Source organism: Microbispora hainanensis, assembly GCF_006874475.1.
GTDB classification, from domain to species: Bacteria; Actinomycetota; Actinomycetes; order Streptosporangiales; family Streptosporangiaceae; genus Microbispora; species Microbispora hainanensis.
Map to the genome: position 1 here is coordinate 1 of NZ_VIRM01000047.1, position 54,937 is coordinate 54,937.

The following is a 54,937-nucleotide window of genomic DNA, read 5'->3' on the forward strand; positions in this document are numbered from 1 at the left end:
TAGCCAGAACGCCAGCCGCTCAAGCAGGAATGTGCAACACTGCCACCGACTCTCTGAGCACGGGCTCGGCATGGTGCCAACCCTGAGAGCCCTAACATCCGGTCATCTCCTGCCGGGTCAGCTCAGGTAGGGTGATCTTCCTCCTGTCACGATCTTGCCTAGAGGTTCCCCAGTTGAACGCCCCCTTTGCTAATGACCTTCTTGGCTGGAAGACCAGCAAGAAGGGCCTTGTGCCAAACACTGCCGATACCGACAACGCAGCTTCCATGGAGATCGCGGCTGGGGTGCTCGATGTGCTCCGCGTTCTGCGCGGGGCACCTACCGGAGTGGTGGACCCGAAGAGCGGCCGACCTCTAGAACGCGCCGTCGCAGATCACTTGCGACTAGAACTCCCCAATCATGATCACTCACGAAAGTGGGACGTACGCGTCGCGCCCGCTTCTATAAGCAGCTTTGTCCAGTACAGCCACCTAAATGAGGTGGACCGCCTCGTCAAGACGAACCCTGAGCTGCGCATCACTCTCGGCCGCGACTACCTCATCAAACCCGACGTCGCGGTGGGCCTCCCAGGCCGGACCGACTTGGACCTGCCGTTCCTCCATGCCGCGGTGTCCTGCAAGTGGACCATCCGCTCCGATCGCGTTCAGAACATCAGGCATGAGAACAACCAGATGATTCGCCATCGGCGGGAGCGCCTCCCTCACCTGGTCACGGTAACCGCCGAGCCGCTGCCTAGCCGACTAGCTGCCATTGCCCGCGGGACGGGAGAAGTCGATGCCGTCTATCACATCGCCTACGATGCCCTAGATCAGGTAGTGCGGGAACTAGCTAGCGATGGGCGCATCCAGGCTGACCAGCTAGACGCCTGGAAAGAGTGCATCGGCCTCGGCCGAGTACGTCCGTTCAGCGATCTTGCGCCGACGCTCGCCCGATGGTAAGGACGTGCAGGTCGCGCTGGAAGCGCTTGCTATCAAAGCCTCAGGCTTGATCACGTTCCGGAGTCGCTGCAGTTCTGTCAGTCACATGCTCTATCGTCGTCCATGTGTTCGGTCTCAGAGTTCAGCGCAGCAACAACTGTCTCTACAGCAGCTGGCAGGGACTCATGTTCCCAGAGACGGACGACCTGCCAGCCAGCCGCCGTCAGCGCAGCATCGGCCGCACGATCGCGCTCGACGTTTCGGCGAAGCTTGGGCGCCCAGTACCACTCGTTGGTAGTGGGTTGGCGACCGTGCTCGGGGCACACGTGCCAGAAGCACCCGTCGACGAAAACAGCAAGCTTGCGGCCAGTGAAGACGATGTCAGGACGCACTCTCACATCGCCGAGATCCAGCCGGAGGTCCTTGCGGTACCGATAGCCGAGCCGATGCAGCGCACTACGCAGAGCTACCTCCGGCTTAGTGTCCGCCCGGCGATTAGCTCGCATGTTACGAGAACGACCCTCGTTGAGCGGCGCAGGGTACAGGCCCCGCGCGTGAGCCTTCTTACGTGCCTCATCACTCATGCTTGCAGACACATCCACAACGGTGAGCACCGACAGTCCTGTCTCCACCGTGAAGATACAACTAGTACACGTCCACGTTGTTCCTGAACCCTAGAGGAGAACCTCCGTGGCTCTTGAGGTCGTTGAGATTTGCGCTGGTGCTGGCGGCCAGGCGCTCGGCCTGGAGAAGGCTGGGTTCGAGCACGCACTAGCCGTCGAACTGGACGAAAACGCCTCTAACACGCTTCGGCATAACCGCCCCCGTTGGGAAGTAAAGACGGGCGACGTAGCCGACACAAACGTGTGGAAGCCTTCTGAGTATGAGGGAGTCGCCCTGCTTGCCGGCGGCGTTCCCTGCCCACCATTCACCATTGCGGGCAAGCAGCTAGGGGCAGGCGACGAACGCGACCTCTTCGCATGGGCAGTGGAGCTAGCAGGGATAGTTAAGCCGCAAGCGCTGCTCCTAGAGAATGTACGCGGATTAAGCATGCCTCGCTTTGCAGGCTATCGACAGCATGTTCTAGACCGGCTACGCGAGCTCAACTACGTCGCCGAATGGAAGCTTCTCCATGCTTCCGAATATGGCGTACCCCAACTACGCCCACGATTTGTCCTCGTCGCACTACAGGAGGAATTCGCCGATTACTTTCACTGGCCAGATCCAGTCGGCAAACCTCCGACGGTCGGCGAAACCCTTTACGACTTGATGGCATCTGACGGCTGGCGAGGCGCCAAGGCGTGGAGGGAAAAGGCCAACGACATCGCCCCGACGATAGTCGGTGGTTCCAAGAAGCATGGAGGTGCCGACCTTGGGCCCACTAGGGCCAAACGCGCTTGGGCCGAGATGGGCGTGGACGCCCTAGGCGTGGCTGACACCCCACCGACAGTGCACGACGATCCAGACTTCATGCCAAAGCTGACGACCGAGATGGTTGCGCGCATCCAGGGCTGGAACGACGAGGAATTCCCATGGTCCTTCACAGGGAAAAAGACCTCTCGGTATCGGCAGATTGGTAACGCCTTCCCGCCTCCAGTTGCTGCCGCCGTTGGCGAAGCCATAGCTGCGGCGCTTAAGAAGGAGGCAGGAACGCGTGAACGCAAATGCGACAGGACCCAAGACCCGATCTACCGAGTACTGCGCGAAAGCGGCGACTTCATGACCGCTACCCAAATCGTTCGCGAAATTAAACGGGCTCTAGAGCCTGACGAGGCGAAAGAATTCAAGCTGGAACAGCATGACTTGGAACGCAGGATCGCCCTTCTCGGGCGGGATTTCGATATCGAGACGAGCAGTAGGGCCGACGCTATCGCCTACAAGCTAGGCCAGTTCCGCGCCTTTGTTGGCCAGGACGACCACATTCGACATGAGCAGTTTCTGAAGAACAAGGCAAAGATCAGCTAAGAGGAATTCGACGGCTGGGAGGTCGCATGGTACGCCGGCCCCTCGGAGGTTCTCATGCAGCAAGGGTCCGGCGTTCATGCGTGATGGCGAACTCACTACTATTGCCTTAACGGCTGCCCTGAATCATCGTGCGCAGGGTATGCTTCAGCCGTTCCTGCTCTCCCTCAGATAGTCGGCGAGCTCTATCGTAAGCGGCATCTACCCGGTTTCGTATACGCTGCCTGGCTTGCAGCCACGACAGCAGAGTTTCTAACTCCGACTTGCGGAAGCGTTTCACCTCCGGGAGAAGTTCGGTGAGCGTTTCAGGAAACCCCAGCTCATGGCGCAGTGGCTCATTGCAACGTTTGCACTCAGTCTGAAGGTTATCGAGTTCGACCGATCCGCCTAGATCGCGTGCAACACGATGACCAACGGTGAGAACCGCCTTTGAGTCCGGGTTCTCCGGGTACGGCTCACCGCTCCCCACCCCACACACTACGCAGCGCCAGCCATCCCGATTGAAGATCCGGCGACGGTCTGCATCGGACACGGCATCGCGCTTGGGCCGTGGCCCTAGGCCCGGATGCCAGCCCTTGGCCTCCAATCGATAGGTTCCGATGGGAAGGGTTCGATCATCGGTATTTGATGGAATTCGCCAGCCATCTGGCCGAAGCGCTCTAAGACGGCGATTCAGGTGTTCGGCATCGTTAGGGACCTCATCGCCGAGTGCGCGACGTAGATCCGCCATCGTGAATGTGTCCCCTTCGTTCACGTTGAACGTCAGCCAAGCAGCAAGCTTCCGCTCATCACCGAACCGCCGACGACTCCCGGGCTGGTAGCGCAGACGCCACCAAAGCTGCCCATTTGGCGCATAGGCCTCAGCAGGGTAGTCCCGGCTATCGGCCCTGTTCTCCGCAGTCACACCACAATGTCTAGTCTGTCCGGACTGTCAGCACAAATCTGCATGCGACACATCGGGCGCCCGTTTCCCTTTCAGACGCGTTGATGCTGGTCAAGCACATCCACCAATCCGAAGGGAGCTTGAGGTGATGGCCGAGGAGGCTACATACCTGGCGGAGCGTCGCCGATAGTTCGTGAGTGGCCAGATCGGCGGCCTGACGCAACAAGAACATGTCCTTGTCGCGACGCGCCGAGCCGGGAGCAGTACCGAGCAGCAGGTCCAACTCCCAGTAGTCCACGCCTAACCTCAAGTAGGCGGTGGCTCGCGGCATGTCGATGTATCCCTGGCTGCTATAACCAGCGTCACCAAAAAGGCGTCGTCGTATCTGTACGGCCTGCGGGAGGGTCAAGGCCTCATTCCGTCTTTGCCTCCTGGCGCGCTGCCCCGAATAGCACGTCTGCCAGCGGATGCCAGTTCCAGAGGTGTTCAGGGCCATCCTGAAGGACCAGGCTGATGTGGTCGATCGTGACATCGCAGTCGGGTAGGTGACGGCCCAGGGCGGTGATGACGGGCTCGGCGGGCTGCTCCGCACTGCTGTAGGCGACCGTGACGTGAGGTGCCCAGGGATTGGTGTCCAAGGTGCCGTCATGGCCCACAGCAGCGCGGGTGGCGGCCCGTACGGCGTCGAGCATCGGTGCCAGGGCCTCTGCGGGACGTACCGCCAAGGCGATGGCTTCGGGGTGGTAGAGCACGCGGCCGAGTGTCACGGTGACCGGCTGCACGTCCGCCAGGCGTTTCCGAGCTTCCGCGATCAGCGCCATGAGCTGCTCCTCCGTGACCTCGTCCGTAAGGCCGACGACGAGGGTCGTCAGGTGCAGCCATTCGTGCGGCACTGGGTCCAGCCCGCCGATTCCGGCCAGGCGTCGATGGGCCTCGCTCGCTATCGCCCGAACCTCCGGGTGATCGCGAAATAGAACATGCCAGTAGATCCGGCCCTTCCCTGAGGGGAGCATTTCCCGCCTCCCCCAGCGGTCGGCCATGAACTTCGGCAAAGGGCTCACGCGCCCTCCCCAGCACCGACCGCCGACAGGGCGGCAGAGGTGAAGTCGCGGATCTGCTCCCGGAGGGTCACTGCGACGTCGGAGCCTTGGAAGCGCCGGTCGTCCAACCGCGCGTCCAGTTCCACGAGGTAGTTCGTCACTGTGGACATACGGAACTCCGGCGGCATGCTCATCACGGGCGCGATCTGCTCGGCAGCGCCGTGAAGATCGCCCATCATCGCGTACGCGTTGGCTGCGCCGAACCTGATCTGCGCCCAGGTCGCAGGGACGCGCGGATCGCCTGACGCCCACGCTGCTTCCGCCTGGCGAGCGGCGTGGAGAGCTTCTTCCGGATTGGCGGCCTGCAGAGCGACCGAGAGCGCGTACAACGCCTGCCGCGGGCGCGGGCACGACCAGGGCGAGATGCCGGAGTCCTGGGTGAGCCGGGCCTCGGCGGCCTCGTCGGCACGCCGGAGGGCTTCCCGCGCCCGTTCCTTGTCCCCGAGCAGACCTGCGGCGTTGGCCTCCTGGCTTGCCAGCAGGACGCGAAGCTGGGTCGGCGGGCTGCACTCGTACCCACGGCGTGCCAGGTCAGCCGACGCGGCGAGCCGGCCCCGCCATCGTTCGGTCTTCGCCTGGGCGCTGAGCGTGGCGGCCGGGCTTGCGCCGGCTTCCTCGGCACACATGGCAGCGGCCGTGCCGTAAGTCATGGCGACAGCGTTGCGGTGCAGGTCCCCGAGGAGGATGCAGGCGTGGGCCAGAAGTTCGGCCTCGATGCGGAGCAGTTCGCGGGTTTGGCGAAGCCTCTGCCTGCCACCGGACAACAGTGCGCGAGCGTTCCGTTCGAGGCGGACGACATCAGACAGCACCCGCGCGGGAGGAACGTGGGCGTGGCTCTCACCGAGGCGTCGCGCCTCCTCCGCGAGCATGCCGATCGTGCCGTCCCCGACGTTGGTCTGCTCGATCCAGGCGACGAAGTCGATGACATCGTCCTCGCGCGTCGGAGCGGCAACCGGTTCTCCGAACAGCTCGGCCTCGGTGAGCCCGAAGGCTCGGACGTACAGCACGCGATAGGGGTCGCCGGGGCGGTTGTGCCCGGCCTCGTACGCCTTGATGCGGCGGATCATCGTCTCCCGCGACGGCAGGCGAGGACGGATGCCCTCGTCGGCGGCCTCGACCAGACGGCGAGCCATCTCACGCTGGCTCCACAACCTGTTGCGCCGCTCGGCCCGCAGCCGTACGGCCCATGCGGGTAGGTCGTCGCTCATCGCCTGCCCCTTCGCTCGGACCGGGGGGTGATCCCTGGGCGCCCTCAGTTTCCCTCATCCGCACCTGTGCCGGAAGGGTTACGCAGCGCTGTCATAGCAGGTGAAACGGAACGGAGTCCAGGCCCTACAAGGATTCAGGAATCGAGGTCCGAGCTGTGACAGACCGGAAGGGCACCGCGCCGACCGAGGGCTGGCGGGTGATGACGAGCGATCGTGGACGGCTGTGGGCGACTCGCGAGCGGCCATTCCCCGCCGCAGCCGAAGAGGCGGGGGCCGCCCGGACCGTCGACGGCGACGACCTGACCGAGCTCTGCCGGGTCATCGCCGAGCAGGAGAGCCTGGCCGCCCTTGCCTCGGCCTCTTGACAGCTGTCCCGGGCTGCATCTGGTGCCCGCGCAACCAGGGCAGGTCGCGCTGCGGTGGATGACTGAGACCAGGCGCACTACCCGGGTCCGGGTCGTGGCCCACACCTGCGACCACTGCTCGCCGCTGGCGTACGAACTGTGCGCGTCCGGCGGGCTGCTGTTCGTCCGCCGTACGGACCGAACCGACAGAACGCCGGAAGTCCGCGAGACCGAGCGCCTGCCCGACGCCCGGGCGCGCCGGGTGTGGCTGGACCTGCTACGCGGCCGCGCCCGATGAAGGCAAGCCCGGTGACGACGGGCCCTATGAAGACGCCCGCCCGGCGAACCGTACGAGGCGGGACCACCAACAGGAAGGAACCCGATGGACCTGTACGACCGCGACCTCGCCGGAGTGCGCTTCCGGCGGCTGTGCGGCGGCAACCAGCAGGAGGAGGACATGGAGTCCTGCGTCGAACTGGCCCCGATTCCGGGCGAGGCGGACGCCTTCGCCCTGCGTGACAGCAAGAACCCGGATGCCGGGACTCTCCGGTTCACCGGTGCCGAGCTTCGCGCGGCCGGCCTGACCACACTGTAGGAGCACGGCGGCCCCTGCCCGCTCGCACCAGGCAGGGGCCACCCCCACTGTACGGAGCGTCATGCACCTGCACTGCTATGTGTGGAGCGGCATCGGGGAAGAGCTGCGCAACGAGGCCGAGCGGCGACCGCCGCTGCCGCCCGCCGACCCCGGTCCGTTCACGAGCTCCCCGCTGCCGCCGATGCGTACGTGCGACTGGCTGCTGAAGCCGGCCCGCCGGATCGACGCCTCTCCGGCCACTCACGACGACGCGCTCACGTGGCTGGCGGAGCGCCACCGGTCGATGGAGAGCTCCTTCCTCCGCCCGGCCGACGAGGCCCGGATCGGGCTCGACGTACGGCTGCGCAACGCCCGCGAGGCACTCGCTGGCGGCGTCGACGTGCAGTGGGGCATCTGGCTGAGCGGCGGCCGGTTCCTCACGTGCGGCGTGGTGTGCTGCTCCCCCAACCGCCACGCCGCCTACCGCTGCCCCACCTCCTGAACCGGCCTACGAGCCTTCCGACCAGAAGATCTGAAGACGAGCAAGCGCCTCATCTCGCGACATGCGGCCGACCTCGGCGTCGGTCAGCCCGGCTCGATGGATGAGGAGATAGACCAGGTCTGCGGGCAGCGCCTCAGCCGGCGCTTGAGGGCCTCCCCGGTCAGGCACGATCCCGTCCCGGACGCAGCCCCAGAACTCCTCCTCGGAGACCTGGAGCTGATCTCGCAGGATATGAGCCCAAAGGCTGGGCCCGTATGTCGTGCGGTCAGGTGGATGTGAAATTCGCGTCCGCAGGACGCCGCCCGCAGGGAGGTCGAACTCGTACGTGACGTGGTGCGTGCCCGTCCGTCCCCTGGCGTCCCGGATTCGCCGCCAGCCTTCGTTCTTGCAGAAACGCTCGTGATCTTCCCGGGTCGGCTGCGGCCACGTCATTGAGCCGCCCCTATCAGCCACTCCCGTAGCTGGTCGTCGCTGCTCAGGCAGATCATCTGCACCAGACCCCAGTTGTCGCGGTGGTTGACCGCGTCCAACAGGTGGTCCTGCCAATCCTCGGCGTACTCTCGAAGCGCGTCGATCATCTCGTCGATGGCCTCGTCGAACGTCCGCCCGTCCGCGGCGACCGGCAGCCCTGGAATGAAGACCGACCATCCGCCATCCTCGGCCACTACCTGGGCGTTGGATGGGCAGATTCGAGCCAGGAAGTATCGCAAGCGCTCGCCGTCTACTACAGCGGCGGTCCGGTCGTCGCGGCGAACGGTCGCACTCCGACCCCGCTCGGCAGCGTCGAGGAGCTCCTTGAGCTTGGCTCTGGCCTCCGTGTAGCTGGCGAAATGCACTCCCATGCCACTTCCTCTCGTCCCACTGCCAGTATCGGATCGAGAGATACGTACGTCAAGTACGTGAAGTACTTCCTACAATCCGCGCGGCGTACTCCGGGGTATCGATCCGATCAGGCACGTCCGGTCACTTTGACGGCCTGTCCTGCTGCCCCGTCTCCTGACTCAGTCGAGGACGAGGAACTGCCTGCCGTCGATCAGCTCGCGTACGGCGTCGAGATGGCCGGCGTGGGTCGCCGTCTCGACGATGACGTGGAGGATCGCCGCACGCAGGTCGCGCGGCGGCCGGTCGTCACGGTGGTCCGGCCACCAGCGCGGCGTCTGGTCCAGGCCGTTGGAGGCGATCACCTTGTCGGCGCGCGCCGTCTCCTCGCGGTAGAGGTCGAACACCTCCGAGGCGGGCCGGTCGCCGGGCACCTGCCACGCGTCGGCCGAGGTGGCGAACGAGGCCACCGCCTCGGGGTCGCCGCCGAAGACCGCGCGGAACCAGAAGCGCTCGACGTCGAGGGCGAGGTGGTGGACGAGGCCGACCGGGGTCCAGGCCGACGGAAGGACCGGACGCCGGAGGTCGGCCTCGTCCAGGCCGTCGAGGATGTCGATGACGTGCCGCCGCTTCCAGCTCAGGTAGCCGAGGAGGGTCTCGACCTCACTCGATTCCGGTGACGAGCTCATGTGCGGTCTCCCCTTCGGTCACTCTGTCGCGAGGGCGTCGAGCAGCCGCTGGAGGGCCGCGCGGTCGCCGGTGGTCTCCAGCCGCTCCCCGAGCCGGCCGGGCGGTGTCCCGTCGATCACCAGGGCCTTGAGACCGGCCGGATCGGTCCGCAGGGCGACGTCCCACCGATCAGGCTCGCCCCTGCGGATCGCGAGCTCGCCGCCGGACACGCGGAGGGTGAAGACGTCCTCGCCCACGTCGACCAGGAACGTGGCGTCGAGGTCGCCCAGCCGGGCGGGTTCGAGGTGGCTCTTCACCGCGAGCATCAGCGAATCGGTCCCGAGGGGCGTCGTCGTCTCCTTCAACGGGGACTGCCGGCCCCATCGGCCGAGGTGCACGAGGATCGGCTCCAGGTCGTGGCCCCACTCGGTGAGCTCGTAGACCCACGCGCGCGCCGGCGGGCCCAGCTTGCGCCGCCGGATCACCCCGCCCTCCTCCAGATCGCGCAGCCGCTGCGAGAGCACGGTCGGACTGGCGTTGGGCAGGCCGCTCTGCAGGTCGCTGTAGCGCTTCGGGCCGAAGAGCAGATCCCGGACGATCATCAGCGCCCAGCGCTCCCCGACCAGGTCGAGGGCGCGCGCCGCGGCACAGGGGTCGCCGTACGTGCGTGCCGTGATCACGTGCTCATCCTACTCATCCCGGAGCAGGTGCTTGCTTTCCCGTAGTCACGCCGGGGAGCTGTGATAGGCCTCGACGAGCCATTCTTCGTCGCGCCGTATGAGCGTCCAGGTCGCCAGCTCCCACCGGTCGGCCGGCGGTTCCTCCTCCCCCGCGAACACCGTGACGCTCCGCGTGATGACGAGGGCCACGTCCGGAACGGGGAACCGGATGCCCTCCGGCGCATGGACGCGCCTGAACCCCTTCAACGACCCCTCGAAGGCGGCGCCCATGGCCGACCTGATGCCGTCCCTGCCCCGCAGGTGGACCCCGGGCAGGATCACGGTGGCGTCCGGCGCATACCGGCCGGCGAACGTGCCGCCGTCGCCGTCCGACCACGCGGCCGACGTCGCCTCGAACAGGGCCCGTACGGCGCGCTCCTCAGCCGGCTCGATGGCCGCCTGGTGCGGTTCCGGGCTCATTTCATTCCTCCAAAGACGTTCGCATCGAGGAATGCCGCCGCGTGGCCGCGGGCGAACTCGGCGAAGGTCGTGGGCCGCACTCCGAACGCGCGGTGGGTCTCCAGCCGCACGTGGGACTGGGGACGCCGCCTGCGCTCGGCGAACAGCTCGCGCACGATGCGGATGGACGGTTCGGGCATCCCCGCCTCCGCGCACTCGCGCAGCTTGTCCTGCAACGGCAGCTCCACGTGGTGGAAGGCGGTTCCCGTCGCCGCCGAGATCTGCTCGACGACCTCCTTCATCGTCAGCGCCTCCGGGCCGGTCATGTCGTACGCCCTGCCCTCGTTGCCGCCGGAGCTCAGCAGCGCGACCGCGACCTTCGCGACGTCCGCGATGGCGACGGGCGCCAGCCTGCTGTCGCCGATGGACAGGCGCAGCTCCCGCCGGTGCGGATCCAGGCCGGTGAGGGTGCCGGGCAGGTATGCCTCCATGAACTGGCTCGGACGCAGGTGGGTCCAGGCCAGGCCGGACGCCTCGAGGTGGCGCTCGATCTCCAGGTGCTCACGCGTCCCGATGAAGCTGCCGGGATCGAACCCGACGCCCGACTCCTTGCCGGAGTACTTCACGATGTGCGGCACGCCCGCGGCCTTGGCCGCGTCGATGAAGGTGCGCTGCGTCTCCACCATCCGCTCCCTCGGGGAGGAGATCATGAGGACGCGCTCCACGCCGCGCAGGGCGGCCGTCAGGGTCTCGGGGCGCAGCATGTCGCCCTCCACCACGTCCACACCCGGCAGCCCGTGGAACTTGCGGGCCTTGTCCGGGTCTCTGACCAGCGCTCGGATCGGAACGTTCTGCCGGGCGGCCTCCCGGACCACGATCGATCCACTGAGCCCCGTCGCTCCGGTGACAAGAATCATGGCTACGACGCTAGTACTTGTTATTACAGAAAAACAAGTAAGTAGCTCTGCATATGTAGCGTCCTATGTGCCGTGCCGCACTCCGGACGCCGCGAGAACAAGCGATGGGAAGAGGACCGGGGTTGAGGACCCGCGGACAGCCGTTGGCGGTACCCGCGAGTAACTTAAGTGGCTCTTCGAGCTTGACCGGGGAGAAACTGGTTCAGTGTTCCAAGTTGGTTCGATGTACCAAATGGGCTACCGTGGAGACATGGCAACGCGAGCGCGGCGGACACAGCGGCGCAACCAGGTGCTCTCGCGGGAGCAGATCATCGATACCGCCATCGAGCTGCTCGATACGGGCGGCGAGGGGGCGCTGACCGTCCGGGCGATGACAGAGCGCCTGGCCACCGGGTCCGGGGCGATCTACTACCACGTGGGCACCCGGGACGAGCTCTTGGATACGGCGACAGAAACCGTCATCACGGCCGCTCTGGCGACCAGGCCTGGCGGGGCTTCGGCCACGCCCGAGGATGAGATCCGCTTCGTCGCGCTGGCCTTGTTCGATGCGATCGCTGAACACCAGTGGCTCGCCACGCGGCTGGCGCTCCAGATCATCCGCAACCCGGTCGGCCCGGTGACGGTGGGGATTTTCGAGAGGATCGGCCAGCAGGTGGTCGCCTTGGGCGTGCCGCAAGCCGCCTGGTTCGGCGCGACCTCGACGCTCGTGCACTACATCCTCGGCGCGGTCAGCCAGAACGCCCGCATCGAAGGGGATACCTCAGATGTCGAGAGCGAGGCGGACCGCGAAGAGTTCCTCGGCGCAGCATCGAGGGCGTGGCAGGAGCTCGACCCCGACGATTACCCGTTCATGCACGCCATCGCCGGCCAGATGCGAGAGCACGACGACCGCGAGCAGTTCCTCACCGGCATCGCGCTGGTCCTGGACGGCATCACCAACCTCCGATGACCCACCGAACCCCACACCGTGCACGGCTACGCGCCCAACGGCTCGATGACGGCACCCGCCTCGGCGACCTGATGCACCAGGGCCAGGCTGTTGCGCTCGACTTCGGCTCCGACCACGCGCTGCAGGGCGCGGCCCAGAGGTGGGAGCGCCGGATCCGGTACGCCTCCGGTGTGGTGCGTAACGACCTCGAACGGCAGTGCACATCCATTCCTGATCGGCTCACCTGCGCCGGAGCATCGATCTGAAAGCGGCAGACCGTGAACGCCAATCGCATGTTCCACGACCGCGGGCAAAGCCGCTTGAGACCGAACCATGCGAGCGCCACCGGCCAGAACACCAGTCGCGACACCGACAACCGAAGGACAACGACCATGACCGCCAGCATCGCCCGCCCTTCCAACCCCGACAGGCCGGACGCGGACGCGTTCGAATGGGTTCGCACCTGGGGCGCCTCGCCGCAGGCACCGGACAACTCCGTCAGCTTCGTCGAACCCTTCGGCAACGCCACGCTGCGGCAAGTCGTCCGCGTCAGCGGCGGCGGACACAGCATTCGCATCCGCATCAGCAACGAGTACGGAACCGCACCACTGACCATCGGCGCCGCCCGCGTCGCCATCACAGACTCCGGCATCGGGACCGAGAACGGAAGCGATCAAGCGGTGACCTTCAGCGGCAAGCCGACCACCACCATACCGGCGGGCGCGCCGATCCTCAGCGACCCCATCGATCTACCCATCGCCGCGCTGTCGCGGCTGACGATCAGCCTCTACCTACCCGGCCAAGTCGACACCTGCACCTGCCACGGGACCTTCCACGCACTCGGCTGGATCATCCCCGGCGACGCCACCACACTCACGTCCACGCCCACAGGCGCAGCCCCCTTGCCGGCACAAGCCCTGATCACGGCCGTGGAAGTGCAGTCCGGCACACCGACAAAGGCCATCGCCGTCCTCGGCGACTCTCGCGTCGATGGAATCGGCTCCACCCCCGGCGCAGACCGACGCTGGACCGACCTGCTCGCCGAGCGCCTAGCCGCCCGCGGCGGACAGACGCTCTGCGTGGTCAACCAGGGCATCGGCGGCAACCGCATCCTCGCCGACGGCATCGGCACCGCCGCCCTCGCCCGCTTCGACCGCGACGTCCTCGCCACCCCGGGCCTTGGCCACGTGGTGATCGCAGTGGGCAATGACCTCGTCTTCTCCTTCGCCCCACGCACTGAGGAGACCGCCGGATTCCTCGAGATGTTCCCCGGCGCGCCCGTCACCGCGGACGACGTCATCGCAGCCCACCTCCAGCTAGCGGCCCGAGCCCGCGCGCACGGCTCAAAGGCCTACGCCGCGACCATCGCTCCCTACGGCGGCTCGGACATGTACTCACCCGAGGGTGACAAAGCACGCGAACAGGTCAACTCATGGATCCGCGCGAGCGACGCCTTCGACGGCGTACTCGACTTCGACGCCGTCTGGCGCGACCCGGCCGACCCCACCCTCATTTGCAGCGACCTGCACATGGGCGACCACCTCCACGGCAACGACGCGGGCTACGCAGCCCTCGCGGAATCCATTGATCTCTCTCTTTTCGACTGATGTCTCTTGGCCGATCCGCTCGGCGCGCGAGTGCGAGGTCAGGCTGCATGCCAAGGCAAGGTCGGCTGACTGGCAGCGCGGGGACGACCCTTCCTAAGCCCTCCGCAAAGTTACTCGCGGGCACCGCCAAGGGCTGTCCGCAGGTTCCTCAACCCCGGGGACCGATGGGCGGCAGTGGTCGGTAGGACATGCACGGCCGGAGCGCTACGCGGTTTCCTCCGCGGATCGGGGGTACGGCGTAACGAGGTCGGAGTGGCCGGCGTCGCACACTCACCGTCGGGCCGTCCCGACCTCAGGTGGCGCCGGGGCTTTTCTCCGGCCGTTCGAAAAATCCGTCCCCCATTCGTGAAGGAGCATTCCAATGCTGACGCTGACCGACAACGCCGTCATCGCGATTCGTGATCTGACGGCCGGTGACGACATCCCCGATGAGGCGGGCCTGCGACTGGCGGCGAAGCCCGGCCCGGAAGCCTCCCTCGAACTGTCTCTGGTGAGCTCGCCGCAGGCCGGCGACCAGGTGATCGAGAAGGCGGACACCCGGGTCTTCGTCGAGGCGGGGGTGGCACCCGCGCTCGACGACAAGACGCTCGACGCCGAGATCGGCGCGGAGGGGCAGCACACCTTCATGCTCATGCGCCAGTAGAACCACCTCTAGCGGTGCGTAACCGCGGCCCATGTCGTGCGGGCCCGCAGGTCGTCAGGCACAGACCAGCGGACGGCTTCAGCGCGGGCTCGCATCGGGTCGTCACAGCGAACAGGGGTCAGGCCCCGCCGGTCACTTTGATCGCCTGTCCGGTGATGCCGGAGTTGGCGGCCGAGCCCAGGTAGACGACGGCCTTCGCGACCTCGGCGGCGTCGAGCAGGCGGCCGATCGGAGCTCGCGCGCTGTAGTGCCCGCCCCACTGCTCGGCCATCTCGGCGTTCGTCTCGGTCCTGGTGAAGCCGGGCATGATGACGTTGGACAGGATGTCACCGGCCTTCCCCAGCCCGAACGCGGCGGACCTGCTGAAACCGTGCAGCGCCGCCTTGGCCGCCCCGTAGTACTCCCCGCCGGGCATGCCGTCGACCGCGATGCTCGACGAGATGTGCACCATCCGGCCCCATCCGCGCTCCCGCATCGACGGGACGACCGCCCGGCTGAGCCGCAGCGCCCCCTCGACGTTGGCCCGGATCACCTTCTGCCACCTCTCGTCGGGCACAGCGTCGAACGGGAGGTCCGCATCCGGCTCGGCGGCGCCCCAGTGCACGGCGTTGTTGACCAGCACGTCGATCCGGCCCGACCACGCGAGCACACTCTCGACCAGGCCGCGGGCCGCTTCGTCGTCGTCCATCTCGTACGGCGCGACGAGCGAGCGCCCGCCGATCTCCTTGGCGAGCCGTTCCGCGCCGTCCTGCGCGTGGTGATAGGTGAGCACCACGTCGGCTCCTTCGGCGGCGAACCCGCGGGCGATCTCCCGCCCGATGCCGCCGGAGGCCCCCGTCACGACGACCGTACGGCCGGTGAGTCCCAGATCCATGTCGGCGCTCCTCATGTCAATGACAACCGTGAACAGCACCGAGGATCCGGTGACGGGGACCACCCGAGGGAGGCCGGGCCGAGACTGGCCCCCGCAGGGCCACGATCGGAGGCGAGGTCGCTCGATAGCCTGCGAAGCGTGAGCGACAACACCCTGGGAGAGTTCCTGCGGTCCCGCCGTGAGGCGGTCACCCCCGCCGAGGTCGGGCTGCCCGGCGGCGCCCGGCGCCGCACCCCCGGCCTTCGCCGTTCCGAACTGGCCACGCTGGCCGGAATCAGCGTCGAATATCTCACCCGGCTTGAGCAGGGGCGGGACCGTCACCCCTCGGTGCCCGTGCTCGCCGCCCTCGCCGACGCGTTGCGCCTGTCGTCCGACGACCGCCTCCACCTGCTCCACCATTTCAAGGCGGCCGACGGTGCCGGCCGGCTCGTCGGCCCATGCCAGGGGCCGCCCGCGCAGTCGGTCCGCCCCACCGTCCGGGCGCTGCTCGACCGGCTCGAACCCGCCCCGGCGGTGGTCGTCAACCGGCTCGGTGACGTGCTCGCCCACACGAACGGCTACGAACTGCTTGCCGGCCCCATCGGGTTGCTCGACCACCGGCCGCCCAACCTGGTGCGGTACGTCTTCGCCGACCTCCGGGCCAAGGCCGCGTACCCCGACTGGGACCGGGTCGCCGGCGAGCGGCTCGCCGCGCTGAAACCGGGGATTTCCCGGGAGGACCCGCACGTCGAGCACCTCGTCAACGAGCTGACCCTGGCCGTCGGCGCGCCCTTCACCGACCGGCTGGCGACTGCGCCCGGCCCGTCCAAGCGCACCGGTCTCGAACGGCTGGCGCATCCCGAGGCGGGCGAACTACGGCTGGCCTACGAGACCCTCGGCCTGTCCGACGACGACAGCCAGCTCCTCATCGCCTACCTCCCCGCGGACGACGCCACCGCCGCCAGGCTCGACCGCCTCACGGGCCGCCACCCCGGAGCCCTCCGCGCCGTCACGGGCTGATGATCTCGGGGCTAGTGTCGAAGAGCATCGAGAGGAGGCGGCACGGTGAGCGCGCTTGAGGTACGGCTGCGACCGGTGCAAGAGGACGATCTCGACATCTTCCGGCGGTTCGTCACAGAACCGGGACTGATCGGCCTCGACTGGGCGGGATTCCGCGACGCTCAGGCCCCGGCGCGGCGCTACGCCAAGGACGGATACCTGGGCGAGGACGACAGCAGGCTCATCGTCGAGGCCGACGGCACGGCCGCGGGCCTGGTGAGCTGGTCGGCGCGGGGGGTCGGGCTCTCCCGATTCTGGGAAATAGGGATCGCCCTGCTTCCTGACCGGCGGGGGCACGGCATCGGCTGGCGCGCTCAGGCGATGCTGTGCGACTACCTGTTCACCCACACCCCGGTCGAGCGCATCCAGGCGTTCACCCATCCGGAGAACATCGCGGAGCAGAAGTCGCTGGAGAAGGCCGGATTCACCTTCGAGGGCGTCTTACGCGCGGTGGAGTTCCTCCGCGGTCAGTGGCGCGACGGCTGGATGTACAGCAGGCTGCGAAGCGATCCGTACCCACCGAATCTCTAACAGATCGTCACTCGGTCGAGCCATTCGCCGACGAGCGCGGCCAGCAGCCCGGTCTGCTCGTGCGGCAGCGCGTGCCCGGCCCGGTCGAGGACGGCGTACGTGGCATGCGGATATCGCTCCACCAGCTCCCAGGCGCCGGCGTACCCCACGGTGGCGTCCTGGCGCCCGGCGAGGATCAGCGTCGGGCCGGTGTACGGGGAGGTGTCGCTCAGCCGCCATCGCTCGAAGACCCGCCCGAGGCCGTCCCGGTCGACAAGGGGCAGGGCCGGGGCCACGTGCTCCCGGAACCGTTCGAGGGTGGCGGGCGTCTGCACCACGAAGTAGTCGCGGAACTGGGCCTGCTCGGCCGGGCTCAGCGCGTCGGCCACGTCGGCCGAGGCGTGCTGCACCTCGTGTGCGGGCACGTCACGCGCGTCCTCGCCGAGGGGGCAGATCAGCGCCAGCCCCGCGACCTGGGCCGGACGCCGGGCGGCGACCCCCCTGGCCAGATATCCGCCGAACGAGTGGCCGACGACCGCAAACCGCTGATCGCCGGCAACGGCGTCGACCAGACCGAGCACGAGATCGAGGACGTCGTCGGAGCCGCGGAGCCGGTCGGCCACCGGCGTGCGCCCCATGCCCGGCAGGTCCGGGTAGACGCGCCGATAACCGGGCCGGTCGCGGAAGACGGGTTCCAAGGCGCCGACCATCTCGCGATGGTCCACCCCCGCTCCGTGCAACGCCAGAACGGGCATCCCGTCGCCGTGCTCGGCGAAATGCACCGGTATGCCGCTGATCTCCACGTCCATTCCGTCAACCTAGCCAGATCAGGCGGTGGCCGTTCTGGAAACGAGCCACTGCTCCCGGGTGATCGCATACTCGACCTCACCGAGCTCGCTCCCGGGGAGCGGCTCCTCCCAGTCCATGTGGAACGTACGGACGTACTGCATGCCGATCGCGGCCATCGTCGCGCGGGAGGCGGCGTTGACCGCCATGGTCTCGGCGAAGACGCGGTTCAGCCGGAGGTCTTCGAACGCGTAACGAAGCAGCTCGCGGGCTCCCTCGCTGCCGAGGCCCTGACGCCAGTAGCGCCGCAGGAGCCGGTATCCGAGCTCGGCCTGTCCGTCGGCCGGGCCCTGGTCGGCACGCTCGGGCGGCTCCAGAAGCCACCAGCCGACGAACCGGCCGTCCACGAACCCGGCCCAGAAGCCGAGCCCGGCAGCGCTGTGCGCGGCGGCGAGCCGCTGGCGGTGGAGGGCCTCCACCTCCTCACGGGTGCGCGCACGGCCGGTGAGGTAGCGCATCACCTCGGGATCGGCGTCGAGCTCGATCTCGTGCTCAAGGTGGTCGTCCGACAGCGGCACAAGCGTGATGCGGTCCGTCTGCAATATGGGCTGGGACACGCGGGCGATTCTCGCGCTTGACCCGCTTTCCGGTCATTCCATTTTCCCGGGGGACGTCGGCGACCGGGGTGTTGCCGTCGTCCGCTTCGGCGGTACTCCGGATGACCCGATCCCGGCTTGATCACAGCATCGTCCCGGGTGAGATACGCGCGCGGTCGGGCTCGGAGCTCTGCTGGATGATGACTCGTCGGCCTATTTCGAGGAGTCATCGTGTATCCCGCACCACCGCTCACACCTCTGCGTCCGATACGGGGCCTGGGGACGGCGGCCGTCGTGATGTTGGTCGTCGACGCCGTGGTGCGCGTGCTCGCCTTCGCCGTCGACGTGCAGCGCATCGTGCTCATCGACAGGTTCCTGGCCGATATGAACTCCGTGCCCCTCAGCGATCTCGAAACCAACGACAGGTTGTATTCGATGTCCGGGCTGGTGGAGACCGTCGCCTACTACGCCACCGCCGTCATGTTCCTGATCTGGCTGTTCCGGGCCAGGGCGAATGCCGAGACACTGAGCCCGTGGCCGCACCGGCGGGCCAGACCCTGGCTGATCTTCGGGTGGTTCGCGCCGATCGTCAGTCTCTGGTTCCCGAAACAGATCGTCGACGACATCTGGACGTCTTCCAAGCCGGGCGCCGTCCAGGAGACCGGAAGCCTCGCGGCCGCCCGCCGTTCCGGTCTTGTCTGGGCATGGTGGCTGACATGGTGGGTCACCTCGTTCGTGACGAGGGGGCTGAGCGTGTTGTTCGCCAATTCCAAGGAGTTGCCGGACATTCGGGATGCCGCCCTTTTCAGCGTCGCCGGCAACGTCCTGACCATCGGGGCCGCCGCCCTGGCCATCGCGGTCGTCCTCACGATCACTCGTTTCCAGGACGATCACCGCCGGGTCGCCTTCTGGCCGTCCTCGTACGCGATGTGAGGCGTCAGAGCCAGCCGTGTTCGTCGGCTACCAGGGCGGCCTCGGCACGGGTGCCGGCGCCGGTCTTGCCGATCGCCGCCGACAGATGGTTGCGCACGGTCCCCGCTGACAGGTGCAGGCTCCGGGCTATCTCCGCCATGGTCAGGACGGGAGCGCAGCACGCAGGTCGGCCGTGACCTCCAGGCCGTCCCTGCCCGGCATCTGCACGTCGAGCAGGGCCACGTCCGGCCGGCTGCGCCGGGCCGCCTCGACGACCTCCTCGCCCGAGCCGACCTGGGCCATCACCTCGATGTCGGGCTCCACCGCGAGCAGCACGCCCCAGCGCGCCGGGAGCAGCCAGGCCGCCACCGCGAGCACGTAGCTGAACACGCCGGCGTGGCCCAGACAGAGCGGGCCGTCGCGCAGCATGGCCGCGACGGCCGCGAGCACGAACAGCGCCGCGACGAGCAGGATCCGCCGCCGGGGCGGCAGGCGGATCCCGGCGGTCATGGCCACGCCCAGCACGAGCGTGTACAGCGTCAGGACCAGCGCGGCCTGCCCGCCGCCCTCCCCAATGGCACCGTCCAAAGCGGCCGCGTGCCCGACCTGGGCGAGCCAGTAGCTCGGCAGCACCTTGGCCACCGTCGCGAGCGCGTCGGGGAACGTGCTCACCGGGATGAACAGCCCGACGACCATGTCGATGGTGGTGGATTCGCCCGCGCCGTTGGGGCCGAGCAGGGCCACCACCTCCCCTCGGTTCACCACCAGGTCGATCCTGTCGACCACGCGGGTCTCGCCGTACGTCTTGCGCAGCCCCGTGGTGGAGAGGGCGGGGGCGCGGTCATGAATGTTCACAGGGCGAGCGTCCGCCGCCGCCCCGATGCGGACCTCCGTCGTATGTCACGACCCGCCCACGACAGATGTCACGGATCCGGCTCTTGCCGGCCCGCAACGGCGCCGCTAGATCGGATCTAGCGGCGGGTGCCCCGGATCTGGCGCCTCTTTCGTGAAGGTTTGGATGAAACGGAGACGACAGATCATGCACGACCTGGCGATAGAGACATCGGGCCTGGTCAAGACATTCGGCGACAACCGCGCGGTGGACGGGCTCGACCTCACGGTGCCGGCGGGCACGGTATATGGCGTCCTCGGCCCCAACGGGGCGGGGAAGACCACGGCGGTCAAGATGCTGGCGACCCTGCTGCGCCCGGACGGCGGCGAGGCCAGGGTCTTCGGCCACGACGTGCTGCGCGAGGCCGACGCCGTACGCGGCCGGGTGAGCCTGACGGGCCAGTACGCCTCGGTGGACGAGGAGATGACCGGGGTGGAGAACCTGGTCCTGCTCGGCAGGCTGCTGGGCCACAGGAAGGCCGCCGCCAAAGACAGGGCCATGCAGCTGCTCGAGGCGTTCGGGCTGACCGAGGCCGCCCGCCGGCAGGTCAAGAACTACTCGGGCGGCATGCGCAGACGGCTGGACATCGCGGCCAGCATCCTCAACACGCCCGACCTGCTGTTCCTGGACGAGCCCACGACCGGCCTCGACCCGCGCAGCCGCAACCAGGTCTGGGACATCATCAGGATCGTGGTCGCCCACGGCACGACCGTGCTGCTCACCACGCAGTATCTGGACGAGGCCGACCGGCTGGCGGGGCGCATCGCGGTCATCGACCACGGCAGGGTCATCGCCGAGGGCACGCCGGGCGAGCTCAAGTCGTCGGTCGGCTCGGGGGCGGTGCACGTGCGGCTGCGCGACGCCGCGCAGCGGCCGGAGGCCGAGCGGGTGCTGGCCAAGGAGCTGAACACCCAGGTCCATCTGGAAGCCGATCCGGTCGCCCTGACGGCCCGCATCGCCGGGGACGACGCCGACGCGGGCCCGGAGCGGGCCTCGCGTGCCCTCGCGGCACTGGCGGCGTCCGGCATCGTCGTGGACGACTTCTCCCTCGGCCAGCCCAGCCTCGATGAAGCCTTCCTCGCGCTGACAGGCGCGCCTCCTGGGGAACACAGCTTGGCACTCACGGATCACCCGGCCACCGGCGAGAACGCTCAGGAGGAGGCGGCATGAGCGCCACGACCACCGAGACCGGCACGTCCTTCGTCCCCGCCGCCGACATGCTGGGCGCGGTCCTGGCACCCGGGGTGCGCCCGCCGCGCCCCAGCGCCCTGTCGGCCTCGCTGACGTTCGGCTGGCGGGCGATGTTGAAGATCAAGCACGTGCCCGAGCAGCTGTTCGACGTCACCGCGTTCCCGATCATGATGACGTTGATGTTCACCTACCTGTTCGGCGGTGCGCTGGCGGGCTCGCCGACGGAGTATCTGCAGTTCCTGCTGCCGGGCATCATGGTGACGAGCGTCGTCATGATCACGATGTACACCGGGGTCGAGGTCAACAAGGACATCGAGAAGGGCGTCTTCGACCGCTTCCGCAGTCTGCCGATCTGGCGGCCGTCGACCATGATCGGCTACCTGCTCGGCGACGCGTTGCGCTACACGATGGCCTCGACGGTCATCCTCGTGGTCGGCCTGGTGCTGGGTTTCCGCCCGCAGGGCGGGGTCGTCGGCGTGGTGGCCGCGATCGCGCTGCTGGTGGCCTTCTCGTTCGCGTTCTCGTGGATCTGGACGATGTTCGGGCTGCTGCTACGCAGCGAGAAGTCGGTGATGGGCGTCAGCATGATGGTGCTGTTCCCGCTCACCTTCCTCAGCAACGTCTATGTGGACCCGCAGACCATGCCGGGCTGGCTGCAGGCGTTCGTCGGGGTCAACCCCATCTCCCACCTGGTCACCGCGGCGCGTTCCCTGATGGCGGGCAGCCCGGACGCCGGGGAGGTCACCTGGGTGCTGGTCTGCGGCGCGCTGTCGGTCGTGATCTTCGGCGCGCTGACCATGCGGCTCTACAACCGCAAGTAGGTCACAGGCGCCAGGTGATCTCGTGGCCGGACTGGTAGCGGCAGGTGGCGCCGGTGGAGACGGCCGAGCGCAGGTGCGCGGCCAACGCGGGATGCAGGCGGTCGAGCTTGCGCAGCACGTCACGGATGCGGGCGGTGACGGCCTTGCGGGCGCGCTCCGCCTCGTCGCCGAGCCGGCGGTCACGCCCGCCGAGCCCGGAGGCGGAGCGCAGCTCGGCCAGCAGAGCCGCCCGTTCTCTGTCGAACTCCACCGCCCGGCCGTCGTCGCCCCGCTCGGCCGCCCGGTCGATCTCCTCGTCGAGCCGGGCGAGCCGGCGCCGATATCGCGCCTTGGCCTCCTCGTCGAGCACCGCGTCGCCGCCCATCCCCCGGGCGGCGACGACCAGCTCCCCGCCCTCCGGGTCGAGCAGCCGTACGGCGGGCAGGTCGGCCCCGGGATGGCTCAGCAGGAAGTGGAGGTCGCGCAGGCCCTTGGCGTCGGGCAGGCGGACGGTGTGGCCGCCGAACCCCAGGGTCCAGACCGCGCCGTCCCGCCGGAACTCGGCTCCGGCGCCGGGCGGTGTGCGGCTCCTGCGGACGCGCTCCAGGACGTGCCGCATGCCGAGCCGGCTCGCCTCGCTCTCCACGTCGTCCAGCAGCTTCCCGGCCTCCTCGGCATCGCCCGGGCGGCCCCGCCGCAGCAGCGCCTCGCCGAGATGCGCCCGCGCCTCGACGGACCACGGACGGGCGAGGAGCAGCTCGGCGGAGTGCCAGGCGGCGGTGAACCCGTCGATCGCCTCGTCCCAGCGTTCCTGCGCCGCGTCGACGAGGGCACGCAGGAGGACCACCGGACCGCCGATGTCCCAGCCGTACATCGACACCGCCCAGGTGCCGAGGTAGGGATCGAGCTCGGCCCGCGCCTTCTCGCACAACTCCGGGTCGCGCGACCACGCCGCCACCATGGCCTGGAACCGCAACCACAGGGGCTGCACCGAACGTCGCGGCTCGCCCCTGGCCATGGTCTCGCGCAGGTGGCGCAGGGCGGTCACGCCGTCTCCCCTGCGCAGCGCGGTCATCCCCTCAAGCAGGCCAGGGCAGGGGTGCCGGCTCCGGCGCAGCGCACGGTGGATCTCGTCCAGGCCGTCGTCGCGGCCCTGCAGCATGCGCACGGCCCAGCGGTGGTGGTCCAGCATGTACAGGCAGTGGTCGTGCCCGTGCTCGAACCGGGTGAGGTCGTCGAGCAGCGCCTCCGCCTGACCGAAGTCGCCCGTGAGCGCGGCGATGATGCTGCGGTCGCTGGCCGTCGCTATGTCGATGCGCGGCAGGTCGGCGCGGCCGCCGAGCGCGACGAACTCGCGGAACTGGTCGAAATAGGCGGGGTCGCCCTGCTCGAGCAGGGCGACCCAGCGCAACGCGGCGGCGATGCTCTCCATCTCGACGTCGCCCGTGCGGCGGGCCAGGGTCAGCAGCTCTCCGGTGAGCGCCGCCCTCTCCGGTGCGGTGCCCAGGCCCCAGATGGCGTCGTGGGAGGCCCACAGGCTGAAGGCCAGCGCCTCGTCGTCCTCGCCGCGCCGGGCGAGCAGCGCCACATGGATGGCCAGCTCTCGTGCGAGGTGGTCGAGGGACAGCTCCTCGCCGGGGGGCAGGCCGTCCCGGACCAGCTCGCCGTGCGCCTCGCGCAGCAGATCGGCGACCAGCGGACCGCCGTCGCCGCCGCAGGACGCGTAGAAGGTCAGCGCCACCCGCGCGACCAGCTGGGGCTCGCCGATCTCCCGCGCGACGGCGGCCGCCTCCTCGAACGCACGCCTGCCGCCGTCGCGGTCGTTCCCGTGGTAGACCTCGCGGCCGAGTTCGAGTGCGATCACGACGCGCCGGCGGTGCTCACCGGCGACGGCGGCCAGTTCGAGCGCCCGGCGATAGTGCCCGAGCGCCTCCTCGGTGGCCAGGCGCGCGGCGGCGTCACGGGCCGCGGCGAGCAGCCGGTCGGCCGCGTGGGCCGGCTCGACGTGGTCACCGGCGAGGTAGGCGTGCCGGGCCACGTCGGCGGGGAGCACATGCTCCGCGAGAGCCGGCGACCGCTCCACGGCGTCGACCACCGCGGCGTGCCGCCGGGCCGCGGCCTTCTCGTCGAGAGACTCGTAGAGCGTCTGGCGGACCAGGTCGTGCGGGAACGCGAACACGTCCCCGCCGCCTGCCGACTTACCCCCTGCCGACCCACCCCCTGCCGGCCCTCCCCCTGCCACCCCGTTTTTCGCCGCCCCGTTTTTCGCGATCACGAGCCGGGCGGCCACCGCCTGGTCGAGCAGCCGTTCCACCTGGAAAACGGGAGCGGCGGCGACGGCGGCCAGCACCTGGCGGTGGAACTCACGCCCGAGCACCGCGGCGGTGACGAGAAGGTCCACGACCGGCGCGGGCAGCAGAGACAGCCGCCGCAGCAGGGTGTCGCGGACGCCGGGAGCGATCGTGGCGACCGAACCTCCGCTGCGCCACAGCCGCGCCGTCTGCTCCACGAAGAAGGGGTTGCCGCCGGTGCGCCGGTGCACCTCGGCGACGAGGTCGGCGGACGGATTCAGGCCGGCGGCGCGGGTCATCAGCGCGCCGACCTCCTCGCGTTCGAGCCCGGTCAGGGTGACCGTGGTCGCCCGCGCGACGAGCGGCAGCACGAGGGGCCGCAGCGGATGGTCCGCCGACTCCACCTCCACGTCGCGGTAGGTGCCCACCAGCAGCACCCGCTCGAACCAGGTGTGCTGGGCCGCGAAGTCCAGCAGCCGGAGCGACGCGGCATCCGCCCAGTGGAGGTCTTCGAGCACCACCACCAGGGGACGGCTCTGGGACACCGCCACCAGGGCGCTCGTCACCGCGTCGTACAGCCGGAAGCCCTCGGCCACGTCGGCGCTCGGCGACTCGCCCAGCAGCGCCGCCAGTCCGGCGCCCGCGGCGTCTTCGGCCGCCGCCCACTCCTCGGGCGCGGCCCACCGCCGCATTCCCCGCAGCACCTGCACCCACGGCCAGTAACCGGGGGCGTTGTCGGACTCCCAGCAGGCTCCGCCGAGGACCAGCGCGCCCAGGCGCCTGGCCTCCTCGGCCGCGCTGGTGACGAGCGTGGTCTTGCCGATGCCGGCCTCACCGGCGACCAGCGTCAGGCCGCCGTGACTGCCGACCGCCCGCGCGATCTCGGCGCGCAGCAGCGCGGCAGGATGCTCCCTGCCGATGAGCTGAGGGATCGCGCCGTCGATTCGCATGCCGATTCGACGGTAGCCGCCCGCTCCGACAATTTCAGCCGAGAAACTTCGTGAGGATCTCCGCCAGCGCCGCCGGCCGCTGCAGCACCCCGTGGTCCTCGCCGGGCATCACCCGGAGTTCGGCGCCGGGCACGGTCGCCGCGACGGCCTTCGTCCCCTCCGCCAGGTTCGGCGCGGTCTGGTCGCCGTACACGGCCAGCACCGGCACGCCGATCCCGGCGAGCCGCGCGTACGGCATCACCTGCCAGATCTCGCTGACCAGCACGTCGTACGGCAGGCTGGGCGCCTTGTCGGCCAGGAACGCCCACCCCTCCCCGGCCTTCATCCCGGCGATCGCCTCTGTCGGCACCCCGACCGCCTCGTGGAGGAACAGCTCCACCGCGCCGTCGCGGTCACCGGCGGCCACCAGGGCCTTGAGCCGGTCGTAGATGTCGGCCGCCGGCCTCGGCTGGTTCTCGTCGGCGCCGTACGGCGGCTCGTAGACGGCCACCCGGTCGATCGGCAGGCCCCGCATGACGCCCTCCAGCACGAGGATCGCGCCCGAGGAGTGGCCGAACGCCGAGGCCCGGCCGCCGACGTGCTCGATGACGGCCGCCAGGTCGTCGACCTCGTTGGCGACCCGATAGTCGTCGCTCTTGTCGTCGCTGCCCGCCCGGCCGCGCCGGTCGTACGTCACGACCGTGAACGCCGATGCGAGTTCGGCGCCGAGCCCGGCGACGGTGGAGCGGTCGTTGAACGCGCCGCCGACGAGGACCACCGGCGCGCCCTGCCCGATCGTGTCGACCGCGAGGGTCGTGCCGTCCTTCGACGTGATGTGCTCGGTCATGTCCGTCAGCCTTTCACGGTTACCGGCGGGTGAAGGTCATGTGGGTGATGCCGCTCGGGGTGGTCACGGACTCGATCTCGAAGCGCTGCTCAAGCCCTTCGAGCCCGTCCCACAGGCGCTCGCCGCGGCCCAGGACGATCGGGACGACGGCGACGTGCATGTGGTCGACCAGGTCCGCGGCCAGGAACTGGCGGACCGTGCTCGGCCCGCCGCCGATCCGCACGTCGAGACCGCCCGCGGCCTCGCGCGCCTGCCGCAGCACCTCCTCGGGAGTGGCGTCGACGAAGTGGAACGTGGTGCCCCCCTCCATCTCCACCGAGGGCCGGGGATAGTGGGTCATGACGAAGACCGGCGTGTGGAACGGCGGGTTCGGGCCCCACCATCCGGTCCACTCGTGGTCCTCCCACGGGCCCCGCTGCGGCCCGAACTTGTTGCGGCCCATGATCTCCGCGCCGACGCCCTCGTTCCAGGTGCGGGCCAGGGCATCGTCGGCCCCCGCGGCACCGTCGGTCTTCCCCTGCATGGCGCGGAAGACCCGGGTCTCGAAGAACCACTCGTGGAGCCGTTCGCCGGCGTGGCCGAACGGCTCGTCGAGCGTCTGCCCCTCACCCGTGGCGAAGCCGTCCAGGGAGACGGCGAAGTTGTGCACCCTGACGCGAGACATGGCTGATCTCCTGGGGTCGACTGGTGATTGTGGATTGCAACTACTGAGAACGAGCGTAAACTAGGTAGTGGCAAAGTGCAATCAGTTTGGAGGTCGGCATGCGAGACGAGCCGCGGTCGGGGTGCGCGATCAACGCGGCGGTGGAGGCGCTCGGCGACAGGTGGAGCCTCATCGTCCTGCGCGACGTCGTCTTCGGCGGGCGGCGGCACTTCCGCGACCTGCTGGCCAACTCCGAAGAGGGGATCGCGTCGAACATCCTCAGCAGCCGCCTCAAGGCCCTCGTCGCCGGCGGTCTGCTGACCCACGAGGACGCGGGACGAGGCCGTCGCGGCACCTACAGCCTGACGGAGGCGGGCATCCAGACGGTTCCGATCATGGTCGCGCTCGGCTCGTGGGGACTGCGGCACCGTCCGACGACGCCGGAGCTGGCCGTACGGGCACGGCTGCTCGAGGAGGGCGGCCCACCGCTGTGGGAGGACCTGATGGACGAGCTGCGCGAGGCGCACCTGGGCATCCCCCGCCCCGACCCCGCCCGCCCGCGCGCGTCCCAAATGCTCCAGGAGGCGTACGAACGCGTCCTGGCGACGTCGGCGGGCTAAGCAACCTGTATAGGCGCAGACGGCCGTTCTACTGCTGCGGCGTGAAGTGGGTGAGGACCTCGGGGTTGGCCATGGCGTCGGGGTTGGCGGCCTTCTCGACAGGGGTGCCGAGCAGGATCTTCCGCACCGGCACCTCCAGCTTCTTGCCCGACAGCGTCCTCGGAATGCCGGGGACCACGTGGATCTCGTCCGGCACGTGCCGGGGGGACAGCTCGGTGCGCAGGGCCGTACGCAGGCGAGACGCCAGCTCGTCGGACAGCGACTCGCCCTCGGCCAGGGTGACGAACAGCAGCAGCCTGCCCTCCTGGCCGAGCTGCCCGGTGTCGATGACGAGGCTGTCGGCGATCTCCGGGAAGCGCTCGACGACCCGGTAGAACTCGCTGGTGCCCATGCGTACGCCGCCGCGGTTCAGGGTGGAGTCGGAACGGCCGTAGATGACGCAGCCGCCGTCGGGGAGGATCTTGATCCAGTCGCCGTGCCGCCACACGCCCGGATAGTCGGCGAAGTACGACTCCCGATAGCGGTCGCCCGAGGGGTCGTTCCAGAACATGACCGGCATCGACGGCATGGGCCGGGTGATGACGAGCTCCCCCACCTCGCCCACGATCGAGGCGCCGGCGGGGTCGAACGACTCGACGGACGCGCCGAGGCAGCGGCACGGGATCACGCCGGCCCGGATCGGCAGCAGCGGCACCGCGCCCACGAACCCGGTGCACACGTCGGTGCCGCCGGAGAACGAGCCGAGCTGCACGTCGGGCTTCACGTCCGAGTAGACCCAGGCGAACCCCTCGGGCGGCAGCGGCGAGCCGGTCGAGCCGATCCCGCGCAGCCGGTCGAGCCCCTGCGGCTTCACCCCGGCCTTCATCGACGCCATGATGTACGGCGCGCCGGTGCCGAAATACGTCACGCCCTCCTCGGCGGCGACCCGCCACAGGGCGCCGGTGTCGGGGTGGGCCGCGCTGCCGTCGTACAGCAGGACGGTGGCCCCCACCAGAAGGCCGCCGATGAGGTAGTTCCACATCATCCAGCCGGTGGTGGTGTACCAGAAGAACACATCCCCCTCGCCGAGGTCCTGGTGGAAGGACAACGACTTGAGGTGCTCCAGGACGATGCCGCCGTGACCGTGCACGATGGGCTTGGGTAGGCCGGTGGTGCCGGACGAGTACAGCACCCACAGCGGATGACCGAACGGCACCCTCTCGAACTCCAGCGGCGCGGTCTCGGCGCGCAGGTCGTCCCAGCTCAGCGTGGTTTGAGGGCCGTCATCGGGCGCGCCCGCGGCGAGGGCGGGAATCCAGACGGTCGCCTCCAGCGTCGGCAGCTTGCCGGCGATCTCACGCACCACCTGCGACCGGTCGTACGCCCTGCCGCCGTAGCGGTAGCCGTCCACGGCGATGAGCACCTTCGGCTCGATCTGTGCGAACCGGTCGGTCACGCTGGGCGCGCCGAAGTCGGGCGAGCAGGAGGACCAGATGGCGCCGAGCGAGGCGGTGGCCAGGAAGGCGATGAGGGCTTCGGGGATGTTCGGGACATAGGCGGCGACCCGGTCGCCGCGCCCGACGCCCAGCCGTACGAGGCCCGCCCGGACGCGGGCGACCTCCTCGCGGAGCTCACCGAGCGAGTACTGCCAACGGCTGCCCGATTCGTTGCGGAAAATCACCGCCGTCCGCCCGGGGTGGCCGCGCAGCGCGTTCTCGGCGTAATTCAGGGCAGATCCCGTGAACCATTCGGCGTCCGGCATCGTTCCCTGGATGACGGGCCCGTCGCCACGCGTACCGACCACACCGAAGTAGTCCCATATGGAGGTCCAGAAGTCGGCCGGAGACTCGACCGACCACTTCCAGACGTCCTCGTAGTCCCCCGTACGGCCCAGTCGTTCCATGTAACGGGTGATCCGGGCCGCACGTACGACGTCGGGCGTGGGTTCCCAGAGCAGAGCGCCTTCCTCGACCATGCCCCCATCTTTGCCAGGCTCGCGCCGCATGTCACCCTCCCCGCCCACATAGAAAGGGCCTGTCATATGTGGGTTCTGAGCTGGTCGATCGCCATCCGCGCGGCGGTCCCGATCGCGGCGTCGGCCCGCGGCTGGTTCTGCGCCGTGCCGTACGACCGGGTGAACACGGCCACGGCGTAGCGCCCGCCGTCGGGATACTCCACCACCCCGACCTCGTTGCGCAGCGTGGGCAGCGTGCCCGTCTTGCCGCTCACCGCGACGTCGTCGAACGGGAACCCCGAGGCCAGCCGGTGCGGCCACACCTGCAGCGCCATGAGGCGGCGGATCGCCGCGCACGAGGCCGCTCCCGCCGCCTCGTCCCGCCAGATCATGGCCAGCAGCCGGGTCATCTCGCGCGGCGTGCTCCGGTTGGCCACCGCCGGGTCGAGCGCGCTCAGCCGCGCCACCACCTCGGGGTCGGCGCACGCCTGGTTCACGGCCGACTGGTCCGCCACGCCCGCGTCCACCCGCAGGCTGGTGAGCATCTCGCGGCAGTCCTGCGTCACCCGCGTCACCGTCAGCCCCAGGCCGTCGAGCAGCGCGTTGACCGCCTCCCTGCCCACCCGGGCGAGCAGCACGTCGGCCGCGGTGTTGTCGCTCACCGCCATCATCAGGTAGGCCAGGTCGCGCAGCGACAGCGTCGCGTCGTCGAGCATCGCCGCCAGCCCGGTGCCCCCGCCCGTACGGTCCGCGGCCGGCACGCGGACGCGCTCGGTGAGGTCGAGCAGCCCGCGCTCGGCCTGACGGTGCAGCTCCAGCAGCAGGGCCACTTTGAAGACCGACGCGAGCACCACGGGCTCGTCGGCCCGCAGGCCCACCTCGCGCCCGTCGTCGATGTCGACCGCGTGCAGCCACCCCATGACGCCGGCGCTGCGGAAGACCCGCTCCATGGGGTTCACGCCGGGGTTCATGCCGGGGTTCACGCCGGGGTTCACGCCGGGGTTCACGCCGCGTGCCATGTCGCGCGTCATGCGAGGAACCCGGTCGCCGGGCGCGGCGCCACGCGCGGGGCGGGCGGCACGCCTTCGTCCACCATGCCGGCGCTCTCTTTCAGCACCTGTACGGCCACGGACGTGAAGTCTCGCACGTACGGCCCCGGCTCGGCCCGCCACGCCGGGGAGCAGCGCCAGGCCAGGGGCGTGCCCGCGAGGGGCCGCCACACCACACCCGGCACCTCTGCGGGGGCGCCGAACGCGACGGCCGTGCCCGACAGGACCAGGCCGAGGGCGAACTCCACGCGGTCGGTGCAGACGATCTCGGCGGGGACGAAACCGCCCCTGCGGCACGAGGCCAGCGTGTCGTCGTACAGGCCGGGCTCGGCCTCCCGGGAGAACAACACCAGGTCGCGCCCGGCCAGGTCGCCGAGGTGCACGGTCGCCCACGCCGTCAGCTCGTCGTCCTCCGCCAGCAGGACCCCCGGATGCCGGACGAGCACCGGCCCGTACGCGAGCCCGTTCGCGGCGACCGGATGCCGCAGCAGCCCGACGTCGAGCCGGCCCTCCAGCAACGCGGTGACCTGCGCGGCCGTGCCCATCTCGGTCAGCGACAGCCGTACGCCGGGACGGCGCTCGCGAAACCCCGCGATGAGCGCGGCGAGCACGGCGGCGCCCAGGTCCGCGGGGACGCCCGCGCGCACCACCGCCGTGTCGCCGCGCGCGAGGTCGGACATGAGGTCGCGCATCCGCTCGACCCTGGCCACGATCTCGCGGGCCTCGGGCACCAGCAGCCGACCCGCCTCCGTCAGCGCCACCCGCCGGCTCGACCGCTCGAACAGGCGCACGCCCAGCTCCTCCTCCAGCCGCTTGATGCGCTGGCTCAGCGGCGGCTGGGCCATCCCCAGCCGCGCGGCCGCGTTCCCGAAATGCAGCTCTTCCGTCACAACCAGGAAGTAGCCGAGATGCCGGACCAAGTCCACGAGCTGGGAGCATATCCGAACCGCACATGAAGCACGTTGATATCCATATTGGACATCCTCCCGGCCGATCTGCTGCTCTTGGCCTGCACTCGATCCGAAGGGGGACGCATGCGAGAGCGAAGGCGCTGGCCGTACGTCACGGCGGCGGTGCTCGTGCCGGTGGTGGCCGCGGGGGTCACGGTGTGGGCGCTGCGGACGAAGGGATCGCCCGAGGAGACCGCTAGGGACTTCCTCGCGGCCTGGTCACGCTCGGACTACGCGACGATGCGGACGCTCGTCGCCGACCCGCCGGCCGGCTTCGAAAGCACCTACCGCCGTTTCCACGACGACCTCAAGCTCACGGGGCAGCGATTCCAGGTGACGAGCGTCCAGGACGACACAGTGCGGTTCCGGGCGCGGCTGACCGGCCCGCTGCCCATCGCGTACGACGGGAGGCTCCGCCTGGTCGAAAGCGACCGCGCCTGGAAGGTGGCCTGGACCTCGACGGCCATCCATCCCCGGATGGGCAACGGTGTCCGGGCCAAGCTCACCACCGTGCCCGCCGAGCGCGCGCCGATCACCGCCGCCGACGGCACCCGCATCGACACGCCGGACGCCCCCGGCTCCGTGCAGCAGCTCGCCGAGGGGCTGCGCGAGCAGTACGACTCCCGTCTGACCGGCACCGCGTCCGCGCGGGCCGACCTGGTCGACAGCCGTACGGGCTCGAAGGTCGCCACGCTGGCCGAGGGCGGATCGAAGCCCGGCAAACCGCTGCCGACCACCCTCGACCTGCGGGTGCACCAGGCGGGTGCCCAGGCCCTTGAGGGCGTGGACAAACCGGCCTCGCTCGTCGCACTGCGCCCGTCCACGGGCGAGGTCCTCGCCGTGGTCAACAAGCCGGGCGGCTACAACCGCGCCCTGCTCGGCGCGTACCCGCCGGGCTCGACTTTCAAGATCGTGACCGCCTCGGCCCTGGTCGCCGGTGGCGTCACACCCGGCCAGACCGTCGAGTGCCCGGCCGAGAAGACGATCGGCGGCTTCCCGTTCCACAACGCCGAGTTCCACGACTACGGCACGCTGCGCTTCGTCGACGCCTTCGCCCACTCGTGCAACACGACGTTCGGCGACATGGCGGTGCGGCGCCTCGGCGCCGATCGCCTGTCCAAGGTGGCCGCCGACTTCGGCTTCGGCGCCAGCATCAAAATCGGCGTACCCGCGGTGGACGCCGCCTTCCCCGCACCGCATGACGACACCGACCTCGCGTCCGCGGCCATCGGGCAGGGGCGCGTCCTGGCCAGCCCGCTGAACATGGCAGCCGTCGCCGGCGCCATCGCCGCCGGCACCTGGCGGCAACCCCGGCTGGTCCCGGCCTCGCTCGTCCCTGAGGGCGGCACGCCCCCGCGCGCGCTGGAGCCGGCGGTCGTGTCCGCGCTGCGCCGCCTCATGCCCGCCGTCGTCAGCGAGGGCACCGCGAGCGGCGTCTCCTTCCCCGCCGGTACGGCCGGCAAGACCGGCACCGCCGAGTACGGCTCGGCCGAGGATGGCAAGAACCCTCCCACACACTCGTGGTTCATCGGCTACAAGGGCGACCTGGCCTTCGCCGTCGTGGTCGAGGGCGGCGGCACCGGAGCGCAGGTGGCAGCCCCCGTCGCGGCCCGTTTCCTCAATGCACTGTGACTCCGCAATGCACCGTGACGACCCTCAGTACGGCCAGCCGGGGACGTTCAGCCGGACGCGGTAGAGGCCGAAGTTGCCGCTGTTCCCGCCGCGGGAGGGCGTGCCCGAGGTGATGTACAGCGTCTTGCCGTCAGAGCCGCCGAAGGCGACGTTGGTGGTGTTCTGCCCGGCGGAGATGGTGCCGAGCCGAACGCCGGACGGCGCGTACACGTGGACCTTGCCGTCGTTGAAGGACGCCTGGTAGAGGTTGCCGGCGCAGTCGATGGTCGCGCCGTCCGAGCCGTTCAGGGACGCGAAGTCGGCGCGGGTGCCGACGCTGCCGTCGGGGTTGACGGGCCACGTGTAGATCCGGCCGGTGCCGTTGCCGCCGACGTAGAGCGTCTTGCCGTCGGGAGAGAGCACGATGCCGTTCGGCTGCCGGATGGTGTCGTCGATGAGCGAGACGACACCGTTCTTGACCCGGAACACGCCCGTGCGGCCGGACATCTGGTCGGGCCGGTTGGCGCGCTGGAAGTCGGGGTCGGTGAAGTAGACGGTGCCGTCGGCGCCGACGGTGAGGTCGTTGGGCGAGTTGAAGGCGCGGTCTTGATAGGAGGAGGCGACCACGCCGCAGGTCCGGTCGGGCAGGTGGAAGGAGGAGACGCTGCGCTGGTCGTGCGTCGCGGCCAGGAGGGTGCCGCCGTCCCGGGTGAGGGCCAGGCCGTTGCTGCCGGAGCCGGAGATGAAGGTCTCGAAGGTGTTCGGCTCGGTGAACCGCAGCACGTCCGCGGGCTGGACGCCTTCCGATCCCGTGCCGTCGCGCATAAGCGACAGCAGCAGGGTCTGGGTGGTGGCGTCCCAGACCGGGCCCTCCAGGAAGTTGAACCCGTCCCGGATCTTGGTGGCGGTCACCGACGATGACGGCAACGGGTTGGGGTAGGTCGCGCCCGGCGTGCACGGTCCGACACCGGGGCGCGGCGTGCCCGGCGTGGGCGTGACGGTCGGCGTCGGGCTCGGCGTAGGAGTGGGGCTCGGGCTCGGCGTGGGACTCGGGTTCGGCGTAGGAGTGGGACTCGGGCTCGGCGTGGGACTCGGGCTCGGTGAGGGGCTGACGGGGACGGGGCCGCTGCACATGAAGCCGTTGAGCCGGAAGGTGGCAGGCACGGGGTTGGCGCCGGCGAGGCTCGCGGTGAATCCCATGCCACTGACCGTGGCGTCGGTGGCGATGGAGCCGTTGTAGGACATGCTGGTCGCGGTCACGTGCGTGCCGGACTGCGTCCAGGTGGCGTTCCAGCCGGACGAGATCTTCTGACCGGAGTCCGGGAAGTCGAACTCCAGCTTCCAGCCGCCGACAGGGTCGCCGAGATTGGTGATGGCCACGTCGCCCTGGAAGCCGCCACCCCATTGGTTCACGATCGTGTAGGTCACCTTGCACCCGGCGGCGGCCGTGGCCGGCGTCGTCGTCATCGCAGCTCCACCGGCGACCAGCGCGGCGGCCAGCCCGGCGGCCGCGACGGTGGCGAGACTTCGTCTCATCAGGAGTCCTTTCGGGGGAACCGACCGGCACGCCACGCGGCGCGCAGCCGGCCGCGCGTTCCGAAATTAAGCGACCGAGCAGGCGACAGCGATCGGTCCCCCGATGCGACGATCGCCGGGTAGGACGCGGCCGACGGTGCGGCGGCCGATCGCGCGCCACGCGAACGGCCGCGCCGGCCTGGGCGAACGCGGCCGCCCGCCCGGCCGGCGAGCCGATCGGCGGCCGAAAGGAATTACGCCGCGGCACTGAAACGTTCAGCCCGCGCCCCGGTGCGGCCGGCGCCCCGCCGAGTCCGGGGTCAGTGGGCCGTTCAGTGGGTCGTACGGTCGGCAGGGGTGGTCAGGCGGGCGACGGCCGCGACGACTTCGGAGGGGTTGGACAGGTCGGGCAGCACGATGTCCGCGCCCGCCTCGCGCAGCTCGGCGGCGGTGGAACGGCCCGACGCCACGCCGATCATGGCCGCGCCACCGATCTTCGCCGCCTGGACGTCACGCGTGGAATCGCCGATGAGGACGGTGTTGCCCGCGGTGAAGACGGCGCCATACCCGGCCTTGGCCCGCCCCTGCGAAACCTGCAGCAGGGTGGCCTTCGGATAGACCTCCTCGCCGTAGCCGCCCACCTCGACGTCGATCCACTTGTCCAGCCCGAACGCCTTGAGCTTGTGCACGGCGTTGCTCTTGATGGTGCCGGTGAGCACCGACTGTACGACGCCGTCGAGGCGCGACACGGCCTTGAGTGCGTCCTTGGCTCCGGGCAGCGCACGGCCGTCCTTGGCCAGCCGCCCGCGCCGTTCGGCGAAGCAGACGGCCAGCGCGTCGACGAACCGCGGTAGGTGGTGGTCCTCGACGGCGATGCCGTTGACGGCCAGGGTCTCGAAGATGATCTCCGAGTCGGGGCGGCCCAGCGCCGGCGCGAGCTTCACCAGCGGTCGCCCTGTCACCATCCGGAACGCGTCCGCGTAGGCGTCGCGGGTGACGATGGCGACGTCGACGAGCGTCAGGTCGATGTTCCAGAGAACGAGGCGGTTGATCGCGGCCTCCGTGGGGGTGCGGTGTGGATCGTGCTCAGCGTACGGCCCACGCGGAGTGTCCGCTGTATCCACAACCGTCTTGTTGATAACCCCTCGCAGGTGGGACGGGTAGCGAGGGTGCCGACCGAAAACCGCCGCGACGCTCCCTCCGGCGCCCGTTACCCCGGCGGCCGCCACGGCTGGAACTCGGGCCGTGTGGCATGTGGAGCGTCCACAAGTTCGCCACGGACCGGGCGGAAATCCGCTCTACCGCCATGCGCGGCGCGTACGACCACGTGCGCGAACCGGTTTGGAACACCGTCAAGTCGCAAGAAGGGATGGAACAGTCTCTTGGCCAGTGCCGTGACGGATACGGTCGAGGCCGTGGGCTACCCGCACGGTATGGGCGGTGCTCGCCACCGCCCTGCTGTCGGTCCTCGCCGTCGTCAACCACGTCAGGTTCGTCCGGAGCGGGCCCGGCAGCACCTGGGCGGCGCGCTACTTCGACGCCGACATCCCCAAGGAGCTGCGCAACCTGCCGTTCGCGCAGCTCCCCGGGGCCGCGATGCTCGCGATGTGGGCCGTGATGCTCGCCTACACGTGGGTCTCCGGCCAGGAGACCTGGGACGCGATCATGGGCCTGTTCCTCTTCGCGTCGTTCGTCTTCGGAGGTGTGGCGATCAAGCGGCTCTACCGGCCGCCGCACAGGGCCAAACCCCGATGGCTGCTCGAGGAGGACCGCCAGGCCCGCTGATCAGACGAGGTCGAGGGCGTCGGCCAGCGTGTCCACCACCGGGACCCCGACGCCCTCCAGCTCCGACCGCCTGGTCATGCCACCGGTGTAGAGGATGGCGCGGGCGCCGACGTGCTGGGCCGCGTGGGCGTCGTCCACGCTGTCACCGATGACCACGACCTTCGCCGAGTCGAGGCCGAGCGCGCGCAGGTGATCCACCATGTGCTCGGCCTTGTGACCACCGGTCGCCGAGCGCGAGCCGTCGATCCGGGTGAAGTGGCCGTCGATGCCGAACTCGCCGGTCTTGCGGACCAGCCGCTCGTGGCCCCACATGGACAGCAGCGACTGCGTGCGGCCCGACTCCTGCCAGGCATGCAGACTCGACACCGCCCCCTCGGCGAGGCTGCACGCCTCCATCAGCCGGTGGTAGTGATCGTGGAAGCCCGCGTCGAGCAGTTCCCATTCGCCCTCCCTGAGCGGCCGGCCGAGCATCCGCTCGTACGCCACCCAGATGGGGCGGGTGTACACCTCACGAAAGCCCTCCGCGTCGTACGGCCCGAGGCCGTAGGGCAGGAAGAGCTCGTTGGTCGCACCGACGACGGCGTCGATGTCGTGGAAGAGCGTCCCGTTCCAGTCCCAAACAATGTGTGTCATCTTGCCCCCCAGCTTAGACGCCGGGTGTGACATATCCGTGAAGCTCAGGTGAGCAGGTCGGGGATCTCCTGGGTGGCGTACCACAACAGCTCGTGGTCCTCCGCGCCGTCCACGACGAACTGCGCGTCGTCGTCCCCGCCGTCGGCCGCGGGCAGCGCCGCGATGGCCGCCTCCACGTCGGGCAGGGCGTCGGCGTCGTCCACGTGCACGGCGGCGACCAGCCGCATCGGGATCGGCTCCAGCACCCGCACCCGGGCGCGCTCCTCCAGGCCGGCCCCGGTCTTCACGGTCTCGTCGGGCACCTCGGCCGCGATCACCACCCGCCGGGCGGCCGTCCGGGCGCCGTCCGCGCGGTCGGCGGCCAGCATCCGCAGGGAGGCCCGGGCGGCCTCGGTCAGCGCGACATACTCCAGCTCCTCGGTGTCGCCCGAGGCGTACCACTCGATCAGCGCGGGGGTGACCGCGAACCCGGTCAGCGGGGCCGGGCCCAGCTCTCCCGCGGCGACGATGCGCGCCAGCGCGGGAATCGTGGACGGCAGATAGACGCGCATGCGTTCCTCGACTCGGTCTCTGGTTGAAGCTGCGGAAGCTATGGACGGGCGGCGGCGCCGGGCTCGCGGAGAGGCAGGCCGAACAGGCGCTCCATCTCGGCGATGGTCTCCGCGGGATCACTGTGGTGGACGCCGACCAGGCCGATCGCGCGGGCCGCCACGATGTTCGCCTCGATGTCGTCGACGAACACGCACCGCCCCGCGTCGAGGCCCAGCAGGCCGAGCGCGTGCCGGAAGATCCGCTCCTCGGGCTTGCGCATGCCGACCTCACCTGAGATGACGACCGCGTCGAAGAGGACCTCCCAGTCCTCCCGTGAATAGTGGTCGCCCCAGGAGTTGGACACCAGGCAGGTGCCGAGCCCGGCCGCCCGGGCCTGGCGGAGCATCTCGTTCATCTCCTCCACCGGCCGGAACCCGGCGAACATCCGGGTCAGCAGGCCGTCGGCCTCCGGCGGTCCGCCGTCGAGGGTCACCAGCCGGGCCGCCAGGGCGCGCTCGAACTCCAGCACCGGGATCTCGCCGCGTTCGAGCGCGTGGATCGGGTTCTCCCCGCCCGGCTCGACGCCGGCCCGGTATGCCTGCGCGACCAGCGCGCGCATCACGTCCCGATAGTGCCGTGGGTCGATCCGGTCCGCCTCGATCCACTCCGCGATCGACTCGGCCAGGCTCGTGGTCAGAACCCCGCCCCAGTCGATCAGCACACCCTTGAGCACCGCGCCTCCCACCCGACGTGCCTACAAATATAGGGAGTGGTCAGCCGGGCCGCTCGAACGGCTTGAGCAACCCGCCGAACCACTCGTCGACGGCGTCCGGGCCGAACGACTCGCCGGGCGCCAGCTCCCGCAGCGTGTCGTTCACCAGCTGACGGCACTGCCGTTCCGCGTCCTCCTGCGCCCGGCGCAGGGCCAGCAGGAGCTCCTCGGCCAGCGTCCGGCTGGGCAGGCGCATGGCGCGAGGCTCGATGACGACCTCCCGCACGAGGCCGTACGCCGTCGTGAGGGCCTGGATCCGGCCGTCCGCCGCGCGGCCGCGGCCGGTGACGGCCTCGATCTCGCGCTCCCCGTCCGCCAGCCATGTCTCGATCCGCTCGGCCCGCCGCGCGTCCTGCTCCAGGTCGCCGGTTTCGCGCCGGTCCGGGGCGACGGCGTCCGCTCCCGCGTCCAGCTCCTGCGCGAGCTGGTCGAACCGATACCGCACGAACGTCTCGTCGAGCGGGGCGGCCAGCGCGGTCGCCCTGGTCTGGGCGGCGGCGACGAGCTCGTCCGTACGCTCCTTCGCGGCGTCCTGGGCGGTCCTGACCGCCCTCGTCACCTCCACGCTCAAGGCGGCCGCGTCGAGCCGCATGACCCGGGGATCCAGGGTGATCGCCGTCACCTGTCCCCGGCCGTCGGCCCTGGCCCGCACCTGGCCGTCGGCGCCTTCCCCTTCGCCGGTGACCCGCCGGATCTGGGCCTGTACGTCCGCGAGGCCGCGCATGACGTCCTCGGCCTGGCGAATCATCTGTTCCAGCAGCTCCAGATCGCTGCCACCCGGAAACGACAAGGACAAGCATTCCTCCACAAAGAGAACAAAAGGCTTTTACTGTGCAATTCACCCGTCCGTAATTCGCGGGTCATGCTAACGTGCGGCGCATGCACGGGGAACTCAACGGGGAACTCAAGAGGGGACTCAGCAGCGGACTCGGCATCGAGCACAGCGGGGTGAGCAGGACTTCCCTTCGCCTCACCGAGCACGGCGACGAGTTCGTGACCGCCCTCGTTCATCTGCGCGAGCGGGCGGGCTCCGCCTCGTGGGGCGACGACGGCCTGTTCGGCGCCTTCGTGGCCGCCTACAACCGCAGTGCTCTGACCGCCGTCGAGGCCTACGCGCACCTCGGGGGGAATGTGGCCGGCCACGGAGACGCTCTCTCGGTCGCGAGCCGGCGGGTGTCGGACGCCGAGGGCGACGCGGGGCGCCAGATCGCGGCGGCGGCCGACGAGGCGGGCCTCACGTGGGCCTGATGCCGCCCGACTGGGCGCAGCCGATCGCGAGCCTGGTCAACTTCCCGAAGATCGACGAGGCCGACATCCGCGCAGAGATCCGCCCCTGGCAGGTCGTGCAGGCCGGCGCCGCCGCCGGAGGAGCCGGCGCGGAAAACGAGGTCAGGCGGCTGCCGGGCGTCTACCAGGGCGTGTCCGCCGACGCGATGCGCACCAACTGGAACAAGGCCGGCACCACGGAACACCTCCGTACGGCCGTCGGAGCCGCCGCGTACGCGCCGGCGGTGCTCGAAGGCACCGCCACCGCGGTGACCGCCACGAAGGTGGCCATCATCAGCCAGGCCGTCGCGGGCGCCACCAGGCTGGCCGCCGTCCTCGTCGCGGGCGGTCCGTTCGCGGCGGCCTCGGCCACCGCCGGGCTTCTCGCCACCCGCTATGCCATGCGGAAGATCCTCAGGGAGGCCGAGGAGGGCGGCGCCCGGGTGCTGGCCCCGGCCGTCACGCGGCACATCACCGAACCGCTGGAACGCATCCTCAAGAACACCCGCGGCCCCTTCGGCGGTGGTCCGTCCCTGGCGGGAGCGGGCGGCCCCCACGTCCCGCTGAGGGGGGCGCCGGTGCGGACACCGGGCACGGCGGGGCCCCGCGGCGGCGTCAAGCTCGACATGGCCAAGAGCCGCAAGCCCTATTCGCGGCAGACCGGCCCCCAGCTCTCCCCCGCCGAGCAGGCCGCGCTCGACGCCAAGAAGGCCGGTCAGCCGTACGACAGGAAGGCGGCCAAGGCGGCGGAGCAGAAGGTGAAGACCGGTGAGAAGCTCGACGGTGAGCGCAACGCGCAGAAGCGCGGCACCCAGACGAACGAGTCGAACCAGCAACAGAACCAGCAACAGGGCCAGCAACAGAACCAGCAGAACCAGAGCAATCAGGGCAAGAAGAAGCGCCGGTGGGGATCTTCGTGACCAAGCCGATCACTAATCAAATGCACCACTTCACCCAGAACAATCCCGAAGGGATCGGCCAGGACAGCGTTCCCGCGCTGCTCCGCCGGGTCGCGACCACGATCGAGGAGCTGGGCCAGATCGAGGTGTACGACCTGATCATGCACAACGAGATCACCGACGACGGCACCGACTGGCCGTCGATCACGGTGTACTTCGACTACACACAACCCGACGAGCCCACGGACGACACAGAGGACGCGGAGGACACAGAGGACGAACCCGCCGTCACCTGACACGCTTCGCGATCTTCAGGTGCGCCTCGGACCGCAGCGCGCCGGGGTCGGTGCGGATCGGGCCGAAGACGCCGCGCTTCTCCTTCAGCCGCAGGATCCGCAGCACCGACTGGTCGAGCCTCCGTTCGGAGATCCGGCCCGACTTCACCGCCGCGAGGACGGCGTCGTACGCCTTGGGCAGGTTCGGCGGCATGAGGAGGATGTCGGCCCCGGCGAGCACGGCCCGCACGGCGACCTCGGCGTCGCCGTACTTCTTGCGCACCCCGGCCATGTCGAGCGCGTCGGTGCTGATCACGCCGTCGAAGCCGAGCTCCTCGCGGAGCAGGCCGGTGAGGATGCGGGGGGACAGCGTGGCGGGGTCGCCCGAGGGGTCGAGCTTCGGCATCACCAGGTGCGCGGACATGATCGCGTCAACCCCGTGCGCGATCGCCTCCCGGAACGGCGGCGCGTCGAGCTTCCGCCACTCCGTCTTCGAGTGCATGATGACCGGCAGCCCCGTGTGACTGTCGACCGAGGTGTCCCCGTGGCCGGGGAAGTGCTTGGCGACGGAGGCCACGCCCGCCGCGTGGAAGCCGTCCACCGCCGCCCCGACCATCGCGGCCACCTTCCCCGGGTCGGAGCCGTACGCGCGGGGGCCGATCACGGGGTTGCGCGGGTTGACGTTGACATCGGCGACCGGCGCGAAGTCGAGCGAGATGCCGAGGTCGCGCAGTTCCTCACCGGTCGCCCTGGCGACGTCGCGCGCGTTCGCCGGCTTGCGGGTCTTCCCGATGTCCGACGCGCCGGGAAACGTGGTGACGACGGACTTGAGCCGGGAGACCAGGCCGTTCTCCTGGTCCACGCCGATCATCAGCGGCGCCTTGCCCGACCTGGCCGCCGCCTCGCGCAGGCCGGTGGTGAGCGCGGCCACCTGGCTCGCGCCGGAGACGTTGCCCGCCCAGTCGAACAGGATCACCCCGCCGGGGCGGAACTTCTCCACGACCTGCGCCGGCGTCGCCACGCCATAGCGCGCCTGGTTCTCCTTGCTCGCCGCACCGGCCTTCTGACCCCACACCACGATCGTGAAGAGCTGGGCCACCTTGTCCCGCAGGCTCATCTCCGCGAGCGTCCGCTCGGCCAGGCTTCCCGAGGGCCGGGCCGACGGCTCGGCAGACGCCGAGGCGGACTGTGTGACGGACGGCGTGACGGACGGCTTGGCGGACACCGGCGCTGACGCGCGCGGCGAGGGCGCCGGGCTCGCGCCGATGCCCGGCCCGCATCCGGTCACGAGGAGGGCGGCGATCATGCCGAGACCGTGTCTGATTCGTGGCACGTTCTTTACCGTAGCCGGGTGCGGCCGTGACCGGGCCGGAACCCGGTCACGGCCGGTCAGAGCGCGAGCGCGTCCAGGCCCGGCAGCTCCGCGCGCGCGGCGGCCTTCGCTGCCTGCGCAGACGTGGCCGAACGCGCCGCGGCGGCGGCGTCGCGGCACTGCGCGAGCGTGTGCCGCGACAGGGCGGCGCGCACCCAGGGCAGCGCGGGGGCGCCCATGGACAGCGAGGTGACGCCCATGCCGACGAGCACGCAGGCGAGCACCGGGTCGGCCGCGGCCTCGCCGCAGACCCCGCAGCCCTTGCCCGCCGCGGAGGCGGCCGAGGCCGCGGTCGCGATCAGGTCGAGCACGGCCGGATGCCACGGGTCCTGCAGTCCGGCGACGGCGCTGACCTGGCGGTCGGCGGCGAGTGCGTACTGCGTGAGGTCGTTGGTCCCGATCGAGAAGAACTCGACGGCCCGGATGAGGTCCGCCGCCCGCAGCGCCGCCGACGGCACCTCGATCATGATGCCCGGGCCGTCGAGCCCCGCCGTACGGCAGGCCCCGGCGAACCACTCGGCCTCCTCGACGGTGGCCACCATCGGCGCCATGACCTGCACCTTGGCCGAGACGCCCGCGGCGGCCCGGGCCAGCGCGCCCAGCTGGGCGGTCATGATCTCCGGATAGCGGCGGAACATGCGCAGGCCGCGCTCGCCGAGCGCCGGGTTCGGCTCCTCCTCCGGCGGCGGCAGGAACGCCAGCGGCTTGTCGGCGCCCGAGTCGAGCGTGCGCACCACCACGCGGCCCCCGGGGAACGCCTCGAACACCGTCCGATAAGCCTCCTCCTGCTCGCTTCCCGACGGCGCGGTCTCCCGGTCGAGGAAGAGAAACTCGGTGCGATAGAGGCCGACGCCCTCCGCGCCGTTGGCCAGCGCGCTCTCCAGGTCGCGGGGGCCGCCGATGTTGGCGAGCAGGGGAACGGGGTGCCCGTCGGCGGTCGCGCCGGGGCCGGTGGCCGCCGACAGCACCGCCCGCCGCGCCTCGTCGGCGGCGCGCGCCTCGGTCACGCGGGCCGGGTCCGGGGTGAGCAGCACCTGCCCGGACGCGCCGTCGACCAGCACGGGAGTGCCGGGGGCGATCGCGGTCGCGCCGGCGCAGCCCACGACGGCGGGCACGCCCATCGAGCGGGCGAGGATCGCCGTGTGGCTGGTCGGCCCGCCCTGCTCGGTGACGAACGCGGCGACCACGTCCTTGGACAGCAGGGCGGTGTCGGCCGGGGCGAGGTCCTTGGCGATGAGCACGAACGGCTCGTCGGCGCTGGCCGGCACGCCGGGCATGGGCAGACCGGTGAGCACGGCGATCACCCGGTCGCGGATGTCGTCGAGGTCCGCCACGCGCTCGGCCAGATAGCCGCCGGCCGCCGCGAGCAGGTCCCGATATCTGCCGAAGGCGTCGAAGACGGCGCGCGGGGCGGCCACGCCCTGCGCGATGAGCTCGCCGACCTCCATGGCCAGGCTCGGGTCGCGGGCCATCAGCGCCTGCGCGCCGAGCACCTCCTGGGCCTCGCCGCCCGCCCGGGCGCCGCGCGCCTCCAGGTCGGCGGCCACCTCCTCGACCGCGCGCTCCGCGCGGGACCGTTCGGCGGCGGCGTCGCCGTCGTGGCGCGCCTCCTTGTCGGGCTCGGGGATCTCACCCGCGAGCACATGGGCCGGCCCATATCCGGCGCCGGGGCTCACCCCGGTACCAGCAAGCACAGTGCCGGTGTTCTCGTCCCCCGCTGTGATCCCCGCCGTCATCCCCGTCTCCCGCTGCCCGTCCACCGGCGTCAGGAGCCCGATGCGATCTTGGCGAGCTCGTCGAGCAGCTCTTCGGCGCCGTCGCCCTCCGCGCGAATGACGATCGACTCCCCCTGCCGTACGTCGAGCGCCAGGACCGACAGGATGCTCTTCGCGCTCACCGGCGAGCCGCCCGCCTTGGCGATGGTGACGTCGTAGGGCGCCTTCGCCGCGGTCTGCACGAACGTCGCCGCCGGGCGAGCGTGCAGCCCGACCTCGGACGCGACGCTGACTGTGCGTTCGGCCACGATTCCTCCTCCTGCGGCGGTGGTCTAGACCGCCGGTAGTTCCGTCAAAGGCCAGTCAATACCCGACATATCGGGAATTACCAGATCCGCGTGTGACAGTTCATCCGGATGATGCGTGGTGGCCACTGCGACGCAGGTCATACCCGCGGCCCGGGCCGCCGCTATCCCCGCGAGCGAGTCCTCGAACACCACACACGTGGCCGGGTCCACAGACAGCAGGCCGGCCGCCTTGAGATAGCCGGACGGGTCCGGCTTCCCCACGGTCACGTCCTCGGCGGAGACGATGGTCTGCACCATCTCCACCACGCCGATCTCGGTGAGCCGCTCCACCGCCCACCATCGCTGGGCCGAGGTGACCAGGGCCAGCGGAGCCCCCTGCTCCGCGACCCGGGCCACCAGCTCCGCCGCCCCCGGCACCGGCACGATGTCGGGCAGGTCCGGATGGTCGTAATAGGAGCGGATCTCCTCCATCACCGCCTGCGGGTCCAGGCCGGGCAGCACCTCGGGAATGACGTCCACCCCGCGACGGCCCACGACGCGCCGCGACAGCCCCTCGTCGAACGTGATGCCGTGGTCCTTCAGGAACATCCGCCACAGGGCACGGTTGCGGATCTCGGTGTTGACCAGGGTGCCGTCGAGGTCGAAGAGCGCGGCCGCCGCCACCTGAGCAGTCACCTGATCACGACCACTCGAAGAGCGGGTCGCCTGCGCTCACGCTGCCCTCGGCGACCCCGCCGACGGACTCCGCCACGGCGTCGAGCGCCACCACCGGGCAGACCGGCGAGCGCCCGCCGGCCTCGACGGCCGCGGGGTCCCAGGCCACGACGGGCTGTCCCGCGCCGACGCGGTCCCCCTCGGCGGCGAGCAGGCGGAAGCCCTCGCCCTTGAGCTGCACGGTGTCGATGCCGAGATGCACCAGCACGCCCCTGCCGTCGTCCCCCACCACGACGTACGCGTGCGGGTGCAGCTTCACGATCGTGCCGTCGATCGGGGCCAGGGCCTCGACGGGCGCCCTGAGGGGGTCGATCGCGGTCCCCGGGCCGACCATCGCCTGCGCGAACACCGGGTCCGGCACGGCGGCGAGACCGATGGCCGCCCCCGCGACCGGGGCGAGAACAGTCGTCAATGAAGAGCCCTTCCCTGAGATCCGGGCAGGCGTCGTCACAGGTCCGGCCGAGATGGGCGGACCCGCGACGACCTCCCGGTTCAGCCGATGATGTCCTCGATGTCGCTGGCGATGGTGTCGGCCTCGGGGCCCACCACGACCTGGACGACGTTGCCCGCCGCCATCACTCCATGGGCGCCGGCCGCCTTGAGCGCGGCCTGGTCCACCTTCGAGGCGTCGTGCACCTCGGTGCGCAGCCGGGTGATGCACGGCTCCACTTCGATGATGTTGTCGGCGCCACCGAGCCCGGCGATGATCGCCTCGGCGTCTGCAGCCATGGGGTCCTCCTGTAGTTTCAGCCGGTCTGTCGTCAGTCGGTCTGCGTGACCTTCTTCAGACCGCGGGGGGAATCGGGGTCGATACCGAGCCTGCGCGCGAGCGCCTCGGTGAGCAACTGCCCGGGGACGATGAGTCCCAGCGGAGCCACCCACTCGGGCAGGTCCGGACCGTTCAGGGCGGCGGTCGAGGCCGCGGCGAGCCGTTCGCCGCCCCCGACGCCGAAGGCGGCGGCGCCCGCGCCGGTGACCCGCTCGGCCAGCGCGACCGTGCCCGCCAGAGTCGGGCCCTCCCCCGCCGCCACCAGGATCGCCGGGGTCTCGGCGTCCACCACCGCGATCGGGCCGTGCAGCAGGTCGGCGTACGACAGGCCCATGGCGTGCAGGTAGCACGCCTCCTTGAGCTTGAGCGCCAGCTCCAGCGCGGTCGAGAACGCCAGGCCGCGGCCGGACACGACGACGCCGGGCTTGTCTGCCAGGCCCTCGACGACGGCGTCCAGGTCACCGGGGTCGGAGATCAGCTTCTCCACCGCGTCCGGCACCCGGCGCAGGTCGTCGGGGTCGACGTCGGCGCCGAGGCCGATGGCGAGCACGGCCAGCGCGGCGAGCTGGGTCGTGTAGGTCTTCGTGGCCGGGACGGCCTTCTCCTCGCCCGCGAGCGTGCACAGCGCGAGGTCGGCGGCCTGGGCGAGCGGCGACTCCTCGCCGCCGTTGGTGATCGCGACGGTCTTCGCGCCGCAGTCCTTCGCCCACTGGAGGGTCTCGACGATCTCCTCCGTACGGCCCGACTGGGACAGGCCCACGGCCAGCACGCCGTCGAGGTCGAGCTTGCGGCGGTAGGTGGTGGCGACCGAGGGGGCGCCCATCGCGGCCATCCGGCCCGCCCGCGCCTCGATCAGGTAACGGCCGTAGACCGCCGCGTTGTCCGAGGTCCCGCGGGCGACGAACAGCAGGTGGCGCGTGTCGCGCGCGACCGCCTCCACTTCGCCGGTCCTGGGCAGGAGGGCGTCCAGCGTCGCCCGGATCGCCGCCGGCTGCTCGGCGATCTCACCACGCATCCTGGTCGTCATCGATGATCTCCCTCTGCTCTGGCGAGATTTGTCCGTTATCGATCCGTCGCCGGCCCATACATTGACACACATTTCCCGGCTGTGGTCTAGTCCGGACTAGACCAGTAAGAACCTTAACTTATTCGGACGATCCAGAGCGAGAGGGGAGGGATCAGTGGCCCAGATCGATCCGGACAGCCCGGTGCCCAAGTATTTCCAGCTACGGGAGATCCTGCTCGACCTCATCGAGAGCAACGAGCTGCCGATCGGCGCGGCGATCCCCTCCGAGCGCGACCTGAGCCAGCGCTTCGACCTGTCTCGTATGACGGTACGACAGGCCGTCGACCACCTGGTGTCCGAGGGCCGGTTGCACCGGGTCCCGGGCAAGGGAACGTTCGTGGCCCGCCCGAAGATCGAGCTGGCGCTCCAACTCACCTCCTTCACCGACGACATGCGGGCGCGCGGCATGGAGCCGGGCTCCCGTGACCTGGACCGGCGGGTGGTCCGGGCCAGTGCCCACCTCGCACGGCAGCTCGGCATCCAGCCGGGAGACGCCGTCCACTTCATCGAGCGGCTGCGCACGGCGGACGGGGAACCGCTGAGCATCGAGCGCGCCCACATCCCGGTGGCGCTCGCACCCGATCTCGATGCCTACGACCTGACCGGACGATCCCTGTACGCCCTGCTCGAGTCGCGCTACGGACTCGTGATGGACGCCGGGGAGCTGACCATCGACGGCGGGCTCGCCGACCCGAGCGACGCCGATCTGCTCAAACTGCCCCGGGGCGGGGCCGTGCTGCTGCTGCAGCGCCGGTCCTTCGCCGGCGGGGTGTGCGCCGAACTCGGCGTCTCCACCTATCGCGCCGACCGCTACCAGCTCCGGACGCTCCTCGGAGCCCCGGCCCGACGCCTCTAGTAGTCCCCCCATCCTGGAGGAACACCAGATGAGTTCCACCTCCGCCGACGCGGGCCTGCCCGCGGCACCTGCCAGCCAGAACGCGGTGATGACCGCGCTTTCCCGCATCGGCCGCTCGCTGATGCTTCCGATCGCCGCGCTGCCCGCCGCGGCCCTCCTGCTCCGGATCGGCCAGGACGACCTCCTCGGCCGTACGGACAACGCGACGCTCGACAAGATCGCACAGGTCATCGGCGGCGCGGGCGGCGCACTGTTCGACGCGCTGCCGCTGCTGTTCGCGGTCGGCGTCGCGATCGGCTTCGCTCGCCGCGCCGACGGCTCCACCGCCCTGGCGGCCGTGGTCGGCTACCTCGTCTGGGACCGGGTCACCCACCTGATGTTCTTCGACGCCTCCGCGGACTCCGCAGTGCACACGAAGGTGGTCCAAAGCGTCGTCGGAGCGGACGGCAAGCCGACAGAGGTGCTCAACCTCGCGTCGGCCAATCCGACCGGAGTGCTCGGCGGCATCCTTATGGGAATCGTCACGGCCATCCTGTGGCAGCGCTTCTATCGGACGAAGCTGCCCGCCTACCTGGCCTTCTTCGGCGGACGCCGCTGCGTGCCGATCCTCACCGCGGTGGCCGGGCTCGTGCTCGGCGTCGTCTTCGGCCTGGTCTGGCAGCCGATCGGACAGGGCCTGAGCAGCTTCGGCGACTGGCTCGCCGGCAACGCCACCATCGGCGCGGGCATCTACGGGATCGTGAACCGGGGCCTCATCCCCTTCGGCCTGCACCACTTCGTCAACTCGATCGTCTGGTTCACCGTGCCGGAGTGCACCGTCGGCGCCACCCACGCGGCGGGCGACCTGAACTGCTACTTCGCCGGGCAGGACGGCGCCGGCGCGTTCATGGCGGGCTTCTTCCCGGTCATGATGTTCGGTCTGCCGGCCGCCGCGATCGCCATGTGGCGAGCCGCGCCGCCGCACCGCCGCGCCACGGTCGGCGGCATCATGCTCTCCTCTGCCCTGATTTCCTTCGTCACCGGAGTCACCGAGCCGATCGAGTTCGCGTTCATCTTCGTGGCCCCGATCCTGTTCGCGGCGCACGCGCTGCTCACCGGCATCTCGATGGCCGTGGTCGCGGCCCTCGACGGACGGCTCGGCTTCGGGTTCTCCGCAGGCCTGATCGACGCCGGCCTCAATGCGTCCAAGGACAACACGCACAACTTCTGGCTGATCATGCTGATCGGCGTGGTCTACTTCGTCGTCTACTACGTGATCTTCAGCTTCCTCATCAAGAAGCTGAACATCATGACGCCCGGTCGCGAGCCCGAGCCCGACGTGGACTCCGGGGAGAGCGCCGACACGGCGCGTGCCCGCGCCTGACGCGTCAGATTCCCCTCTCAGGGAGCAGGGGCGCCCGGTGATCCCGGGCGCCCCTGTTGTGTTTCCCCCCATTGCGGATGCCGCTAATGGCCGGACGGTCCGCGCTCAAATCCACGGCGGCCCCGCCAACCCGGCGGAATCCGGCCGGAATCTTCCCGGACGAACGGCGGCACAAAGGCCCGCGACTCGGCAAAGTTGGCGTTTCCCCGTATCAGCGCGGATGACCGCAATCTCTATTAGACGTCAGTCAGGTTCACGGCGTACGAGAGCGGAGTCCCGATGCCCAAGCCCGTCCCCCTGCCACGGCTCGCGTCCGTCCCCCCGGCCGATCCCCCCTACGACGATCGTGACGGCGGCGGCCACATCACGCATCCCGCGACGTACGGCGCGCTCGCCCTGGCCCCTCTCCCGGCCCGTACGGGCACGCCCACCGACGAGCGCCGCCTGCGGGGGCTCGGCCAGGCGCTCGCGGAGGTCCTGGCCGGCCGAAGGCCGCCGGAGACCGTCCAGGACCGGCTGACCGAGCGGGCCTACCGCGAACTGGTCCGGGCCGGGAAGATGATCGACACCGAGCGGCCGCCCCTGACCGGCCTCCCCCACGTGCAACGCCCGTACGACGGGGTCATCGAGATGTGCCTGCTCGTCCACTGCGGGACGCGCAGCCGCGTGCTCGCCGTACGGCTGGAGCGGCGGGGTGTGCAGTGGCTGGTCACCGACTTCGAGACGGCATGAAACGCGAAGGACCCCGCCGGGGCATCGCCCGGCGGGGTCCGTCTCACGTCACCGTCTCGGCTACGTCCCGGCTCGCCTCACGCCTGCTGGTTGCGCGGGTCGCCGTGGCAGCGCTTGTACTTCTTGCCCGAGCCACAGGGGCAGGGCGCGTTGCGCTCGGTGTCGCCGTACGCGGCGCGCTGCTCGGGGGTCGACCGCACCCGGCTGACCTCCACGTCGCCGCTCTCGCCCGGCGCGGTGTAGACCATCTCGGTCGGCCGCGACGGCTGCCGCAGCGCGCGGGCGATGATCGAGCCGGTCTCGGAGAGCGCCGTGTCCTCCTCGGCGTTCTCCTCGACGATCGGGTTGGCCTGCACCTCGACCTCGAGGTTGAACAGGTAGCCGACCGACTCCTCCTTGATGCCGTCGAGCATCGCGGTGAACATCTCGTAGCCCTCGCGCTGATACTCGATCAGCGGGTCCTTCTGGGCATAGGCACGCATGCCGATGCCCTCCTGGAGGTAGTCCATCTCGTAGAGGTGCTCGCGCCACTTGCGGTCGAGCACGGACAGGATGACCCGGCGCTCCAGCTCGCGCATCGCCTCGGAGCCGAGCTGCTCCTCGCGGCGGTCGTAGGCCGCGAGCGCGTCCTCCTTCACCTTCTCGGCGATGATCTCCGCCGTGAGCTCCTCGCGGTCGCCGCCGATCTGCTGGATGAGCTCGTCGACGGTGAAGGAGATCGGGTAGAGCTGGCCGAACGCCTTCCACAGCTTCTCGAGGTCCCACTCCTCGGCGAAGCCCTCGGCCGTGGCGCCCTTGACGTAGTCGTCCACGACGTCGGTGACGAAGCCGCGGACCTGCTCGTGCAGGTCGGCGCCTTCCAGCACCCGCCGCCGCTCGGCGTAGATCACCGTGCGCTGGCGGTTCATGACCTCGTCGTACTTCAGGACGTTCTTGCGGATCTCGAAGTTCTGCTGCTCGACCTGGTGCTGTGCGGAGGCGATGGCCTTGGAGACCATGCCCGACTCGATCGGCACGTCGTCGGGGATGTTGAGCCGCGTCATGATCATCTCGACCCTCGCCGAGTTGAACAGCCGCATGAGGTCGTCTTCGAGCGAGAGGTAGAAGCGCGACTCGCCCGGGTCGCCCTGACGGCCGGAACGACCGCGGAGCTGGTTGTCGATGCGCCGCGACTCGTGCCGCTCGGTGCCCAGCACGTAGAGCCCGCCGAGCTCGGTGACCTCCTCGTGCTCGGCCTTGACGGCCTCCTTGGCCTTCTCCAGCGCCTCGGGATAGGCCTTCTCGTACTCCTCCGGAGTCTCGGAGGGCGACAGGCCGCGCTGGTGCAGCTCCAGGTCGGCGCGGAACTCGGGGTTGCCGCCGAGCATGATGTCGGTGCCTCGACCGGCCATGTTCGTCGCCACGGTGACGGCGCCCTTGCGGCCCGCCTCGGCGACGATCGCGGCCTCACGCGCGTGGTTCTTCGCGTTCAGCACCTCATGCGGCACGCCCTGCCGCTTGAGCATCCGCGACAGCTTCTCGGACTTCTCGACGCTGGTGGTGCCGACGAGGACCGGCTGGCCCTTCTCGTAGCGCTCCTTGATGTCCTCGACGCACGCCTGGAACTTGGCGTCCTCGGTCTTGTAGACCACGTCGGGCTGGTCCTTGCGGACCATCGGCCGGTTCGTCGGGATCGGGACGACGCCCAGCTTGTAGGTCTGGTGGAACTCGTTGGCCTCGGTGGTCGCCGTACCGGTCATGCCGGCGAGCTTGTCGTAGAGGCGGAAGTAGTTCTGCAGCGTGATCGTGGCGAGAGTCTGGTTCTCGTCCTTGATCTTCACGCCTTCCTTGGCCTCGATGGCCTGGTGCATGCCCTCGTTGTAGCGACGGCCGTGCAGGACGCGCCCGGTGAACTCGTCGACGATCAGGACCTCGCCGTCGACGACGATGTAGTCCTTGTCCTTCTTGAACAGTTCCTTGGCCTTGAGGGCGTTGTTGAGGTACTGCACGAGGTGGGTGTGCTCGGGCTTGTAGAGGTTGTCGATGCCGAGCCAGTCCTCGACCTTCTCCACACCCGCTTCGAGGATGCCGACGGTGCGCTTCTTCTCGTCGACGACGTAGTCGCCGGTGCTCTCCTCGCCGTCCTTGCCCTCGGTGCCGCGCCGCAGCCGGGGCACGATCTTGGCGAACTCCTGGTACCACTTGCCCGACTGCTCGCCCGGGCCGGAGATGATGAGCGGGGTCCTGGCCTCGTCGATCAGGATCGAGTCGACCTCGTCCACGATCGCGAAGTTGTGGCCGCGCTGGACGCACTCCTCCATGGACCACGCCATGTTGTCGCGGAGGTAGTCGAAGCCGAACTCGTTGTTCGTGCCGTACGTGATGTCGGCGTTGTACTGCTTGCGACGCTCCTCCGGCGGCATGTTGGCCAGGATGACCCCGACCTCCATGCCGAGGAAGCGGTGGACGCGGCCCATGGTCTCGGCGTCGCGCTTGGCCAGGTAGTCGTTGACCGTGACGACGTGGACGCCCTTGCCCGAGATCGCGTTGAGGTAGGCGGGAAGAGTACAGGTGAGCGTCTTGCCCTCACCGGTGCGCATCTCGGAGATGTTGCCCATGTGCAAGTTGGCGCCACCCATGATCTGCACGTCGAAGTGACGCTGCCCGAGCACCCTGCGGGCGGCCTCGCGTACGGTCGCGAACGCCTCCGGGAGCAGGTCGTCGAGGGACTCGCCCTCGGCGTGACGCTGCTTGTACTCGGCGGTCAGCGCGCGGAGCTCGGCGTCGGACAGGCTCTTGAAGTCCTCTTCGATGGAGTTGACCTGCTCGGCGATGCGCTTGAGCTTCCGCAGAGTCTTGCCTTCGCCGGCGCGAAGGATCTTGTCGAGAATGGCTGGCACTTTTAGTAAAGCTCCTCGCAGGTCTACCTCGGCTGATCACCGGGGTGTGAGGACGAGACATACTTCCCCGCTAGCCATCGTAGGCGGTTCCAGTACCAGACACACCCACCTGCTATCGACGGAGCGCCGCGGCACAATCGCATAACTCATAGGGGAAAACCGCCGCCAGGGGTTCCCCCGATGTTCCGACCACCTCTGCCATCAGGTAGAAAACGGGGTATGGCACAGAGCGGACACCAGGGCAGCCACGCGGGAAGCGCCAAATCTTGGCTTGCCGTCATCACCATCCTCATCGGCTTCACGATCGGGGGCGTGGCGCTGACCCTCGGCCCCAACTGGCTCTTCGTCTGGATCGGCGTGGGCATCTGCGCGGTCGGCGGGCTGCTCGCGCTCGCGTTCGACATCTTCTCGGATGTGATCGTGGACGCGCCTCGCCAGATGTCGGTCCAGGAGCACCACTCGCCGTTCGAGCACCGGTCCATCAGCTCCTGAGGCAGCTCCCGAACCGCCGTAAGGGTTTTGTCGGTCACAGCGTCTAGCATCTCTGGCTGTGACCGACGTGACCGCCGACCTGACCGCAGACGAGGCCCGCAGGATCATCCTCCGGGCCCAGGGTTTCCTCGGCGCCACCGCCCGCGGCGGCGGCGTCCCCGGCATGCTGCGGCGCGTCGGCGCCGTCCAGCTCGACACCATCTCCGTCCTGGCCCGCTCCCACGAGCTCGTCGCGTACGCGCGCCTCGGGGCGGTCGGCCGCTCCGCGGTCGAGCGGGCCTATTGGGACGATCCCGCCCGCGCCTTCGAATACTGGTGCCACGCCGCCTGCATCCTGCCCGTCGAGCAGTGGCCGCTGTACGCCTTCCGCCGTCGCGCGTACCGCGACCGGCGCTTCCGCTGGCACGAGGTGCCGCCCGTGGTCGACAAGGTCCTGGAGCAGGTGCGTTCGGACGGCCCGCTCACCACGGCCGACATCGGCGGCGCCAAGAATGGAGGGCCGTGGTGGGACTGGTCGGACACCAAGATCGCCATCGAGTTCCTGCTCGACATCGGTGAGGTCGTCTGCACCCGCCGCGTCGGCTGGCGGCGCGTCTACGAGCTCGCCGAGCGCGCCGTCCCGGCGGACCTGCTCGCCCAGGACCTGCCCGATGACGCGTGCGTGGCCCGGCTGACCACGATCGCCGGGCGGTCGCTGGGCGTGGCGACCCGGGCGGACCTGGTCGACTTCACCCGCGTCAAGGGCAAATACGCCGCCATGCTCGACGAGGCGCTGCTGAGCGGCGCCGCCGGCCTCGTGCCCGTACGGGTGTCCGGCTGGCCCGCGCGGCGCGGCACGGACCCGCATGGCCCGAACGCCTGGGCGGACCCCGACGCGCTGGAGAGCGAGCCGCGCGGGCGGCACCGCACCACGCCGCTGTCGCCGTTCGACTCGCTCATCTGGGAGCGGGCGCGGGCCGAGCGGGTGTTCGGCCTCAACCACCGCCTGGAGGCGTACGTCCCGAAGGACAAGCGGGTGCACGGCTACTTCGCGATGCCGGTGCTCGCGGGCGGGCGGATCATCGGCAGGGTCGACCCGGCCCGTGAGGGCGCCACGTTGGTCGCCAAGCAGGTCGGTTTCGAGCCGGGCGGCCGGGCCAGGGCCGTGGAGGCGATGAGCGACGCCCTGTGGGAGGCCGCGAGCTGGGTCGGCTGCACCGACGTGCGGGTGGAGCGGGTCGGCGCGGCCGACCTGGAGGCCCCGCTGCGCGCCGCGGTGGCCCACGGCCCGAGCCGGCCGATCAGGTGATCTCCAGGAGCCGCTCGCGCACGGCGTAGACCACGGCCTCCATGCGCGAGTGGAGCTGGAGCTTCTCCAGGATGTTGCGGACGTGGTTCTTCACCGTGTTCTCGGAGATGAACAGGTCCTTGGCGATCTCGCGGTTGTTCATGCCCTTCGCGACGAGCCGCAGCACCTCCATCTCCCGGTCGGTGAGGCGGGGCACCGGGAGCTGCGGGGGCCGCTCGGCCTCCTTGCGGCTCATGTTCGCGAACTCGCTGATCAGCTTGGCCGCCATGGCGGGGTTGATGAGCGACTGCCCCTCGTGGACGCCGCGCACGGCGTCGGGCACCTCGTCGATCTGGACGTCCTTGAGCAGATAGCCCGTCGCGCCCGCCTTGATCGCCTCGAAGAGGTCCTCCTCCTCGTCGCTGACGGTGAGCATGATGATCCGGGTGCTCGGCACCGACTCCTTGATCTTCCGGGTCGCCCCGATGCCGTCCAGCCTCGGCATGCGGACGTCCATCAGGACCACGTCCGGCATCAACCGGTCCGCGAGCTCCACGGCCTCCTGGCCGTCGCTCGCCTCGCCGACCACCTCGATGTCCGCCTCCGCGGCCAGCGCGAGCTCCAGGCTTCGGCGGATCAGCGCGTGATCATCCACGATCAGCACACGGATCGGCTCGCTTCGACCGGCTGCTCGGGCCGCCTCGTCGGGTCGGGTCACGGAACCTCCTTGCGGGGGCCAAGGACGCTGGATCGCCATCATGGCACGGTTCGGGAACCGGTGCGGATCTTCGTCGAGGCGTTACTACCCCCGGCACCAGGACATACCCGGCCGAACAACACCTGCTGCGCGGAACGTGCTCATCCTCTTCACGATAAGTGCCGGCACCCCCGAATCACGCACTCTGCTTCGATGTCGCAGGCTTTCATCGGGCGTCGTAAGGCCCGGCTTCTCAGACGAGGCCGTACCGGGAGAGCACGTCGGAGATGGCGGGACCCACCGGGCTCATCTGGCGGAGAATCCCTCTCAGCAGATTCTCCGGAGACAGCGGCTGCGGGATCCCCGGT

62 protein-coding genes (1 of these 62 cut by a window edge) are annotated in these 54,937 nt (G+C 69.8%); 26 read left to right on the forward strand and 36 right to left on the reverse strand.

Annotated elements, in window-relative coordinates; translation table 11 throughout:
* Positions 1-173 precede the first annotated feature (173 nt).
* The gene (locus FLX08_RS29705) at positions 174-938 is read left to right on the forward strand and encodes an NgoMIV family type II restriction endonuclease (protein ID WP_142623576.1); all 765 of its coding nucleotides are present in this window, start codon (positions 174-176) and stop codon (positions 936-938) included.
* 77 nt (positions 939-1,015) lie between these two features.
* On the opposite strand, the gene FLX08_RS29710 is transcribed toward FLX08_RS29705, so the two are convergent.
* Entirely contained in the window at positions 1,016-1,549 is a 534-nt protein-coding gene (locus FLX08_RS29710; RefSeq protein ID WP_244312987.1) for a very short patch repair endonuclease, read from the reverse strand.
* 58 nt (positions 1,550-1,607) lie between these two features.
* Here FLX08_RS29710 and FLX08_RS29715 point away from each other — a divergent pair, with 58 nt between their 5' ends.
* Entirely contained in the window at positions 1,608-2,882 is a 1,275-nt protein-coding gene (locus tag FLX08_RS29715; RefSeq protein ID WP_142623577.1) for a DNA cytosine methyltransferase, read from the forward strand.
* 106 nt (positions 2,883-2,988) lie between these two features.
* Here FLX08_RS29715 and FLX08_RS29720 read toward each other — a convergent pair whose 3' ends face one another.
* From FLX08_RS29720 to FLX08_RS29730, 3 genes are all read right to left on the reverse strand, one after another.
* Positions 2,989-3,783, reverse strand: coding sequence for an HNH endonuclease (locus FLX08_RS29720; RefSeq protein ID WP_142623578.1), 795 nt, complete (start codon positions 3,781-3,783; stop codon positions 2,989-2,991).
* 392 nt (positions 3,784-4,175) lie between these two features.
* Positions 4,176-4,823 carry a 2'-5' RNA ligase family protein gene (locus FLX08_RS29725; protein WP_142623579.1) on the reverse strand — a complete coding sequence of 216 codons (648 nt, stop codon included), beginning with the start codon at positions 4,821-4,823 and terminating at the stop codon, positions 4,176-4,178.
* A complete protein-coding gene (locus FLX08_RS29730; protein WP_142623580.1) occupies positions 4,820-6,070 on the reverse strand; it encodes a helix-turn-helix domain-containing protein in 1,251 nt (416 codons plus the stop codon). The genes FLX08_RS29725 and FLX08_RS29730 overlap by 4 nt, the downstream gene beginning before the upstream one ends.
* A 155-nt stretch (positions 6,071-6,225) precedes the next feature.
* Between FLX08_RS29730 and FLX08_RS29735 the strand changes: the two genes are divergently transcribed.
* The 4 genes from FLX08_RS29735 (at position 6,226) to FLX08_RS29750 (ending at position 7,490) form a co-directional block, all read left to right on the forward strand.
* The gene (locus FLX08_RS29735; RefSeq protein WP_142623581.1) at positions 6,226-6,435 is read left to right on the forward strand and encodes a hypothetical protein; all 210 of its coding nucleotides are present in this window, start codon (positions 6,226-6,228) and stop codon (positions 6,433-6,435) included.
* Between the two features lie 58 nt (positions 6,436-6,493).
* A complete protein-coding gene (locus FLX08_RS29740; RefSeq protein ID WP_244312988.1) occupies positions 6,494-6,712 on the forward strand; it encodes a hypothetical protein in 219 nt (72 codons plus the stop codon).
* Between the two features lie 84 nt (positions 6,713-6,796).
* Positions 6,797-7,009, forward strand: a complete 213-nt coding sequence (locus FLX08_RS42450; RefSeq protein ID WP_079315603.1) for a DUF397 domain-containing protein — start codon at positions 6,797-6,799, stop codon at positions 7,007-7,009.
* Between the two features lie 61 nt (positions 7,010-7,070).
* Entirely contained in the window at positions 7,071-7,490 is a 420-nt protein-coding gene (locus tag FLX08_RS29750; protein ID WP_142623582.1) for a hypothetical protein, read from the forward strand.
* A 428-nt stretch (positions 7,491-7,918) separates the two neighbouring features.
* Here the strand turns inward: FLX08_RS29750 and FLX08_RS29760 are convergent, their stop codons facing one another.
* The 5 genes from FLX08_RS29760 to FLX08_RS29780 form a co-directional block, all read right to left on the reverse strand.
* On the reverse strand, positions 7,919-8,332 hold the full coding sequence (locus FLX08_RS29760) for a prevent-host-death protein (RefSeq protein WP_142623584.1): 414 nt from the start codon (positions 8,330-8,332) through the stop codon (positions 7,919-7,921).
* Between the two features lie 159 nt (positions 8,333-8,491).
* Positions 8,492-8,998 carry a DinB family protein gene (locus FLX08_RS29765; protein ID WP_142623585.1) on the reverse strand — a complete coding sequence of 169 codons (507 nt, stop codon included), beginning with the start codon at positions 8,996-8,998 and terminating at the stop codon, positions 8,492-8,494.
* A gap of 18 nt (positions 8,999-9,016) precedes the next feature.
* On the reverse strand, positions 9,017-9,658 hold the full coding sequence (locus FLX08_RS29770) for a winged helix-turn-helix transcriptional regulator (protein WP_142623586.1): 642 nt from the start codon (positions 9,656-9,658) through the stop codon (positions 9,017-9,019).
* A 45-nt stretch (positions 9,659-9,703) separates the two neighbouring features.
* On the reverse strand, positions 9,704-10,117 hold the full coding sequence (locus tag FLX08_RS29775; protein ID WP_142623587.1) for an SgcJ/EcaC family oxidoreductase: 414 nt from the start codon (positions 10,115-10,117) through the stop codon (positions 9,704-9,706).
* Entirely contained in the window at positions 10,114-11,013 is a 900-nt protein-coding gene (locus FLX08_RS29780; RefSeq protein ID WP_142623588.1) for an SDR family oxidoreductase, read from the reverse strand. The genes FLX08_RS29775 and FLX08_RS29780 overlap by 4 nt, the downstream gene beginning before the upstream one ends.
* 250 nt (positions 11,014-11,263) lie before the next feature.
* Between FLX08_RS29780 and FLX08_RS29785 the strand changes: the two genes are divergently transcribed.
* From FLX08_RS29785 to FLX08_RS29800, 4 genes are all read left to right on the forward strand, one after another.
* Positions 11,264-11,962, forward strand: a complete 699-nt coding sequence (locus FLX08_RS29785; RefSeq protein WP_142623589.1) for a TetR/AcrR family transcriptional regulator — start codon at positions 11,264-11,266, stop codon at positions 11,960-11,962.
* The gene (locus tag FLX08_RS29790) at positions 11,959-12,207 is read left to right on the forward strand and encodes an aromatic-ring hydroxylase C-terminal domain-containing protein (protein WP_142623590.1); all 249 of its coding nucleotides are present in this window, start codon (positions 11,959-11,961) and stop codon (positions 12,205-12,207) included. The genes FLX08_RS29785 and FLX08_RS29790 overlap by 4 nt, the downstream gene beginning before the upstream one ends.
* 126 nt (positions 12,208-12,333) lie before the next feature.
* Positions 12,334-13,548, forward strand: a complete 1,215-nt coding sequence (locus FLX08_RS29795; RefSeq protein ID WP_142623591.1) for an SGNH/GDSL hydrolase family protein — start codon at positions 12,334-12,336, stop codon at positions 13,546-13,548.
* Positions 13,549-13,909: 361 nt separating this feature from the next.
* The gene (locus FLX08_RS29800) at positions 13,910-14,191 is read left to right on the forward strand and encodes an iron-sulfur cluster assembly accessory protein (protein WP_142623592.1); all 282 of its coding nucleotides are present in this window, start codon (positions 13,910-13,912) and stop codon (positions 14,189-14,191) included.
* A 118-nt stretch (positions 14,192-14,309) separates the two neighbouring features.
* On the opposite strand, the gene FLX08_RS29805 is transcribed toward FLX08_RS29800, so the two are convergent.
* Positions 14,310-15,065, reverse strand: coding sequence for an SDR family NAD(P)-dependent oxidoreductase (locus FLX08_RS29805; RefSeq protein WP_167530620.1), 756 nt, complete (start codon positions 15,063-15,065; stop codon positions 14,310-14,312).
* Positions 15,066-15,203: 138 nt separating this feature from the next.
* Here FLX08_RS29805 and FLX08_RS29810 point away from each other — a divergent pair, with 138 nt between their 5' ends.
* Together FLX08_RS29810 and FLX08_RS29815 are read left to right on the forward strand one after the other, a co-directional pair.
* On the forward strand, positions 15,204-16,064 hold the full coding sequence (locus tag FLX08_RS29810) for a helix-turn-helix domain-containing protein (RefSeq protein WP_142623594.1): 861 nt from the start codon (positions 15,204-15,206) through the stop codon (positions 16,062-16,064).
* Positions 16,065-16,109: 45 nt separating this feature from the next.
* Positions 16,110-16,634 (forward strand): GNAT family N-acetyltransferase, encoded by a 525-nt coding sequence (locus FLX08_RS29815; RefSeq protein WP_142623595.1) that lies wholly within the window; start codon positions 16,110-16,112, stop codon positions 16,632-16,634.
* On the opposite strand, the gene FLX08_RS29820 is transcribed toward FLX08_RS29815, so the two are convergent.
* Positions 16,631-17,422 (reverse strand): alpha/beta fold hydrolase, encoded by a 792-nt coding sequence (locus FLX08_RS29820; protein WP_142623596.1) that lies wholly within the window; start codon positions 17,420-17,422, stop codon positions 16,631-16,633. The two genes, FLX08_RS29815 and FLX08_RS29820, sit on opposite strands and share 4 nt — an antisense overlap.
* Before the next feature lie 18 nt (positions 17,423-17,440).
* Complete coding sequence (locus FLX08_RS29825) at positions 17,441-18,016, reverse strand: GNAT family N-acetyltransferase (protein WP_142623597.1); 576 nt, start codon at positions 18,014-18,016, stop codon at positions 17,441-17,443.
* 276 nt (positions 18,017-18,292) lie between these two features.
* Here FLX08_RS29825 and FLX08_RS29830 point away from each other — a divergent pair, with 276 nt between their 5' ends.
* Positions 18,293-18,928: a DUF4328 domain-containing protein gene (locus FLX08_RS29830; protein ID WP_244312999.1), complete on the forward strand. Its 636-nt coding sequence runs from the start codon at positions 18,293-18,295 to the stop codon at positions 18,926-18,928.
* A 4-nt stretch (positions 18,929-18,932) separates the two neighbouring features.
* Here FLX08_RS29830 and FLX08_RS43505 read toward each other — a convergent pair whose 3' ends face one another.
* Positions 18,933-19,067 carry a response regulator transcription factor gene (locus FLX08_RS43505; protein WP_425280650.1) on the reverse strand — a complete coding sequence of 45 codons (135 nt, stop codon included), beginning with the start codon at positions 19,065-19,067 and terminating at the stop codon, positions 18,933-18,935.
* 2 nt (positions 19,068-19,069) lie between these two features.
* A complete protein-coding gene (locus tag FLX08_RS43510; protein ID WP_425280651.1) occupies positions 19,070-19,762 on the reverse strand; it encodes a response regulator in 693 nt (230 codons plus the stop codon).
* A 163-nt stretch (positions 19,763-19,925) separates the two neighbouring features.
* Between FLX08_RS43510 and FLX08_RS29845 the strand changes: the two genes are divergently transcribed.
* Both FLX08_RS29845 and FLX08_RS29850 read left to right on the forward strand, forming a co-directional pair.
* On the forward strand, positions 19,926-20,969 hold the full coding sequence (locus tag FLX08_RS29845) for an ATP-binding cassette domain-containing protein (RefSeq protein WP_244312989.1): 1,044 nt from the start codon (positions 19,926-19,928) through the stop codon (positions 20,967-20,969).
* Positions 20,966-21,811 (forward strand): ABC transporter permease, encoded by an 846-nt coding sequence (locus FLX08_RS29850; RefSeq protein ID WP_142623599.1) that lies wholly within the window; start codon positions 20,966-20,968, stop codon positions 21,809-21,811. Before FLX08_RS29845 ends, FLX08_RS29850 begins: the two co-directional genes overlap by 4 nt.
* Position 21,812: 1 nt before the next feature.
* Here FLX08_RS29850 and FLX08_RS29855 read toward each other — a convergent pair whose 3' ends face one another.
* From FLX08_RS29855 to FLX08_RS29865, 3 genes are read right to left on the reverse strand one after another with little or no spacing between them, the layout of a single operon-like run.
* Positions 21,813-25,031, reverse strand: a complete 3,219-nt coding sequence (locus tag FLX08_RS29855) for an ATP-binding protein (protein ID WP_142623600.1) — start codon at positions 25,029-25,031, stop codon at positions 21,813-21,815.
* Positions 25,032-25,065: 34 nt separating this feature from the next.
* The gene (locus FLX08_RS29860) at positions 25,066-25,857 is read right to left on the reverse strand and encodes an alpha/beta fold hydrolase (protein ID WP_142623601.1); all 792 of its coding nucleotides are present in this window, start codon (positions 25,855-25,857) and stop codon (positions 25,066-25,068) included.
* A 19-nt stretch (positions 25,858-25,876) separates the two neighbouring features.
* A complete protein-coding gene (locus tag FLX08_RS29865) occupies positions 25,877-26,521 on the reverse strand; it encodes a dihydrofolate reductase family protein (RefSeq protein WP_142623602.1) in 645 nt (214 codons plus the stop codon).
* Positions 26,522-26,619: 98 nt separating this feature from the next.
* On the opposite strand from FLX08_RS29865, the gene FLX08_RS29870 reads away from it, so the two are divergent.
* Positions 26,620-27,120 carry a winged helix-turn-helix transcriptional regulator gene (locus FLX08_RS29870; protein ID WP_142623603.1) on the forward strand — a complete coding sequence of 167 codons (501 nt, stop codon included), beginning with the start codon at positions 26,620-26,622 and terminating at the stop codon, positions 27,118-27,120.
* Between the two features lie 28 nt (positions 27,121-27,148).
* Here FLX08_RS29870 and FLX08_RS29875 read toward each other — a convergent pair whose 3' ends face one another.
* The 3 genes from FLX08_RS29875 to FLX08_RS29885 form a co-directional block, all read right to left on the reverse strand.
* Positions 27,149-29,074 (reverse strand): acetoacetate--CoA ligase, encoded by a 1,926-nt coding sequence (locus tag FLX08_RS29875; RefSeq protein WP_142623639.1) that lies wholly within the window; start codon positions 29,072-29,074, stop codon positions 27,149-27,151.
* Between the two features lie 62 nt (positions 29,075-29,136).
* The gene (locus FLX08_RS29880; RefSeq protein WP_341874357.1) at positions 29,137-30,084 is read right to left on the reverse strand and encodes a serine hydrolase; all 948 of its coding nucleotides are present in this window, start codon (positions 30,082-30,084) and stop codon (positions 29,137-29,139) included.
* Complete coding sequence (locus FLX08_RS29885) at positions 30,081-31,028, reverse strand: LysR family transcriptional regulator (protein ID WP_142623604.1); 948 nt, start codon at positions 31,026-31,028, stop codon at positions 30,081-30,083. The genes FLX08_RS29880 and FLX08_RS29885 overlap by 4 nt, the downstream gene beginning before the upstream one ends.
* A gap of 108 nt (positions 31,029-31,136) precedes the next feature.
* On the opposite strand from FLX08_RS29885, the gene FLX08_RS29890 reads away from it, so the two are divergent.
* Complete coding sequence (locus FLX08_RS29890) at positions 31,137-32,684, forward strand: penicillin-binding transpeptidase domain-containing protein (RefSeq protein WP_142623605.1); 1,548 nt, start codon at positions 31,137-31,139, stop codon at positions 32,682-32,684.
* A 24-nt stretch (positions 32,685-32,708) separates the two neighbouring features.
* Here the strand turns inward: FLX08_RS29890 and FLX08_RS29895 are convergent, their stop codons facing one another.
* Both FLX08_RS29895 and FLX08_RS29900 read right to left on the reverse strand, forming a co-directional pair.
* Positions 32,709-34,199, reverse strand: coding sequence for an SMP-30/gluconolactonase/LRE family protein (locus FLX08_RS29895; RefSeq protein ID WP_208761747.1), 1,491 nt, complete (start codon positions 34,197-34,199; stop codon positions 32,709-32,711).
* 311 nt (positions 34,200-34,510) lie between these two features.
* On the reverse strand, positions 34,511-35,230 hold the full coding sequence (locus tag FLX08_RS29900; RefSeq protein WP_142623642.1) for an HAD family hydrolase: 720 nt from the start codon (positions 35,228-35,230) through the stop codon (positions 34,511-34,513).
* Positions 35,231-35,618: 388 nt separating this feature from the next.
* On the opposite strand from FLX08_RS29900, the gene FLX08_RS29905 reads away from it, so the two are divergent.
* Complete coding sequence (locus FLX08_RS29905) at positions 35,619-35,963, forward strand: hypothetical protein (RefSeq protein ID WP_142623606.1); 345 nt, start codon at positions 35,619-35,621, stop codon at positions 35,961-35,963.
* Here FLX08_RS29905 and FLX08_RS29910 read toward each other — a convergent pair whose 3' ends face one another.
* The 4 genes from FLX08_RS29910 to FLX08_RS29925 are packed head-to-tail and all read right to left on the reverse strand — an operon-like array spanning position 35,964 to position 38,689.
* On the reverse strand, positions 35,964-36,596 hold the full coding sequence (locus FLX08_RS29910; RefSeq protein ID WP_142623607.1) for an HAD family hydrolase: 633 nt from the start codon (positions 36,594-36,596) through the stop codon (positions 35,964-35,966).
* 44 nt (positions 36,597-36,640) lie between these two features.
* A complete protein-coding gene (locus tag FLX08_RS29915) occupies positions 36,641-37,147 on the reverse strand; it encodes a DUF6912 family protein (protein WP_142623608.1) in 507 nt (168 codons plus the stop codon).
* Positions 37,148-37,185: 38 nt separating this feature from the next.
* Positions 37,186-37,860, reverse strand: coding sequence for an HAD family hydrolase (locus FLX08_RS29920; RefSeq protein WP_142623609.1), 675 nt, complete (start codon positions 37,858-37,860; stop codon positions 37,186-37,188).
* A gap of 40 nt (positions 37,861-37,900) precedes the next feature.
* Positions 37,901-38,689: a YbaB/EbfC family nucleoid-associated protein gene (locus FLX08_RS29925; RefSeq protein ID WP_142623610.1), complete on the reverse strand. Its 789-nt coding sequence runs from the start codon at positions 38,687-38,689 to the stop codon at positions 37,901-37,903.
* Positions 38,690-38,778: 89 nt separating this feature from the next.
* On the opposite strand from FLX08_RS29925, the gene FLX08_RS29930 reads away from it, so the two are divergent.
* The 3 genes from FLX08_RS29930 to FLX08_RS29940 are packed head-to-tail and all read left to right on the forward strand — an operon-like array spanning position 38,779 to position 40,360.
* Positions 38,779-39,147 (forward strand): hypothetical protein, encoded by a 369-nt coding sequence (locus FLX08_RS29930; RefSeq protein WP_142623611.1) that lies wholly within the window; start codon positions 38,779-38,781, stop codon positions 39,145-39,147.
* Positions 39,138-40,085, forward strand: a complete 948-nt coding sequence (locus tag FLX08_RS29935) for a hypothetical protein (protein WP_142623612.1) — start codon at positions 39,138-39,140, stop codon at positions 40,083-40,085. Before FLX08_RS29930 ends, FLX08_RS29935 begins: the two co-directional genes overlap by 10 nt.
* On the forward strand, positions 40,070-40,360 hold the full coding sequence (locus FLX08_RS29940) for a hypothetical protein (RefSeq protein WP_142623613.1): 291 nt from the start codon (positions 40,070-40,072) through the stop codon (positions 40,358-40,360). The genes FLX08_RS29935 and FLX08_RS29940 overlap by 16 nt, the downstream gene beginning before the upstream one ends.
* Here the strand turns inward: FLX08_RS29940 and FLX08_RS29945 are convergent.
* The 7 genes from FLX08_RS29945 to FLX08_RS29975 all read right to left on the reverse strand — a co-directional run bounded on the left by FLX08_RS29945 (position 40,353) and on the right by FLX08_RS29975 (position 46,244).
* Entirely contained in the window at positions 40,353-41,672 is a 1,320-nt protein-coding gene (locus tag FLX08_RS29945; protein WP_244312990.1) for a glycoside hydrolase family 3 protein, read from the reverse strand. The two genes, FLX08_RS29940 and FLX08_RS29945, sit on opposite strands and share 8 nt — an antisense overlap.
* Before the next feature lie 56 nt (positions 41,673-41,728).
* Positions 41,729-43,447, reverse strand: a complete 1,719-nt coding sequence (gene ptsP / locus FLX08_RS29950) for a phosphoenolpyruvate--protein phosphotransferase (protein WP_142623614.1) — start codon at positions 43,445-43,447, stop codon at positions 41,729-41,731.
* A 29-nt stretch (positions 43,448-43,476) separates the two neighbouring features.
* A complete protein-coding gene (locus FLX08_RS29955; protein WP_142623615.1) occupies positions 43,477-43,734 on the reverse strand; it encodes an HPr family phosphocarrier protein in 258 nt (85 codons plus the stop codon).
* Positions 43,735-43,758: 24 nt separating this feature from the next.
* A complete protein-coding gene (locus tag FLX08_RS29960; protein WP_142623616.1) occupies positions 43,759-44,409 on the reverse strand; it encodes an HAD family hydrolase in 651 nt (216 codons plus the stop codon).
* 4 nt (positions 44,410-44,413) lie between these two features.
* Positions 44,414-44,860 (reverse strand): PTS sugar transporter subunit IIA, encoded by a 447-nt coding sequence (locus FLX08_RS29965; protein WP_142623617.1) that lies wholly within the window; start codon positions 44,858-44,860, stop codon positions 44,414-44,416.
* An 80-nt stretch (positions 44,861-44,940) separates the two neighbouring features.
* Positions 44,941-45,177 (reverse strand): PTS sugar transporter subunit IIB, encoded by a 237-nt coding sequence (locus FLX08_RS29970; protein ID WP_030509331.1) that lies wholly within the window; start codon positions 45,175-45,177, stop codon positions 44,941-44,943.
* Positions 45,178-45,209: 32 nt separating this feature from the next.
* Positions 45,210-46,244 carry an SIS domain-containing protein gene (locus FLX08_RS29975; protein WP_142623618.1) on the reverse strand — a complete coding sequence of 345 codons (1,035 nt, stop codon included), beginning with the start codon at positions 46,242-46,244 and terminating at the stop codon, positions 45,210-45,212.
* Between the two features lie 154 nt (positions 46,245-46,398).
* Here FLX08_RS29975 and FLX08_RS29980 point away from each other — a divergent pair, with 154 nt between their 5' ends.
* From FLX08_RS29980 to FLX08_RS29990, 3 genes are all read left to right on the forward strand, one after another.
* On the forward strand, positions 46,399-47,139 hold the full coding sequence (locus FLX08_RS29980; RefSeq protein ID WP_142562894.1) for a GntR family transcriptional regulator: 741 nt from the start codon (positions 46,399-46,401) through the stop codon (positions 47,137-47,139).
* Positions 47,140-47,167: 28 nt separating this feature from the next.
* Positions 47,168-48,502 (forward strand): PTS transporter subunit EIIC, encoded by a 1,335-nt coding sequence (locus FLX08_RS29985; RefSeq protein ID WP_142623619.1) that lies wholly within the window; start codon positions 47,168-47,170, stop codon positions 48,500-48,502.
* Between the two features lie 279 nt (positions 48,503-48,781).
* The gene (locus FLX08_RS29990) at positions 48,782-49,234 is read left to right on the forward strand and encodes an Rv3235 family protein (protein ID WP_142623620.1); all 453 of its coding nucleotides are present in this window, start codon (positions 48,782-48,784) and stop codon (positions 49,232-49,234) included.
* A 77-nt stretch (positions 49,235-49,311) separates the two neighbouring features.
* On the opposite strand, the gene secA is transcribed toward FLX08_RS29990, so the two are convergent.
* A complete protein-coding gene (secA, locus tag FLX08_RS29995) occupies positions 49,312-52,113 on the reverse strand; it encodes a preprotein translocase subunit SecA (RefSeq protein WP_142623621.1) in 2,802 nt (933 codons plus the stop codon).
* 219 nt (positions 52,114-52,332) lie between these two features.
* Between secA and FLX08_RS30000 the strand changes: the two genes are divergently transcribed.
* On the forward strand, positions 52,333-52,605 hold the full coding sequence (locus tag FLX08_RS30000; protein WP_142623622.1) for an HGxxPAAW family protein: 273 nt from the start codon (positions 52,333-52,335) through the stop codon (positions 52,603-52,605).
* A gap of 58 nt (positions 52,606-52,663) precedes the next feature.
* Positions 52,664-53,893: a winged helix-turn-helix domain-containing protein gene (locus tag FLX08_RS30005; RefSeq protein ID WP_244312993.1), complete on the forward strand. Its 1,230-nt coding sequence runs from the start codon at positions 52,664-52,666 to the stop codon at positions 53,891-53,893.
* Here the strand turns inward: FLX08_RS30005 and FLX08_RS30010 are convergent.
* Both FLX08_RS30010 and FLX08_RS40895 read right to left on the reverse strand, forming a co-directional pair.
* Entirely contained in the window at positions 53,886-54,590 is a 705-nt protein-coding gene (locus tag FLX08_RS30010) for a response regulator (RefSeq protein WP_142623623.1), read from the reverse strand. The genes FLX08_RS30005 and FLX08_RS30010 overlap by 8 nt on opposite strands.
* Positions 54,591-54,822: 232 nt before the next feature.
* Positions 54,823-54,937: the 3' portion of a hypothetical protein gene (locus FLX08_RS40895; RefSeq protein ID WP_167530621.1), read on the reverse strand. The gene runs 245 nt beyond the window's last position; only the last 115 of its 360 coding nucleotides appear in the window; the start codon falls outside the window, past its right edge; its stop codon occupies positions 54,823-54,825.

Coding starts and splice junctions, on each gene's coding strand:
- FLX08_RS29730 (WP_142623580.1), bottom strand. CDS start 6,070: ATGAGCGACGACCTACCCGCATGGGCCGTACGGCTGCGGGCCGAGCGG.
- FLX08_RS29740 (WP_244312988.1), top strand. CDS start 6,494: ATGACTGAGACCAGGCGCACTACCCGGGTCCGGGTCGTGGCCCACACC.
- FLX08_RS42450 (WP_079315603.1), top strand. CDS start 6,797: ATGGACCTGTACGACCGCGACCTCGCCGGAGTGCGCTTCCGGCGGCTG.
- FLX08_RS29750 (WP_142623582.1), top strand. CDS start 7,071: ATGCACCTGCACTGCTATGTGTGGAGCGGCATCGGGGAAGAGCTGCGC.
- FLX08_RS29760 (WP_142623584.1), bottom strand. CDS start 8,332: ATGGGAGTGCATTTCGCCAGCTACACGGAGGCCAGAGCCAAGCTCAAG.
- FLX08_RS29765 (WP_142623585.1), bottom strand. CDS start 8,998: ATGAGCTCGTCACCGGAATCGAGTGAGGTCGAGACCCTCCTCGGCTAC.
- FLX08_RS29775 (WP_142623587.1), bottom strand. CDS start 10,117: ATGAGCCCGGAACCGCACCAGGCGGCCATCGAGCCGGCTGAGGAGCGC.
- FLX08_RS29780 (WP_142623588.1), bottom strand. CDS start 11,013: ATGATTCTTGTCACCGGAGCGACGGGGCTCAGTGGATCGATCGTGGTC.
- FLX08_RS29785 (WP_142623589.1), top strand. CDS start 11,264: ATGGCAACGCGAGCGCGGCGGACACAGCGGCGCAACCAGGTGCTCTCG.
- FLX08_RS29790 (WP_142623590.1), top strand. CDS start 11,959: ATGACCCACCGAACCCCACACCGTGCACGGCTACGCGCCCAACGGCTC.
- FLX08_RS29795 (WP_142623591.1), top strand. CDS start 12,334: ATGACCGCCAGCATCGCCCGCCCTTCCAACCCCGACAGGCCGGACGCG.
- FLX08_RS29800 (WP_142623592.1), top strand. CDS start 13,910: ATGCTGACGCTGACCGACAACGCCGTCATCGCGATTCGTGATCTGACG.
- FLX08_RS29805 (WP_167530620.1), bottom strand. CDS start 15,065: ATGGATCTGGGACTCACCGGCCGTACGGTCGTCGTGACGGGGGCCTCC.
- FLX08_RS29820 (WP_142623596.1), bottom strand. CDS start 17,422: ATGGACGTGGAGATCAGCGGCATACCGGTGCATTTCGCCGAGCACGGC.
- FLX08_RS29830 (WP_244312999.1), top strand. CDS start 18,293: ATGTTGGTCGTCGACGCCGTGGTGCGCGTGCTCGCCTTCGCCGTCGAC.
- FLX08_RS43505 (WP_425280650.1), bottom strand. CDS start 19,067: ATGGCGGAGATAGCCCGGAGCCTGCACCTGTCAGCGGGGACCGTGCGC.
- FLX08_RS29845 (WP_244312989.1), top strand. CDS start 19,926: ATGAAACGGAGACGACAGATCATGCACGACCTGGCGATAGAGACATCG.
- FLX08_RS29850 (WP_142623599.1), top strand. CDS start 20,966: ATGAGCGCCACGACCACCGAGACCGGCACGTCCTTCGTCCCCGCCGCC.
- FLX08_RS29855 (WP_142623600.1), bottom strand. CDS start 25,031: ATGCGAATCGACGGCGCGATCCCTCAGCTCATCGGCAGGGAGCATCCT.
- FLX08_RS29860 (WP_142623601.1), bottom strand. CDS start 25,857: ATGACCGAGCACATCACGTCGAAGGACGGCACGACCCTCGCGGTCGAC.
- FLX08_RS29865 (WP_142623602.1), bottom strand. CDS start 26,521: ATGTCTCGCGTCAGGGTGCACAACTTCGCCGTCTCCCTGGACGGCTTC.
- FLX08_RS29870 (WP_142623603.1), top strand. CDS start 26,620: ATGCGAGACGAGCCGCGGTCGGGGTGCGCGATCAACGCGGCGGTGGAG.
- FLX08_RS29875 (WP_142623639.1), bottom strand. CDS start 29,074: ATGGTCGAGGAAGGCGCTCTGCTCTGGGAACCCACGCCCGACGTCGTA.
- FLX08_RS29880 (WP_341874357.1), bottom strand. CDS start 30,084: ATGACGCGCGACATGGCACGCGGCGTGAACCCCGGCGTGAACCCCGGC.
- FLX08_RS29890 (WP_142623605.1), top strand. CDS start 31,137: ATGCGAGAGCGAAGGCGCTGGCCGTACGTCACGGCGGCGGTGCTCGTG.
- FLX08_RS29895 (WP_208761747.1), bottom strand. CDS start 34,199: ATGAGACGAAGTCTCGCCACCGTCGCGGCCGCCGGGCTGGCCGCCGCG.
- FLX08_RS29910 (WP_142623607.1), bottom strand. CDS start 36,596: ATGACACACATTGTTTGGGACTGGAACGGGACGCTCTTCCACGACATC.
- FLX08_RS29915 (WP_142623608.1), bottom strand. CDS start 37,147: ATGCGCGTCTATCTGCCGTCCACGATTCCCGCGCTGGCGCGCATCGTC.
- FLX08_RS29930 (WP_142623611.1), top strand. CDS start 38,779: ATGCACGGGGAACTCAACGGGGAACTCAAGAGGGGACTCAGCAGCGGA.
- ptsP (WP_142623614.1), bottom strand. CDS start 43,447: ATGACGGCGGGGATCACAGCGGGGGACGAGAACACCGGCACTGTGCTT.
- FLX08_RS29970 (WP_030509331.1), bottom strand. CDS start 45,177: ATGGCTGCAGACGCCGAGGCGATCATCGCCGGGCTCGGTGGCGCCGAC.
- FLX08_RS29975 (WP_142623618.1), bottom strand. CDS start 46,244: ATGACGACCAGGATGCGTGGTGAGATCGCCGAGCAGCCGGCGGCGATC.
- FLX08_RS29985 (WP_142623619.1), top strand. CDS start 47,168: ATGAGTTCCACCTCCGCCGACGCGGGCCTGCCCGCGGCACCTGCCAGC.
- FLX08_RS29990 (WP_142623620.1), top strand. CDS start 48,782: ATGCCCAAGCCCGTCCCCCTGCCACGGCTCGCGTCCGTCCCCCCGGCC.
- FLX08_RS30000 (WP_142623622.1), top strand. CDS start 52,333: ATGGCACAGAGCGGACACCAGGGCAGCCACGCGGGAAGCGCCAAATCT.